Origin of the sequence: Candidatus Weimeria sp. HCP3S3_B5, assembly GCF_052064335.1 — a bacterium.
Lineage (GTDB): Bacteria > Bacillota > Clostridia > Lachnospirales > Lachnospiraceae > Weimeria.
Genome location: NZ_JBQHVU010000003.1, coordinates 1 through 57,671 on the forward strand (window position 1 = coordinate 1; position 57,671 = coordinate 57,671).

At 47.4% G+C, this 57,671-nt stretch carries 55 protein-coding genes, 2 tRNA genes, 1 pseudogene and 1 riboswitch; of the genes and pseudogenes, 50 read left to right on the forward strand and 8 right to left on the reverse strand.

Annotation, left to right across the window (positions count from 1 at the left end; all coding sequences use genetic code 11):
* Positions 1-352: 352 nt before the first annotated feature.
* Genes ACTNCK_RS02265 through fba form a run of 7 tightly spaced genes read left to right on the forward strand, consistent with a single transcriptional unit; the run spans position 353 to position 6,552 of the window.
* Entirely contained in the window at positions 353-1,750 is a 1,398-nt protein-coding gene (locus ACTNCK_RS02265) for an aminopeptidase (RefSeq protein WP_441080890.1), read from the forward strand.
* 7 nt (positions 1,751-1,757) lie between these two features.
* Entirely contained in the window at positions 1,758-2,699 is a 942-nt protein-coding gene (murB, locus tag ACTNCK_RS02270) for a UDP-N-acetylmuramate dehydrogenase (protein WP_441080736.1), read from the forward strand.
* Complete coding sequence (gene rapZ / locus ACTNCK_RS02275) at positions 2,699-3,559, forward strand: RNase adapter RapZ (RefSeq protein WP_441080737.1); 861 nt, start codon at positions 2,699-2,701, stop codon at positions 3,557-3,559. Before murB ends, rapZ begins: the two co-directional genes overlap by 1 nt.
* Before the next feature lie 30 nt (positions 3,560-3,589).
* Entirely contained in the window at positions 3,590-4,444 is an 855-nt protein-coding gene (whiA, locus tag ACTNCK_RS02280; RefSeq protein ID WP_441080738.1) for a DNA-binding protein WhiA, read from the forward strand.
* A 17-nt stretch (positions 4,445-4,461) separates the two neighbouring features.
* Positions 4,462-4,710: an HPr family phosphocarrier protein gene (locus tag ACTNCK_RS02285; RefSeq protein ID WP_441080740.1), complete on the forward strand. Its 249-nt coding sequence runs from the start codon at positions 4,462-4,464 to the stop codon at positions 4,708-4,710.
* A gap of 18 nt (positions 4,711-4,728) precedes the next feature.
* Positions 4,729-5,658, forward strand: a complete 930-nt coding sequence (locus ACTNCK_RS02290) for a diacylglycerol/lipid kinase family protein (RefSeq protein WP_441080741.1) — start codon at positions 4,729-4,731, stop codon at positions 5,656-5,658.
* 30 nt (positions 5,659-5,688) lie between these two features.
* Positions 5,689-6,552, forward strand: coding sequence for a class II fructose-1,6-bisphosphate aldolase (fba, locus tag ACTNCK_RS02295; RefSeq protein ID WP_441080742.1), 864 nt, complete (start codon positions 5,689-5,691; stop codon positions 6,550-6,552).
* 49 nt (positions 6,553-6,601) lie between these two features.
* Here the strand turns inward: fba and ACTNCK_RS02300 are convergent, their stop codons facing one another.
* Entirely contained in the window at positions 6,602-7,762 is a 1,161-nt protein-coding gene (locus tag ACTNCK_RS02300) for a GGDEF domain-containing protein (protein ID WP_441080743.1), read from the reverse strand.
* A 105-nt stretch (positions 7,763-7,867) separates the two neighbouring features.
* On the opposite strand from ACTNCK_RS02300, the gene ACTNCK_RS02305 reads away from it, so the two are divergent.
* The 7 genes from ACTNCK_RS02305 to ACTNCK_RS02335 are packed head-to-tail and all read left to right on the forward strand — an operon-like array spanning position 7,868 to position 15,205.
* Entirely contained in the window at positions 7,868-9,232 is a 1,365-nt protein-coding gene (locus ACTNCK_RS02305) for a transcription antitermination factor NusB (RefSeq protein WP_441080744.1), read from the forward strand.
* Positions 9,229-10,269 (forward strand): 23S rRNA (adenine(2503)-C(2))-methyltransferase RlmN, encoded by a 1,041-nt coding sequence (gene rlmN, locus ACTNCK_RS02310; RefSeq protein WP_441080745.1) that lies wholly within the window; start codon positions 9,229-9,231, stop codon positions 10,267-10,269. Before ACTNCK_RS02305 ends, rlmN begins: the two co-directional genes overlap by 4 nt.
* Positions 10,266-11,027, forward strand: a complete 762-nt coding sequence (locus tag ACTNCK_RS02315; RefSeq protein WP_441080746.1) for a Stp1/IreP family PP2C-type Ser/Thr phosphatase — start codon at positions 10,266-10,268, stop codon at positions 11,025-11,027. Before rlmN ends, ACTNCK_RS02315 begins: the two co-directional genes overlap by 4 nt.
* Positions 11,021-13,000, forward strand: coding sequence for a Stk1 family PASTA domain-containing Ser/Thr kinase (pknB, locus tag ACTNCK_RS02320; RefSeq protein ID WP_441080747.1), 1,980 nt, complete (start codon positions 11,021-11,023; stop codon positions 12,998-13,000). Before ACTNCK_RS02315 ends, pknB begins: the two co-directional genes overlap by 7 nt.
* A complete protein-coding gene (gene rsgA / locus ACTNCK_RS02325; RefSeq protein WP_441080748.1) occupies positions 12,997-13,887 on the forward strand; it encodes a ribosome small subunit-dependent GTPase A in 891 nt (296 codons plus the stop codon). Before pknB ends, rsgA begins: the two co-directional genes overlap by 4 nt.
* Positions 13,884-14,534 (forward strand): ribulose-phosphate 3-epimerase, encoded by a 651-nt coding sequence (rpe, locus tag ACTNCK_RS02330; RefSeq protein ID WP_441080749.1) that lies wholly within the window; start codon positions 13,884-13,886, stop codon positions 14,532-14,534. Before rsgA ends, rpe begins: the two co-directional genes overlap by 4 nt.
* On the forward strand, positions 14,534-15,205 hold the full coding sequence (locus ACTNCK_RS02335; RefSeq protein ID WP_441080751.1) for a thiamine diphosphokinase: 672 nt from the start codon (positions 14,534-14,536) through the stop codon (positions 15,203-15,205). Before rpe ends, ACTNCK_RS02335 begins: the two co-directional genes overlap by 1 nt.
* Here ACTNCK_RS02335 and ACTNCK_RS02340 read toward each other — a convergent pair.
* Entirely contained in the window at positions 15,180-15,896 is a 717-nt protein-coding gene (locus tag ACTNCK_RS02340) for an SGNH/GDSL hydrolase family protein (protein ID WP_441080752.1), read from the reverse strand. The two genes, ACTNCK_RS02335 and ACTNCK_RS02340, sit on opposite strands and share 26 nt — an antisense overlap.
* 207 nt (positions 15,897-16,103) lie before the next feature.
* On the opposite strand from ACTNCK_RS02340, the gene ACTNCK_RS02345 reads away from it, so the two are divergent.
* From ACTNCK_RS02345 to leuB, 10 genes are all read left to right on the forward strand, one after another.
* Positions 16,104-18,434, forward strand: a complete 2,331-nt coding sequence (locus tag ACTNCK_RS02345; protein WP_441080891.1) for a RelA/SpoT family protein — start codon at positions 16,104-16,106, stop codon at positions 18,432-18,434.
* 1 nt (position 18,435) lies between these two features.
* The gene (locus ACTNCK_RS02350) at positions 18,436-19,086 is read left to right on the forward strand and encodes an MBL fold metallo-hydrolase (RefSeq protein ID WP_441080753.1); all 651 of its coding nucleotides are present in this window, start codon (positions 18,436-18,438) and stop codon (positions 19,084-19,086) included.
* 16 nt (positions 19,087-19,102) lie between these two features.
* Entirely contained in the window at positions 19,103-20,614 is a 1,512-nt protein-coding gene (gene hemZ, locus ACTNCK_RS02355; protein WP_441080754.1) for a coproporphyrinogen dehydrogenase HemZ, read from the forward strand.
* Between the two features lie 47 nt (positions 20,615-20,661).
* The gene (locus ACTNCK_RS02360) at positions 20,662-21,588 is read left to right on the forward strand and encodes a hypothetical protein (protein WP_441080755.1); all 927 of its coding nucleotides are present in this window, start codon (positions 20,662-20,664) and stop codon (positions 21,586-21,588) included.
* Positions 21,589-21,640: 52 nt separating this feature from the next.
* Positions 21,641-22,300 carry a lytic transglycosylase domain-containing protein gene (locus ACTNCK_RS02365; RefSeq protein WP_441080756.1) on the forward strand — a complete coding sequence of 220 codons (660 nt, stop codon included), beginning with the start codon at positions 21,641-21,643 and terminating at the stop codon, positions 22,298-22,300.
* A gap of 109 nt (positions 22,301-22,409) precedes the next feature.
* Positions 22,410-22,482, forward strand: a tRNA-Thr gene (locus tag ACTNCK_RS02370).
* A 342-nt stretch (positions 22,483-22,824) separates the two neighbouring features.
* The gene (locus ACTNCK_RS02375) at positions 22,825-24,159 is read left to right on the forward strand and encodes a diaminopimelate decarboxylase (RefSeq protein WP_441080757.1); all 1,335 of its coding nucleotides are present in this window, start codon (positions 22,825-22,827) and stop codon (positions 24,157-24,159) included.
* Between the two features lie 95 nt (positions 24,160-24,254).
* Positions 24,255-24,337: transfer RNA gene (locus ACTNCK_RS02380), tRNA-Leu, on the forward strand.
* 70 nt (positions 24,338-24,407) lie between these two features.
* Positions 24,408-25,154: an adaptor protein MecA gene (locus ACTNCK_RS02385; protein WP_441080758.1), complete on the forward strand. Its 747-nt coding sequence runs from the start codon at positions 24,408-24,410 to the stop codon at positions 25,152-25,154.
* 103 nt (positions 25,155-25,257) lie between these two features.
* Positions 25,258-26,352 carry a 3-isopropylmalate dehydrogenase gene (gene leuB / locus ACTNCK_RS02390; RefSeq protein WP_441080759.1) on the forward strand — a complete coding sequence of 365 codons (1,095 nt, stop codon included), beginning with the start codon at positions 25,258-25,260 and terminating at the stop codon, positions 26,350-26,352.
* Here the strand turns inward: leuB and ACTNCK_RS02395 are convergent, their stop codons facing one another.
* Positions 26,353-26,958, reverse strand: coding sequence for a rhomboid family intramembrane serine protease (locus ACTNCK_RS02395; RefSeq protein WP_441080760.1), 606 nt, complete (start codon positions 26,956-26,958; stop codon positions 26,353-26,355).
* A 231-nt stretch (positions 26,959-27,189) separates the two neighbouring features.
* Here ACTNCK_RS02395 and ilvD point away from each other — a divergent pair, with 231 nt between their 5' ends.
* The 5 genes from ilvD to ACTNCK_RS02420 all read left to right on the forward strand — a co-directional run bounded on the left by ilvD (position 27,190) and on the right by ACTNCK_RS02420 (position 34,364).
* The gene (ilvD, locus tag ACTNCK_RS02400; protein ID WP_441080761.1) at positions 27,190-28,857 is read left to right on the forward strand and encodes a dihydroxy-acid dehydratase; all 1,668 of its coding nucleotides are present in this window, start codon (positions 27,190-27,192) and stop codon (positions 28,855-28,857) included.
* Positions 28,858-28,930: 73 nt separating this feature from the next.
* Entirely contained in the window at positions 28,931-30,601 is a 1,671-nt protein-coding gene (gene ilvB, locus ACTNCK_RS02405) for a biosynthetic-type acetolactate synthase large subunit (protein WP_441080763.1), read from the forward strand.
* Positions 30,602-30,693: 92 nt separating this feature from the next.
* A complete protein-coding gene (gene serC / locus ACTNCK_RS02410; RefSeq protein ID WP_441080765.1) occupies positions 30,694-31,782 on the forward strand; it encodes a 3-phosphoserine/phosphohydroxythreonine transaminase in 1,089 nt (362 codons plus the stop codon).
* A 102-nt stretch (positions 31,783-31,884) separates the two neighbouring features.
* Positions 31,885-33,048, forward strand: a complete 1,164-nt coding sequence (locus ACTNCK_RS02415; protein WP_441080767.1) for a phosphoglycerate dehydrogenase — start codon at positions 31,885-31,887, stop codon at positions 33,046-33,048.
* Positions 33,049-33,119: 71 nt separating this feature from the next.
* Positions 33,120-34,364, forward strand: a complete 1,245-nt coding sequence (locus tag ACTNCK_RS02420; RefSeq protein ID WP_441080769.1) for a DUF1015 domain-containing protein — start codon at positions 33,120-33,122, stop codon at positions 34,362-34,364.
* Here ACTNCK_RS02420 and ACTNCK_RS02425 read toward each other — a convergent pair.
* Positions 34,365-34,550, reverse strand: a pseudogene (locus ACTNCK_RS02425) (hypothetical protein); the annotation flags it as partial.
* 175 nt (positions 34,551-34,725) lie between these two features.
* A riboswitch (FMN riboswitch) is annotated at positions 34,726-34,907 on the forward strand.
* A gap of 194 nt (positions 34,908-35,101) precedes the next feature.
* Here ACTNCK_RS02425 and ACTNCK_RS02430 point away from each other — a divergent pair.
* Both ACTNCK_RS02430 and ACTNCK_RS02435 read left to right on the forward strand, forming a co-directional pair.
* A complete protein-coding gene (locus ACTNCK_RS02430) occupies positions 35,102-35,731 on the forward strand; it encodes an ECF transporter S component (RefSeq protein WP_441080771.1) in 630 nt (209 codons plus the stop codon).
* A gap of 210 nt (positions 35,732-35,941) precedes the next feature.
* Positions 35,942-37,597: an alpha-amylase family glycosyl hydrolase gene (locus ACTNCK_RS02435; RefSeq protein WP_441080774.1), complete on the forward strand. Its 1,656-nt coding sequence runs from the start codon at positions 35,942-35,944 to the stop codon at positions 37,595-37,597.
* Here ACTNCK_RS02435 and ACTNCK_RS02440 read toward each other — a convergent pair.
* Positions 37,563-37,916 carry a hypothetical protein gene (locus ACTNCK_RS02440; RefSeq protein ID WP_441080776.1) on the reverse strand — a complete coding sequence of 118 codons (354 nt, stop codon included), beginning with the start codon at positions 37,914-37,916 and terminating at the stop codon, positions 37,563-37,565. The genes ACTNCK_RS02435 and ACTNCK_RS02440 overlap by 35 nt on opposite strands.
* Positions 37,917-38,173: 257 nt before the next feature.
* Here ACTNCK_RS02440 and ACTNCK_RS02445 point away from each other — a divergent pair, with 257 nt between their 5' ends.
* Positions 38,174-38,674: a VanZ family protein gene (locus tag ACTNCK_RS02445; protein WP_441080778.1), complete on the forward strand. Its 501-nt coding sequence runs from the start codon at positions 38,174-38,176 to the stop codon at positions 38,672-38,674.
* A 25-nt stretch (positions 38,675-38,699) separates the two neighbouring features.
* On the opposite strand, the gene ACTNCK_RS02450 is transcribed toward ACTNCK_RS02445, so the two are convergent.
* Genes ACTNCK_RS02450 through ACTNCK_RS02460 form a run of 3 tightly spaced genes read right to left on the reverse strand, consistent with a single transcriptional unit; the run spans position 38,700 to position 43,526 of the window.
* Positions 38,700-40,145: a helix-turn-helix domain-containing protein gene (locus ACTNCK_RS02450; RefSeq protein ID WP_441080780.1), complete on the reverse strand. Its 1,446-nt coding sequence runs from the start codon at positions 40,143-40,145 to the stop codon at positions 38,700-38,702.
* Complete coding sequence (locus ACTNCK_RS02455; protein WP_441080781.1) at positions 40,142-41,890, reverse strand: alpha amylase N-terminal ig-like domain-containing protein; 1,749 nt, start codon at positions 41,888-41,890, stop codon at positions 40,142-40,144. Before ACTNCK_RS02455 ends, ACTNCK_RS02450 begins: the two co-directional genes overlap by 4 nt.
* 1 nt (position 41,891) lies before the next feature.
* Entirely contained in the window at positions 41,892-43,526 is a 1,635-nt protein-coding gene (locus ACTNCK_RS02460) for a tetratricopeptide repeat-containing diguanylate cyclase (RefSeq protein ID WP_441080783.1), read from the reverse strand.
* Positions 43,527-43,921: 395 nt separating this feature from the next.
* On the opposite strand from ACTNCK_RS02460, the gene ACTNCK_RS02465 reads away from it, so the two are divergent.
* The 18 genes from ACTNCK_RS02465 (at position 43,922) to ACTNCK_RS02550 (ending at position 57,669) form a co-directional block, all read left to right on the forward strand.
* A complete protein-coding gene (locus tag ACTNCK_RS02465; protein WP_441080784.1) occupies positions 43,922-47,542 on the forward strand; it encodes an alpha-amylase family glycosyl hydrolase in 3,621 nt (1,206 codons plus the stop codon).
* Between the two features lie 336 nt (positions 47,543-47,878).
* Complete coding sequence (gene thrS / locus ACTNCK_RS02470) at positions 47,879-49,660, forward strand: threonine--tRNA ligase (RefSeq protein WP_441080785.1); 1,782 nt, start codon at positions 47,879-47,881, stop codon at positions 49,658-49,660.
* A gap of 3 nt (positions 49,661-49,663) precedes the next feature.
* A complete protein-coding gene (locus tag ACTNCK_RS02475) occupies positions 49,664-50,560 on the forward strand; it encodes a class I SAM-dependent methyltransferase (protein ID WP_441080786.1) in 897 nt (298 codons plus the stop codon).
* A gap of 294 nt (positions 50,561-50,854) precedes the next feature.
* Positions 50,855-51,172, forward strand: coding sequence for a 30S ribosomal protein S10 (gene rpsJ, locus ACTNCK_RS02480; protein WP_441080787.1), 318 nt, complete (start codon positions 50,855-50,857; stop codon positions 51,170-51,172).
* A 137-nt stretch (positions 51,173-51,309) separates the two neighbouring features.
* A complete protein-coding gene (gene rplC, locus ACTNCK_RS02485) occupies positions 51,310-51,987 on the forward strand; it encodes a 50S ribosomal protein L3 (protein WP_441080788.1) in 678 nt (225 codons plus the stop codon).
* Positions 51,988-52,006: 19 nt separating this feature from the next.
* Positions 52,007-52,627 carry a 50S ribosomal protein L4 gene (gene rplD / locus ACTNCK_RS02490; RefSeq protein WP_441080789.1) on the forward strand — a complete coding sequence of 207 codons (621 nt, stop codon included), beginning with the start codon at positions 52,007-52,009 and terminating at the stop codon, positions 52,625-52,627.
* Positions 52,627-52,926 carry a 50S ribosomal protein L23 gene (gene rplW, locus ACTNCK_RS02495; protein ID WP_441080790.1) on the forward strand — a complete coding sequence of 100 codons (300 nt, stop codon included), beginning with the start codon at positions 52,627-52,629 and terminating at the stop codon, positions 52,924-52,926. The genes rplD and rplW overlap by 1 nt, the downstream gene beginning before the upstream one ends.
* Positions 52,927-53,065: 139 nt before the next feature.
* Positions 53,066-53,908 carry a 50S ribosomal protein L2 gene (gene rplB, locus ACTNCK_RS02500; RefSeq protein ID WP_441080791.1) on the forward strand — a complete coding sequence of 281 codons (843 nt, stop codon included), beginning with the start codon at positions 53,066-53,068 and terminating at the stop codon, positions 53,906-53,908.
* 10 nt (positions 53,909-53,918) lie between these two features.
* A complete protein-coding gene (gene rpsS, locus ACTNCK_RS02505) occupies positions 53,919-54,200 on the forward strand; it encodes a 30S ribosomal protein S19 (RefSeq protein WP_441080792.1) in 282 nt (93 codons plus the stop codon).
* 24 nt (positions 54,201-54,224) lie between these two features.
* On the forward strand, positions 54,225-54,611 hold the full coding sequence (gene rplV, locus ACTNCK_RS02510; RefSeq protein ID WP_441080793.1) for a 50S ribosomal protein L22: 387 nt from the start codon (positions 54,225-54,227) through the stop codon (positions 54,609-54,611).
* A gap of 11 nt (positions 54,612-54,622) precedes the next feature.
* Positions 54,623-55,288, forward strand: a complete 666-nt coding sequence (gene rpsC / locus ACTNCK_RS02515) for a 30S ribosomal protein S3 (RefSeq protein WP_441080794.1) — start codon at positions 54,623-54,625, stop codon at positions 55,286-55,288.
* A gap of 1 nt (position 55,289) precedes the next feature.
* Entirely contained in the window at positions 55,290-55,727 is a 438-nt protein-coding gene (rplP, locus tag ACTNCK_RS02520) for a 50S ribosomal protein L16 (RefSeq protein ID WP_441080795.1), read from the forward strand.
* Positions 55,717-55,920 (forward strand): 50S ribosomal protein L29, encoded by a 204-nt coding sequence (rpmC, locus tag ACTNCK_RS02525; RefSeq protein WP_441080796.1) that lies wholly within the window; start codon positions 55,717-55,719, stop codon positions 55,918-55,920. The genes rplP and rpmC overlap by 11 nt, the downstream gene beginning before the upstream one ends.
* 30 nt (positions 55,921-55,950) lie before the next feature.
* Complete coding sequence (gene rpsQ / locus ACTNCK_RS02530; RefSeq protein WP_441080797.1) at positions 55,951-56,208, forward strand: 30S ribosomal protein S17; 258 nt, start codon at positions 55,951-55,953, stop codon at positions 56,206-56,208.
* An 18-nt stretch (positions 56,209-56,226) separates the two neighbouring features.
* On the forward strand, positions 56,227-56,595 hold the full coding sequence (rplN, locus tag ACTNCK_RS02535; protein WP_441080798.1) for a 50S ribosomal protein L14: 369 nt from the start codon (positions 56,227-56,229) through the stop codon (positions 56,593-56,595).
* Positions 56,596-56,606: 11 nt separating this feature from the next.
* Entirely contained in the window at positions 56,607-56,918 is a 312-nt protein-coding gene (gene rplX, locus ACTNCK_RS02540) for a 50S ribosomal protein L24 (RefSeq protein WP_441080799.1), read from the forward strand.
* 12 nt (positions 56,919-56,930) lie between these two features.
* Positions 56,931-57,470, forward strand: coding sequence for a 50S ribosomal protein L5 (gene rplE, locus ACTNCK_RS02545; RefSeq protein WP_441080800.1), 540 nt, complete (start codon positions 56,931-56,933; stop codon positions 57,468-57,470).
* A gap of 13 nt (positions 57,471-57,483) precedes the next feature.
* Positions 57,484-57,669, forward strand: coding sequence for a type Z 30S ribosomal protein S14 (locus ACTNCK_RS02550; RefSeq protein ID WP_441080801.1), 186 nt, complete (start codon positions 57,484-57,486; stop codon positions 57,667-57,669).
* The last annotated feature ends 2 nt before the right edge of the window (positions 57,670-57,671 follow it).

A 57,671-nucleotide genomic window follows, 5' to 3' on the forward strand; every position in this document is an offset into this window, starting at 1 on the left:
CGCGGATGAGCAGGCGCGAAGCGACTGCGAATCGGCACCGCTCATTTATTGGAAGTGCGAAAGCGCGAATGCGCGGATGCAATAGCGCGAACGCGCGGATGAGCAGGCGCGGAGCGACTGCGAATCGGCACCGCTCATTTATTGGAAGTGCGAAAGCGCGAATGCGCGGATGCAATAGCGCGAACGCGCGGATGAGCAGGCGCGAAGCGACTGCGAATCGGCAGCGCTCATTTATTGGAAGTGCGAAAGCGCGAACGCGCGGATGCAATAGCGCGAATGCGCGGATGAGCAGGCGCGAAGCGACTGCGAATCGGCACCGCTCTGAGGAAACTTTTTTATGGAAAGGAATATTATGGACAAAAAGAACGCATGGCTTAAGTACAAAGAGGAGAAGGATAGAAAAAAGGTAATGGATTTCGGTGAGGACTACAGGAAATTTTTAAGCTGCAGCAAGACCGAGCGTGAGTGCACATCATTTTTTGCTAAGCAGGCAGAGAAGGATGGCTTTCGTAATCTTGATGAAATAATAGCTAAGAACGGCACCATAAAGCCGGGAGACAAGCTCTACCGTACCAACCGCGGCAAGAATATAGCTCTTTTCGTGATAGGAGAGGAGCCGGTTTCAGAGGGAATGAATATTCTTGGAGCCCATATAGATTCTCCGAGAATGGACTTAAAGCAGGTACCTCTTTATGAGGATACAGAGATGGCAATGCTTGATACGCATTATTATGGCGGAATCAAGAAGTATCAGTGGGTTACTCTTCCTCTGGCTCTTCATGGAGTCATCGCGAAAAAGGATGGGACAGTCGTTGAAGTAAATGTGGGAGAGGATCCATCTGACCCGGTATTCGGAGTATCGGATCTCCTTATCCATCTTGCAGATACCCAGATGAAGAAGACAGGCGCCAAGGTCGTTGAGGGAGAGGACCTGAATGTAATGATCGGGACCATCCCTCTTGAGAAGGCATCTGATGATAAGGAAGAAAAGGATCAGGTAAAGAAGAACATCCTTGAGATCCTTAGGGATAAATATGATATAGAGGAGGATGATTTCCTTTCTGCGGAGATAGTGGTGCTTCCGGCAGGAGAGGCCAGGGATTACGGCTTTGACAGGAGCTGCATAATGGGCTATGGCCATGATGACAAGGTATGCGCATATCCGTCCTACAGGGCAATAGCAGATACAGATGCAGGAAAGAGGACCTATGCCTGCCTGCTTGTTGATAAGGAGGAGATCGGATCGGTCGGTGCTACAGGAATGGAATCAAAGTTCTTCAGGAATACGGTCGCAGAGATCCTTCATCTGAGCGGAGATGATTCACCGATTTCAGTTATGAGAGCCATGGAACGCTCAAGAGCACTTTCCTCAGACGTATCCGCAGCCTTTGATCCTAATTATCCGGATGTATTCGAAAAGAAGAACAGCTGCTATTTCGGACATGGACTCGTGATCAATAAGTACACAGGAGCAAGAGGAAAGTCAGGAAGCAATGATGCGACAGCAGAGTATATGGCTATGATCAGAAAGACATTTGATGATGCTGATGTCAGCTTCCAGACAGCAGAGCTTGGAAAGGTAGACCAGGGAGGCGGCGGAACTATAGCCTATATTCTCGGAAACTACGATATGGACGTTATAGACAGCGGAGTAGCAGTGCTTTCGATGCATTCTCCATGGGAGATTATCTCGAAGGTGGATCTGTACGAGGCATACAGAGGCTATATAGCATTCCTCCATACATGCTGAGGTGGCCATGGGGTCAATAGAAACAGATTTAAGAGAGATAATAACTGAAAAGGATGCGCTTCATATCGACGAACCGATGAAGAGGCATACGACATTCGGAGTAGGCGGCAGGGCGGATATATTTATAGATGTATCCATAGATGAGCTTGCTTCGGTAATGGCCTGTCTCAGAAGGCATGAAATTCCGGTTACAGTGGTAGGAAACGGAAGCAATCTGCTGGTTTCAGATAGTGGGATCCGTGGAGCGGTCCTCTGTATAGGAAGAAGGATTAACCGTACAGAGGTAAAAAAGGATCAGGATAATGCCATGATAAGCTGTCAGGCAGGAGCGCTCCTGCCCAGGGTGGCAATGATGGCAGCGGATCAGGCCTTATCAGGCCTGGAATTCGCAGCTGGTATACCCGGAACTATTGGCGGAGCCGTTTATATGAATGCCGGAGCCTTCGGAGGAGATATGAGCGAGATAGTTTCCTCTGTCACGACCATAACAGAGGATGGCGAGATAAAGGATTACAGCGCTTGTCAGGTAGGCTTCGGATACAGGAAGAGCATCTTTTCAGAGAAGAATGAGATAATCACAGGAGCTGTTCTGTCGCTTCGGCCAGGAGATCCTTCCGAGATAAGGGAAAGGATTAAGTCTATTTGTGATAAAAGAAAAAAAAGCCAGCCTACAGGAGTAAGAAGCGCCGGATCGACGTTTCGGAAGGCCGGGGACGGTGATCTGATCTCGGATCTGACACCAGCCTGGAGGCTTATACAGCAGGCCGGTATGAAGGACGCAAGAGTGGGAGGTGCCCTTGTATCTCCAAAGCATTCGGGATTTGTAGTAAATGACGGGAGCGCAACAGCCGGGGATATCTACCAGCTGATCTGCGCTATAAAGGAGCGGGTAAAGGAAGAAACCGGAGTGGAACTGGAGCCGGAGGTAAAGCTTTTAGGAGAATTCTGATGGAACTTGTGATCATAACAGGAATGTCGGGAGCAGGAAAACATACAGCGTTCAAGATCCTCGAGGATATGGGCTACAACTGTGTGGACAATCTCCCTATAGCCCTGCTGAGGAGCTTTGCTGATCTGGCGGCAGGAAACCCCAACAGCGAGAAGGTTGCTGTCGGAATAGATATAAGGAGCAGGACTCCTATATCGAAGCTCGAGGGGATCCTCGATGAGCTGGACAGTGATGGCAGAAGAGTAAAGATCCTTTACCTTGAGGCCGATGATCAGGTCCTGGTAAAGAGATTCAAGGAGAACAGGAGGACACCGCCCCTGTCAGAGGGCAGAAGGACAATAGATGCGATCCATGCGGAAAGGGAAGCGATAGCCTTCCTGAAGAGGAGAGCGGACTATATAATAGATACTTCCCACCTTCTGGTCAGGGACCTAAAGACAGAGCTCACAGAGATATTTTCAGAGGGAGCGGATTACAAGAGCTTAAACATCACTATCCTCTCATTCGGATTCAAATACGGTATACCTTCTGATGCGGATCTGGTCTTTGATGTCCGCTTCCTGCCGAATCCCTATTATGATGAAAGACTGCGGCCTCTGACAGGTAATGACCGGGAGATAGTCGATTATGTCATGTCTTCGGATAAGGCCCATGAATTTGTAGAAAAGCTTGATGATCTGATAAGCTTTCTGATACCTGAGTATATAAGCGAGGGCAAGACCGAGCTCGTGATCTGCTTCGGCTGCACAGGAGGAAGACACAGGTCGGTCACTATAGCAAGACAGGTCTATAAGATGCTGCTTAAGCATGAGGGCGATTATGGCCTTAGGATTGAGCACAGGGATATAGACAAGGGATAGAGGTGGAAGCTTACGTCATTTGCATCTGATGTGAAAAAAGAGCTGCTGACCATTACCCCACAGGCAAGGCATTGCCGGATAGCTGAGATAGCTGGGATCTCGGCCTGCATAGCGAAAAGCGTCCCGGAAGGGATAATGGTCGAGACAGAGAATGCAGCTGTTTTTGAAAAATACTTTACTTTATTAGAACAAACGATTAATATAAAGGATGTTGACCCGAAAGGTCTCATAAGTGTAACTGATCAGAAGAAGCTTCTGGAGGTGCTGAAAAAGAATGATGCAGATCTCATGACAGCAGAGCCTGTGGTGATACAGCAGGACTGCTGCAGGAGGTCTTTTCTCCGTGGATTCTTTTTGTGTGCCGGTTCGGTTTCCAATCCTGAGAAGTCATATCATTTCGAGATGGTATGTAAAAGTCAGGCGCAGGCCGATCAGGTTATGTCACTTCTTCTGGGAGCAGGCACCTGTCCCAGGATGATCGTAAGAAAGGGTCATCAGGTGGTTTACCTGAAGGAGGGCGACCAGATAGAAACGATCCTTGGTATACTCGGAGCATCAAAGGCATTCATGCGCTTTGAAAATACGAGGATCCTTAAGGAAATGCGTGAGAATGTCAATCGTCAGGTGAACTGTGAGACCTCCAATATCAGGAAATCGGTCAGTGCTGCGGTAAGGCAGATAGAAGACATCAGATTCCTTCAGGAGAATGGAAGCTATTCACTTCTCAATGATAATCTGAGAGAGGCAGCTGAACTGAGACTGCAGTTTCCTGATATGCCGCTTAATGAGCTGGGGAAGAGGTGCCTTCCCCCGGTAGGGAAGTCCGGGATCAACCACAGACTGCGGAAGATAGGACAGATAGCAGATAGTATCAGAAATAAATGAATGGAGGATTATATTTCATGAAAAAGGACGTTACTATCCAGATGAAGGAGTCGCTTGAGGCTACTCCTATCGCGCACCTGGTGCAGCTTGCCAATCAGTACCAGAGCAGCATCTATCTTGAGATGGATTCCAAGAAGGTAAATGCAAAGAGCATAATGGGGATGATGAGTCTTGCTCTTACAAGAGGCTCTGTTGTTACGATCGATGCACAGGGTGAGGATGATGAGAAGGCTGTGACAGCCATCGAAGGCTTTCTCACTAAATAAAGGGACGGGATATTTTTCATGGGGAAAAAACTTCTGTTTATTTACAATCCGCATTCAGGACGCGGTATGATCAGAATGAGTCTGTCCGATATAATTGAGATCATGGTCAGAGCCGGTTACGAGGTGAGCGTCTATCCGACACAGAAGCCAAAGGATGCGATGGAGCAGACTCTATCTCACGGGGGTGAATATGACAGAATAGTCGTAAGCGGCGGGGACGGCACACTTGATGAGGTAGTCACTGGCGTGATGAAGTCGGGACTGGATGTGCCTGTGGGATATATTCCTGCCGGTAGCACAAATGATTTCGGTGCATCCCTTGGTATTCCAAAGGATATGACACAGGCTGCAAATATAGCATCCTGGGGCATTCCAAGGGCATTTGACGTGGGAAGGTTCGGAGATGATTATTTCGTTTATGTAGCGGCCTTCGGCATTTTTACCCAGACTGCCTACAGCACCAGTCAGCAGCTTAAGAATGTTCTGGGGCATTCAGCCTATATACTGTCTGCCTTCAAGCAGCTTCGGGACATTCCATCATACAGGATGCAGGTGGAGTACGACGGAAATGTGCTCTATGATGAATTCATCTTCGGTATGGTCACCAATACCCTGTCTGTAGGTGGTATCAAGGGCATTATACCGGGAGACAAGAAGCTCGATGACGGCCTTTTCGAGGTGACGCTTGTGAAGACACCGAAGAATCCCATGGAGTTAAACGAGATAGTCGGAGGACTTACAGGTGTCCTCAAGGATGCCGATACCGATATGGTAAGCTCCTTCCAGACTAGGAGCATAGTCTTCACGACGGCTGAGGAGATTCCCTGGACGCTTGACGGAGAATACGGAGGAAGCGTCAGCAAGGTCCAGATAGAAAATCTGCACCGGAAAATGAACATAGTGGTTGAATCAGATCAGAAAAAAGCTTATAATGTGAGCGATGAATGACAATCAGCATACAAAACGGAGGAAAAGTCAATGTTAGTAAATGCTGCCGATATGTTAAAGGAAGCAAGAAAGGGTCATTATGCAGTTGGCCATTTCAATATCAACAATCTTGAGTGGACCAAGTCGATCCTTCTCACAGCTGAGGAGCTTAAGAGCCCTGTTATCCTCGGAGTATCAGAGGGTGCAGGAAAGTATATGACAGGCTTCAAGACTGTTGCCGCAATGGTAAAGGCAATGGATGAGAGCTTAGGTATCACGGTTCCGGTGGCTCTTCATCTTGATCATGGTACATTCGAGGGCTGCTATAAGTGTATCGATGCAGGATTCACATCAATCATGTATGATGGATCTCATGATGATATCGAGACTAATGTCAATAATACAAAGGAGCTCGTATCAGTAGCTCATCATCTCGGAATGTCGATCGAGGCTGAGGTAGGCGGAATCGGCGGAGAAGAGGACGGAGTAGTCAGCATGGGTGAGTGCGCTGATCCAGAGGAGTGCGAGAGAGTAGCCAGCCTTGGAGTAGATATGCTCGCAGCCGGAATCGGAAATATCCATGGAGTATATCCGGAGGGATGGCCGGGACTTCGTTTTGATGTTCTTGAGAATATCAAGGCAAAGGTAGGAGAGATGCCGCTCGTTCTTCATGGTGGTACAGGAATCCCTGATGATATGGTAAAGAAGGCCATTACTCTCGGAGTATCAAAGGTAAACGTAAATACCGAGTGCCAGCTTGTATTCGCAGAGGCTACAAGACAGTACATAGAGGCAGGCAAGGATAAGGAAGGCAAGGGATTCGATCCTCGTAAGCTTCTTGCACCGGGCGCTGAGGCAATCAAGGCAAAGGTTAAGGAGAAGATGGAGCTTTTCGGTTCTGTAGGAAAGGCCTGATAAGACTTATCGGGGTGCGCATGGCGCACCCTTTATTTTTTTGCAGGGATCAGAGGCGCTGTATGTGTCGCTGCTTCTTTACCAGGTAGAGGACAGAGTCTGCTGCATTGACAAGCTCCCTTACAGTGTGGGTGGTAAGAGGATCATATCTGACACAGCCAATGCTAAGCGACAGGTTATAGATATGGTCGCCTGACTTATTTGACATAGAGATGAGACGCTGGATCCTGGCGGATATCCGGTTGTTCTCCGAGGATGATTCGGACTGAAGTATGATAGTGAATTCGTCTCCGCCGTATCTTGCGGCAAGAGCCCTCTTTCCGCATTCGGCTATACCGCTCTCAAGGATCTCTGCAACCTCCTTTAAGGCTATGTCTCCCTGAACATGGCCGAAGCTGTCGTTTATGGTCTTGAAGAAATCAACATCGATCATGAAAAGAAACAGGCCTGATTCGGATGGACTTTTCATCCAGTGCGAGATCGTATGGAAGAGGGCTCTGCGGTTTGAAAGACCGGTAAGGGAATCATACTTGACGCCGCTCTCGATAAGGTATGTATAAAGCAGAAATATGGTTATGGCAAGAGACGGAGCAAGGAGAGGCAGTCGTCTGAAATATAGCTGCAGCAGACTTGCTGCGACAGGTATCAGAGGACAGAGCGAGTTTGCGAAAAAGGTGGTCCTCTCAAAATAATTTTTCTCCCTTGATATGTTCTGCGTTGATCTGACAGCACATACTGCGAGATATACAAAAGGAAAGATATACTGAAGTATGAAGAGCCTCCCTCTGACATAGAAGAGATCTGATCCTACATGAAATAGGAAACCTGTCCATGGATTCGTGATCAGAAGGAGGGCATGGAGATAGACAATAGCTCCGGACAGGATCATGCTAAGCCTCCATGCAGAGAAGGCGGTCCGTCTGATCGCCTCGGATAAGAGCAGCCATATTAAGCCTATGAAGGTCAGGGAGAAAAAATATATGCTCTTTGTGATATAATCGAGAGTCCTGTTTCCGGGTATGCAGCCGGAATCCATAAGCTGCCAGATGGTATCACACGTGATATTTATGACCATAAGAGCAATGCCAGAGACAAAATACTGCCATTGGTTTATCAGCTCTGAGCCTATGCTCTTTATAAGTATTGTAAGAAGCATGATAACGCTGACTGCGTTTACTTCTATATATAAAGCAAGTGGGTTATATATCATAAGCCTCTCCTCTTCTCTTTTTCCCGAAACGATTATACTATTCTTATATGGAAAGGTCAAACTGGCATATTTGTCAGATAGGGAGATTTATGATATAGTAGCCCCATGGAAGATACGGTTAGGAAAGAGGCGTTTTATACCCTTCTTGAAAATGACATGAATTCCTCTGAAAGAATGGAGAGAGCCTTTAGTGATCATCCTGGCTGGGATGAAAGGGACAGGGCCTTCTATACTGCTCTTGTTGACACCACTCTTTCAAGGCTTGTAACAATAGATGCGGTAATAGGCGCTTATTCGAGGACCCGTATAGGAAAGCTGTCAGCCGTCGTCCGCACCGGGCTTGAGATAGGACTGGCCCAGATCCTTTTTATGGACAGGGTACCTGATTCTGCAGCCTGCAATGAATCGGTGAAGCTGGTAAAGATCGGCGGAGACGGCCGTTACAGCGGCTTTGTAAATGGGATCCTGAGGAATATAATAAGACATAAGGACGCTCTGCAGGCAAAGACCGTGATCGACGGGAAGCCGGTCTGGCTTACATATACTGATCAGGAAAATGGATGGAGGGCAGAGGGAAATGTGAGTGATCAGATTCTTAATGCTGCAGGTCTTTCCATAACCTACTCCTATCCGCTCTGGATAGTCAGGCATCTTATCAGATCGTATAAGAATGCCCGGCAGATCCTTGCAGGCCTTTCTATGAAAAGAAGACGCTTCGCGTTTTCGGCCATAGATACATCCGATCTGATAGAAAGGCTTGCAGGTGAGGGAGTAGGGGCAACTGCCCTTCCGGGAGAAGATGCGCCTGCAGTCTTTTTTGAGTCGGGAGGAAACCCTGCGGATACAAAGGCCTTCAGGGAAGGGCTTTTTTATATAATGGACCGGTCGTCTATGGAGCCTGTCTTAAGGGCAGAGCTCAGAGAGAAAAGCAGGATCTTAGACCTCTGTGCTTCTCCGGGAGGCAAGTCCATAGAGGCTGCCCTTATGTATAAGGCCAGCCTGCTGTCCTGTGATGTCAGTGAGAATAAGACAAAACGGATATACCAGAATATAAGCAGGATGCATGTTGAAGACAGGGTAGAGGTAAGGGTAAATGATGCAAGGGTACTCAGCAGGGATCTTTGCGGGAAATTCGACGCAGTGATAGCGGATGTGCCCTGCTCTGCTCTTGGAGTAAGCGGAAGGAAGCCGCAGATAAGACAGAGGGTTAAGGAAAGTGACTTTTCTGTACTGAGCGGGATCCAGAGAGAGATCCTTGATAATGCTGCGGAGTATCTGAAGACAGGCGGTCTGCTCATTTACTCGACCTGCACTCTCGATCCGGCAGAAAATGAGGATCAGGTCAGTGCCTTTCTTGAAAGAAGGAGGGACTTTACTCTGAAAGAGCAGAGGACCATTATACCGGATCAGTATCACGACGGATTCTTTTATGCGATAATTATAAAGAAAAGAGATTCTACAGAAGGATGAATATATCGGATCTGAATATTGATGAGCTTACTGACTATATGCTTTCTATCGGGGAAAAGAAGTTCCGCGCCAGACAGATATATAAATGGCTCCATGTCAGCCTTGTCACTGATTTTTCTGAAATGACAGACCTGTCAAAGGAATTAAGGAAAAGACTTTCGGATGAGTGCATGATCACAGTCCTAAAGCCTGTCGAGATACAGACATCAGCAGAGGATGGCACGAAAAAGTACCTGTTCGAGCTTTCGGACGGCAATCTTGTCGAATCAGTACTTATGAGATACAGGTTTGGCTGCAGCGTTTGTATCTCCTCTCAGGTGGGCTGCAGGATGGGATGCAGATTCTGTGCATCTACTATAGACGGCTGGCTCCGTAATCTGACTCCGGGCGAGATGCTGGGCCAGGTAGAGGCCATACAGCGCAACTGCAAAGAGAGAGTAAGCCATGTGGTTGTTATGGGAACAGGCGAGCCACTTGATAATTATGACAATCTTCTGGCCTTTATCAGGATGCTTACAGATCCGAACGGCCTTAATATTTCCCAGAGGGATCTGACAGTAAGCACCTGCGGTCTGGTCGATAAGATAAGGCAACTGGCGGAGGAGAAGCTTTCGATCACTCTGGCCCTGTCTCTTCATGCCTCTGATCAGGAAAAGAGAATGGAGCTGATGCCGATAGCACGCAGATTTGATATAAATGAGACAGTGGCTGCCATGAAATATTATCAGAGGACGACAGGCCGCCGGGTGACGTTTGAGTATTCTCTTATAAGCGGAGTAAACGACAGGCCAGAGGATGCCAGGAAGCTTTCTGTGCTGCTTTCCGGTATCGGGGCCCATATCAACCTGATCCCGGTAAACCCGATAAAGGAGAGGGATTTTGTGAGCCCGTCAAGGCAGGCGGCAGAGGCCTTTGCCGACCGACTTGCAAAATACGGAATAAATGTTACTATTAGAAGGGAAATGGGGAGAGACATTGATGGCGCATGCGGACAGTTACGCCGCAGACGTCTTGATGAGAAAGGTAATTTAGAATGAAGTATTACTGCCTGACAGACAAGGGCATGGTGCGTCCTGCAAATGAGGATTTTGTTTTCGCCTCAGACAGATCGGTAGGCTCTCTTGGAAACCTCTTTATAGTAGCCGACGGGATGGGCGGAGAAGCTGCAGGTGACTATGCCAGTGAGTTCACGGTTAAGAAGATAGTTGAGCTTCTGAGAAAGACAGACGGCGAATTCCTTAAGCAGGATGGGGTCGCTTCTCTTATCAGGGATGCAATATCCGAGGCTAACTGGCAGCTTTTTGAAAAGGCCAGAAGCGATGCCTCAAAGAAGGGCATGGGTACTACACTTGTGGTGGCTACCTTTCTTGACGGCCATCTCCATGTGGCAAATATTGGAGACAGCCGTCTCTATGTACAGCGCGGCAACAATATCTACCAGATTACTCTTGACCATTCATACGTACAGGAGATGGTAAGAAACGGTGAGATAAGCGAGGAAGCCGCAAAGAATCATAAGTATAAAAGCAGGATCACGAGGGCTGTCGGAGTTGAGACAATGGTTCATGCAGATTTCTTCGATGTCCCTGTAGCTGATCTGGACAGAGTATTGATGTGCACTGACGGACTTACAAATATGGTCGACGATCAGCAGATCAGCAGCCTGCTTTCAAACGGATCGGATCTGGAATCCCAGGCAAAGGCGCTTCTTGAAATGGCTCTTGCGGCAGGTGGACCGGACAATATCACTATCACATTGATTGACCCAAGGGCGGGTGAGGAGAAGAAATGCTGAGCACAGGAACAATTTTAGCAAACAGATACGAGATCCTGGAAAAGATAGGAACCGGGGGAATGAGCGATGTCTATAAGGCTCTGGATCATTCTCTTGGCAGAGAGGTAGCGATAAAGGTGATGAAGGCGGAATTCTCACAGGATTCCACCTTTGTCTCAAAGTTCAGGGCGGAGGCACAGGCTGCTGCCCTGTTAGAGCACCCAAACATTGTAAACATATACGATGTCGGAAGTGAGGACGGCCTCTACTATATAGTAATGGAGTATGTTGAGGGTATCACTCTGAAGAATTATATTTCTTCAAAGGGACGTCTCGGCTACAATGAGGCCGTATCGATCGCCATTCAGGTGGCAAAGGGGATCGAGGCCGCTCACAGCAAGGGCATAGTCCATCAGGATATCAAGCCACAGAATATCATTATTTCAAAGGACGGCAAGGTAAAGGTCACCGACTTCGGAATAGCAAGGGCTGCGACATCGAATACCATTCATGCGGATATGATGGGAAGTGTCCACTATATCTCACCTGAACAGGCAAGAAATGGATTTGTCACATATTCATCGGACATCTATTCTCTTGGTATCGTAATGTACGAGATGGTTACAGGAAGAGTGCCTTTTGACGGGGATACTACGGTTGCTGTTGCGATCCAGCATATACAGTCGCCTATCACGCCTCCGGAGAAGCTCTCACCGGATCTTCCTGTTTCAGTAAGCAGGATCATACAGAAATGTACTATGAAGAGTCCGGAGAGAAGATATGAGTCAGTGTCTGCCCTGCTTGTTGATCTGAAGAAGGCTCTTATGCATCCGGACGAGGACTTTGTCGTGATCCCTGATAATCAGCCGGATATGGAAAAGACCAGGGTCATCACAAAGGATGAGGAGGATGAGATCAGGAGACAGACCCGCCCTGTAAATAAAGACAGCGAGAAGGTCTATGAGCCTGAGGACGAGGAAGACGAGAGTGATGACGGCCCTATAAACCCTAAGATGGATAAGGCTATCACAATAATGGGAATTGCTGCTGCGGTAGTGATCGTGGCTATAATCCTCTTTATGCTAAACTCTGTATTTGACATCTTCAAGTTCGGAAAGGGCAAGAGAACATCTACCTCGACCGAGCAGACGACTACGGTTGCTGTTCCTGATCTCGAGAAGATGACATTCGAGGAGGCAAGAGCCGCTCTTACAGACAAAGGCCTCGAGATCCGCAAGGGAGAGGAGGAGGCCTCCGACAAGTTTGATAAGGGACAGATCATGGCGCAGGATCCGGCAGCAGGCGAGAAGGTATCGCCTGGTACTACGGTAGTAGTGACTATCTGCTCAGGCGAGGGTGATGTAGATATACCGCAGGTTACAGGAAAGACCGAGGCTCAGGCCGAGTCAGAGCTTGAGGCCGCTGGCTTCGAGGTAAGCGCCAAGGAGTCCTACAGCGACGACGTCGCAAAGGGATATGTAATGTCACAGACTCCGGTCGCCGGAGAAAAGGGCAAGAAGGGGGATACGGTCATCATCACTATAAGCAAGGGTGCTGAATCCTTAGAGATACCTTCTGTTATAGGAAAGAGCCAGTCGGCAGCTACTGGCACTCTGGAAAATGCAGGCTTTGCTGCGGGAGATATAAGCGAGTCTCCTTCTGACAAGTATCCCAAGGGACAGGTAATGGCACAGAGCCCTGGAGCAGGTACCAAGGCAGGAAAGGGAACTAAGGTAAGCCTTGTTATATCGACAGGTGCTGCGACCTATTCGTTCTCTGATGTGATCGAGCCTTCTGATACCGATAATTATGATTCCAACTACGTCGTTTTAAAGGACGCAAGGGGCAACGCCATTAGACACTGGACCATAAACCAGGCAACAGACGTATCTGTAAAAGGTATCACCACAAGCACAGGAACAGTCGTTGTCTATTCTGACAGCAGTATGGAGGAGCAGCTTTCGTCCTATGCTGTGACATTCAAAAGCGAATGACCGGCAGGATAGTAAAGGCTCTCTCAGGCTTCTATTATGTATATGAGGAGAAGAGCGATACAGTCTATTCATGCAGGGCCAGAGGACTTTTCAGGAAGAAGGATCTGCATCCGCTGGTTGGAGATCTTGTGACCTTCGAGATCACGCACCATAAGGATAAGGAAGGACAGATAGTCTCGGTTTTTGACAGGAAAAGCTGTCTTTCCCGTCCCCCTGTCGCGAACTGTGATATGGCTCTGCTCGTGACATCGGTCCACAGGCCTGATATCAATACGGATCTGATCGACAGATATCTCATCCTGCTTGATCATAGCGGTCTTATTCCGGTCCTTATCCTTCAGAAATCAGATCTGAACAGCACAGAGGATCAGGAAAGGATAATTGAAAACTATAAGGGCAGTGGCTACAGGATGATCTTTGTTTCTGCACTTGAGAGGAAGGGGCTTGAGGAGGTAAGAGATACGGTTCGCGGTCATATATCGACCGTTGCCGGACCATCGGGAGCCGGGAAGTCAACACTTCTTAATGCGCTTACCGGACGCGACATCTTAAAGACCAGCAGCGTTTCTGATCATACAGGGAGAGGAAAGCAGACCACAAGGCATACAGAACTTGTACATATAGATGAGGGGACCTATATCTGTGATACTCCGGGGTTTTCCTCTGTAAACCTCCCAAGGCTGAAGGAAACGGAGCTTACACAGTATTTCCCTGAGTTTGACGGATACAGCGGACAATGCAGATTCAGGGGCTGCGTCCATGTGTCTGAGCCATCATGCAGGGTCAGGGAGGCAGTAGAAAACGGAGAGATAAGCGTGGGGAGATATCAGAGCTATCTGCGTATGTATAATGAGTTAAAGGAGATCAACAAAAGGAGCTATCAATGAACTGTCTTTCACCGTCAATACTTTCGGCAGACCTGACCTGCCTGGGGGATCAGGTGCGTGCTCTTGACAGAGCAGGAGCGGATTATTTCCATATAGATATAATGGACGGAGCCTTTGTCCCGAATATCTCATTTGGTATACCTGTGATTAAGGCTGTGAGGGGACTTACCGACAAGATCTGCGATGTGCATATGATGGTAAATGAGCCGATACGCTATATAGATCAGGCTGCGGAGGCCGGGGCGGACCTTATCACAGTACATGCCGAGGCCTGCACCCACCTTGACGCTACCATACAAAGGATAAGAAGCGCCGGAGCAATGGCAGGCGTAGCCCTTAATCCGGCTACACCGGTTTCTGCTGTCAGCTGTATTCTGGGCCAGGTCGATATGGTCCTTGTGATGATGGTAAATCCAGGCTTCGGAGGACAGAAGCTTATTCCCTATACTATAGACAAGATCAGGGAGCTTAAAACCATATCCGAGGGAGGCAGGGACTCGTTTGACATAGAGGTTGACGGAGGAGTGAATTTCGATAACGCAGCCCTGCTTCTGGATGCAGGAGCGAATATTCTTGTTTCTGGAAGCTGTCTGTTTGATGGAGATATAGAGGAAAACACGACAAGGTTTAGGGAGATACTTGAATAATGCGTACAGTAATAATCGGGGGAGGCTCTCTTGATATGGATGTCGCGGAGGCTCTAATAGACGAGGATGATGACACGACTATAATAGCTGCTGACAGGGGCCTTGATTACTGTCGCCTTCTTCATATAAAGCCATTTATGGCGATAGGGGATTTTGATTCTGTTTCGAAAAGCACAAGGGATCTCCTTGATTCCTTTGAGCAGGATGAGGTAAAGGTGGTGCGTCTTAATCCGGTAAAGGATGATTCTGATCTCGAGGCTGCACTTAATTATGTGCTTTGTAATACTATCCAGGGGGATATATATCTGCTTGGCGCCACCGGCTCAAGGCTTGACCATGTGCTTGGAAACCTGAGCCTTCTTGCCCTCGCTGCCCGTCATGACAGACACTGCTATATGGTTGATAGGACAAACAGGATCAGAATGATAAGAGCCGGGGAAACCGTTCTTATAAAGAAAAACAAGCAATACGGCAAATATGTATCACTTCTCCCTGTCTTCGGGAAATGTGAGGGGGTAAGAGCTACAGGGGTATATTACCCGCTTGATAATGCTGTAATAGGCGATGGGAAATCTTATTTTACTCTTACTATAAGCAACGAGATCACATCCTCTATTGCCTCTTTTTCCGTTGCGACTGGAAGTCTTATTCTGATCGAGTCGAAGGACTGACCTTATTATTCTTCATGCCGTCTTCGATTATCGAATAGATCCTTTTGTAGACGGCGTCTGTATAGTGAAGACCGTCTGCTGTTGTAAATCCCTCCCGGCTGATCACAGTATTGTAGTCAATATAGCTGATGCTGTTCCGGTCGCAGAAGTCCTTTAGCTTATTGTTGAATTCAGTTACGTCGTCATTTGAAACCTTTGCAGACGGGCCGGTCGGCCCAACTGAGACAAGGGTCAGATCATAGTCATTCTTAAGAGACAGGTATTCATCCTTATATTTATCCAGATCCCAAAGATCGTTGACGCCCAGGCAGATCACATATTTCCATTTCGAGATCCAGGTATGGGTCTTTTTTATATCCTCTGCCTGGGAGAGAGCTGAGTTTACGAACCAGTTATAGCCCTCTCCTACCTTTGCGACGACATACTGATGATTGGTCACATTGTCAGTGATATCACAGGCTAAGTCCATACCGACGAAGCGGCTGTCACCTATCAGTATATATCCTGTAGACGGATCATCTGTGTATTCCTCGTCGAGCGCAGACGCGCTGGTGTCGGTCTTTTCCTTGTTGCGATCCAGAGCCTTTCTGCTGTCTCCCTGTCTCGGGATCTCATATGCCAGAAATCCGATGCCGCCGGCTATTATGATAGAAAACAGCACCAGAAGAATTATCTTTCCTACCTTATGCATCTATAAAAACCTCCGGATGAACCATATAATATCACAAATATGTTACAAATGCATTAAAAATATTAAGAAAAAATCAAACAAAGGAAACTTAAGACTATATTACGAGTGTTGATTTTACGGACTCAAAACTATATAATAGGAAAACAAGAATTGATCGGAAAACTATTATCAGAATACAATGATCTTTACAGGAAAGGAGTGGACCAGATGCCGGATATCTCAGATGTTACGTCAAAAGATTTCGAACAGCTTGAAGAAAAGATTTCCAAGTCCAACCGAAATGTTGTGCCCACTCATGATTTCGAGGATCCTGCCGAGCTGTATAAGGAGCTTATAGCAAAGGTCAGACGCTATCACCCGAACGGCGATATCTCTATTATAGAAAAGGCCTACAATGTCGCCCGTAAGGCTCATAAGGACCAGAAGAGGAAGTCAGGTGAGCCATACATAATCCACCCGCTCTGCGTAGCAATAATCCTTGCCGATCTCGAAATGGACAAGGAGACGATCGCGGCTGGACTTCTGCATGATGTTGTAGAGGATACGGTGATGACCAGGGAGCAGATAGCAAAGGAGTTTTCAGATGAGGTTGCGGAGCTGGTTGACGGAGTCACCAAGCTGGGTCAGGTGCCGCTGGACGCGGATAAGGTAGAGGTCCAGGCTGAGAACCTCAGGAAGATGTTCCTTGCAATGGCAAAGGACATCAGGGTCATAATAATAAAGCTGGCTGACAGGCTTCACAATATGCGTACCCTAAAGTACATGCGGCCTGAGAAGCAGAAGGAAAAGGCCAGGGAGACTATGGAGATTTATGCCCCTCTGGCCCAGAGACTTGGAATTTCAAGGATAAAGATCGAGCTTGACGACCTGGCCTTAAAGTATCTGAAGCCAGAGGCTTACTATGACCTGGTCGAGCAGATAGCCCAGAAGAAGACAGAGCGTGACGCCTATGTCCAGGGCCTTGTAAAGGAAGTAAGGAAGCATATGGAGAGTGCTGGCATACCGGCGACGGTTGAGGGCCGGGCCAAGCATTTTTTCTCCATCTACAAGAAGATGGTCAATCAGCATAAGACTCTTGACCAGATCTATGACCTGTTTGCTATCAGGATAATAGTAAACGATGTGAAGGACTGCTACGCTGCGCTTGGAGTCATTCACGAGAATTATACCCCTATTCCGGGCAGGTTCAAAGACTATATAGCCATGCCTAAGCCCAATATGTACCAGTCGCTTCATACGACTCTTATCGGACCAAGCGGTACTCCCTTCGAGATACAGATAAGGACGTACGAGATGCACCGTACCTCTGAGTACGGTATAGCAGCTCACTGGAAATATAAGGAGAGCGGAGAGGGAGCAACGATCAACAGGGAGGAGGCCAAGCTTTCCTGGCTACGGCAGATTCTTGAGTGGCAGAGGGACATGAGCGACAACAAGGAGTTTGTCTCACTGCTCAAGAACGATCTGAATCTTTTTTCAGATACTGTCTTCTGCTTTACCCCGACTGGAGATGTGAAGAATCTTCCGAGCGGATCGACCCCTATAGATTTTGCCTACAGCATCCATTCAGCAGTCGGGAACAAAATGATCGGCGCAAAGGCAAACGGCAAACTTGTGCCAATTGACTACCGGATAAAGAACGGAGACAGGGTCGAGATCATCACCTCCCAGAATTCAAAGGGACCTAGCAGGGACTGGCTTACAATAGTTGCCTCGGCTCAGGCCAAGAACAAGATCAATCAGTGGTTCCGTTCTATCACCAAGGATGAGAATATACAGAAGGGTCAGGAGCTTCTAATTGAGAATGCAAGGACCAAGGGCATAGATCTGGGGACTATCAATAAGCCTAAGTATCAGGAAAAGGTTCTTCGCAGATACGGTTTCCATGACTGGAATTCCGTTCTGGCTGCCATTGGGCAGGGAAGCCTGAAGGAAGGCGCCGTCATCAACAAGATGGAGGAGAATTACCGCAAGGACAACCCTGTGGTGCTTACCGATCAGGATGTCCTTGCTGCCAATAATCCGGATGCACCTGTAGACAAGGAGCACCCTCAGGTGGCCGCTAAGGCCAAGAAGTCGAAGAGCGGCATAATAGTGAAGGGCCTTTACGATGTGTCGGTAAGGTTTTCAAAGTGCTGCAATCCTGTGCCTGGCGATGAGATAGTGGGCTTTGTCACCAGAGGAAGAGGAGTCTCTATCCACAGGACAGACTGTGTGAATATCATAAATATGCCTGAGTCAGACAGGAGCAGGCTTATAGAGGCTGAATGGCAGCCTGAGGATCCGCATGAGAGAGAAAAGGATAATTTCCTTGCAGAGATCCATATCTATGGCCACAACCGTACAGGACTTCTGGTGGACATAAGCAGGGTATTTACAGAGGCCGAGATAGATATCCGTTCCATGCATTCGAAGACCAGCAAGCAGGGAATGGCTACTATCGATGTAAGCTTTTTTGTCCGCAACAGGGATGAGCTTTCCGACATAAGCGTAAAGATAAGGCAGATAGATTCAGTAGTAGATATAGAAAGGGCATAGTATGAGGATGCTGCATTATGTTGTCGGGCCTATAGCTACCAACTGCTATATTCCGGTTTCGGATGATGATCTGGGTATAGTGATTGACCCTGGAGATTCAGGCAGGAAGATAGGCCAGGAGCTTGTAAAGAACAATGTCAGACCACAAGCCATCCTCCTTACCCATGGACATATAGACCATGTGAGCGGGGTAGGTGATCTTAAAGACTTTTTTGCAGAAAAGGGCATCGATATTTCTGTATATATCATGGAGGATGAGCTTGAGACTCTTAGAGACCCTGAGATCAATCTTTCTGCCTATATGGGTCAGAAAAGCGAGGACTTTTCAGGCCTTGTAACAGATACACTTGAGGCAGATGAAGAAAGGACCATTGCCGGCTTTACCTTCAGAACCATACCTACTCCGGGACATACACCGGGTGGCTGCTCATATTATTTTCCTGAGCAGAAATGGCTCTTTTCAGGCGATACACTTTTCTGCGCGAGCGCAGGAAGGACTGATTTCAAGGGATCATCGACGTCTCAGCTTGTCCATTCGTTAAATGACAGGCTTTTTAAGCTGCCTGATGATGTGGTGGTATATCCGGGACATGACAGGGGGACTACGATAGGATTTGAGAAGGCAGGCAATCCCTACAGCGGAATGCTCTGACCCAGGACATACGGAATTGAGAGAGATTATAGTACTTGAAGAAAACAGAAGATTTGCTGACAGCGAGACAGGGCCTCTTTTCAGATCATTTTTCCCTAAGGCAAGGCTTCTGGTATATCTTAACGGAGAGCTCCTGGGACGTGAGAGCACAAGGGAGAAGGAGGAAAGGCTTTCTGTGAAGCCATCCGCCACCCTGCAGCTGATATTTGACGATCAGACGACAAGAGTCAGATTTCAGGGAGACGAGGCTGTATGCGAGACCGAGAAGAACGCCTTAAAGCGCACGATCTATCGTATTGTTTCTGGGAATACAAAAAGGACATTGCCCTGGGGCTCTACTACAGGCATTCGCCCTACAAAGGAAGCGCTTATGATGCTTTCTGCCGGCAGATCAGCTGATGAGATAAGAAAGCTTTACCGGGATAAATATCTTACATCCGAGGAAAAGATAGACGAAAGTATTGAGATCGCAGAAAACGAAAAAAGGATCCTAAAGGCCTTTCCGGTTACGAAAGAGATGGATCCACGCTTTTCTATGCAGACAAATGGATACTGTCTCTATATAGGTATCCTGTTCTGTCCGTCTATATGTCTCTACTGCTCATTTTCCTCCCACAGAATCGATTCATGCAGGGACATGGTAAGACCCTATATAGCTTCTCTGAAGAAGGAAATAGATTTCGTTGCAGAGCGCTTCAGAGACAGAAGACTTGACTGCATCTATTTCGGTGGAGGCACGCCGACGACCCTGAGTGCAGAGGAGCTTTCGGATATCCTTTCCTATATAGAAAAAAGAATAGATCTCTCACATCTTGCTGAAATAACAGTTGAGGCCGGGAGACCGGATTCCATTTCAGAGGACAAGCTTGCGGTTATGAGAGAGCATGGTGTGACCAGAATCTCTGTAAATCCCCAGACCATGAACGACAGAACCCTTCAGCTGATAGGAAGAAGGCACAGCGTTTCGGATACGATAAAGGCCTACCATCTTGTGAGAAAATATGGCTTTGAATCCGTGAATATGGATATCATCCTTGGCCTTCCTGGAGAAAATGCAGATGATATTTCCCATACCCTTTCTGAAATAAGGAAGCTCTCGCCTGACAATCTCACCATCCATTCCCTTGCCTTAAAGACTGCTGCAAGACTCAGGCTTGAATGGGATAAGTACGAGGAGTTTGATTTCGTCAATTCGACAGAGATTATGGATATGGCGCTTTCCGCCGGCAGGGAGCTTGGCATGAAGGCCTATTATCTCTACCGACAGAAGAATATGGCTGCAAATCTTGAAAATGTCGGTATGTCCATTCCGGGTAAGGAGGGCATATACAATGTCCTGATAATGGAGGAGCGTGAGGATATTGTGGCTATAGGTGCCGGAGCTGCATCAAAGAAGGTAAGGCCTGATGGGGAGGGCGGCTGGCAGATAAGCCGATGTGAGAATGTAAAGGATATAAGGACATATATTGACAGGATCGATCAGATGATCGAAAGAAAAGATAAGCTTTTCACGAAAAGCGAGTTGTGATAAAATAGTGAAGTAGCTGTATATTCAATATGGGGCGGAAGGGTTATATGAATGAGAAGGAAGCGATCCTTAGGGATCTCAAGGTAATAGCGATCCTTGATGAAAAGATCGATTATTCAGATAAAGATAATATAGGGGCGGTCCTGAAGCTTAATCCAAGGTCGCTGTTTGCAACAGAGTACGGCAGTCGTTATCTGCATCGTATCAGAAAGATGCATGATGACCTGCCCTATGACAGGACCTGTATTCTCTGCGGAGCTCCATTAGATGGCGACGGTCCTATATGCAGTAGCTGTTACAAGGTTATCACTATAGGCAATTCAGTCATACCTGAGAGGCCGGAGCCTGTGCATACTGATCACAGGGCTGCTGCTGATGAGGCTGCTGCAAAGACCAGCCCGGAAGGATATAAGGAGGCTGAAGCATCAGAGATACATGATCACACCGCAGATGACACGGAGGAGGCACTTTCCGGGCAGGCTGGAACAGATACTGTTTCTGGGGAGGCTGTGACATCGCCTGAGACAGATGCCCTTTCTGATGGTGCAAAGACGGCAGCCTGGAGCGGGACTGATTCACAGGAGGCAGAGGCTTTTTCCAAGACAGAAGCAGATACATCACAGGTGTCTGAATCAGAAACAGAGACATCACAGGTATCTGGATCAGAAACAGAGATTTCACCGGATGTTACGGATGAGCAGACTAAATCTGCTGAGGAAGGCTTTGCTGAGGATGCTTCTGAGGTCAGACGCACCTACGATGAGATAGAGCAGGACATGAACGATCCTAAGGTCAGGTTTATCAATGCACTTAGGGCCCTTGTGATGCTTTTTGTCGTGGTATGCTTCTCAATCGGTATTGTCTGCGGACTGGTACTTATGATCCGCCGCGCCGGAAGAGCAAGTACGGGTAGTTCTGCAATCATACAGACCTGCAACAGTACTGTCATAGAACAGACCTCCGGGGATATATAGACATAGCGGATGCAGCAATGTGGAAGGATCATTTCAGCTTATAGAGGAATAAATGATAGTCAGGATAAGTGCAGGAGATTACAGATTCATAGGAAAGATTTCACCGGAAAATGGAGCCGGATCGATATCACAGGCACTTTCTGTAAGAGACAACCGTAAGTCAGTTGCTTCCTTTCAGGATCATCTGAAGCATGAGATGGGCATGGTGTATGATAAGATATCCTCTGGCACGCTTCAGGATGACCGGCTTTCTGCTGGTCAGGCTTCGGACACAGCAGCTTCTGCTGACGATGTTTCATCAGACACTGGCTTTAATGTGCCCTCATCCCTGAAGCCGATCTTCAAGGCAGCCTCTGACAGATACTGTGTCAGCGAAAAGCTCCTTGAGGCAGTAGCCTACCATGAGTCCAGGTTTAAGACCCATGTCACATCATCAAGTGGGGCAATGGGACTTATGCAGCTTATGCCTTCGACAGCAAAGAGTCTGGGTGTGACAGACGGCTATGATCCGACGCAGAATATTATGGGTGGAGCTAAGCTTATATCAGGCCTTCTTAAGGAATTCAATGGAGATCTGGATCTGGCTATGGCAGCCTACTCCAACGGAAGCGGAGCAGTCCATAGGGCTGGCAATAAGGTTCCGGACATCAGACAGGCCAGGGAGTTTGTCAGCTATATAAAGTCTGTCATGGGGACAGATAATGGTAAGTGAATGAGCTGATGCCAGAGGACAGGATTTCTATTTTCTGTTAGAAAATGGTTGACAAGTCGTCCTTCATATAGTATATTTATCAAGTCGGCAATTTAATAGCCGCATATAAGCTGGCGTGGCACAGTAGGTAGCGCACCTCATTGGTAGTGAGGAGGTCACCGGTTCGATTCCGGTCGCTAGCTTTACGCGTATTAATTGAGCGGTGCAAATGGAAAGAGCCATCCTGGCTGCAAGCTTGCTTGCACAGCCAGTGATGGTTCTTTCCATTTATAGCGCGAAAGCGCGAATGAGCAGCCGCAGAGCGGCTGCGAATTGGCACCGCTCAATTAAGTGCAGAAGCATGCGCGAATTGCCCCACTCTCTTAATAGGCTAGAGATCGAATTGGCACCGCTCAATTAAGTGCAGAAGCACGCGCGAATTGGCACCGCTCAATTATTGGAGGAGCGGAAGCACGAATCAGCCCACTCTCTTAATATGCGGATTGGCACCAGGGAGCATGTGCAGGCAGAAAAAAGGAAAAAGAATGAAGAAGACACCATTTACAACAAAGGAAAAGCTCGAGGAAATAGCTGCAAAGTATCCTACTCCTTTTCATATCTATGATGAGGCTGGGATCAGAGAAAACGCAGCAAAGGTAAAGGCGGCTTTTGCATGGAACAAGGGCTACCGGGAGTATTTCGCAGTCAAGGCAAATCCAAATCCCTTCCTTATGGATATACTTCATGAATACGGATGTGGAGCAGACTGTTCATCGCTTACCGAGCTTATTTTGTCCGATGCGACAGGACTAAAGGGCGATGAGATAATGTTTTCATCAAATGATACGCCTGATGAAGAGTTCAAAAAGGCAGCAGAGCTCGGGGCCATAATAAATCTTGATGATATCACCCATATAGATGCCTGCCTTCGGGCACTTGGCGGAAAGCTTCCTGAGACAATGTGCTGCAGATACAATCCGGGCGGAGTCTATACACTGTCTAATGGAATAATGGATAATCCTGGCGATGCCAAGTACGGAATGACTCACGATCAGATACTTGAGGCATACAAGAGACTTGCGGATCTGGGAGTGAAGAGGTTCGGACTGCATGCATTCCTTGTAAGCAATACCGTGACAAATGACTATTATCCAGAACTGAGCAGGACTCTGTTTGAGCTCGCTGTCGAGATCAAGGAGAAGACAGGTATTTCATTAAGCTTCATAAACCTCTCAGGTGGAGTCGGCATAGCCTATAAGCCTGAGGAGACACCTAATGATATCACTGTCATAGGTGAAAAGGTCCATAGGGTATATGATGAGATCCTTGTGCCGGCAGGTCTTGGCGATGTTTCAATATATACAGAGATGGGACGCTTCATGATGGGACCTTATGGCGCTCTTGTCACAAGGGTGCTTCATGAGAAGAAGACCTATAAGGATTATATAGGAGTAGATGCCTGTGCAGCCAACCTGATGAGGCCGGCCATGTACGGGGCATATCATCACATCACGGTCATGGGCAAAGAGGATGAGCCATGTGATCATAAATATGATGTAACAGGCTCCCTATGCGAGAATAACGATAAGTTCGCAATAGACCGAATGCTTCCGGAAATAGACCGCGGAGACCTGATCTATATCCACGATACGGGAGCCCATGGCTTTTCGATGGGATATAACTACAATGGCCGTCTCTGGAGTTCAGAGATCCTGCTTCATCCGGACGGAAGCTTTGATATGATAAGACGTGCGGAGGAGCCTAGGGATTATTTCGCAACGTTTGACTGCTTCCCTATCTGGGAGAGGCTTGTAGGTGAGAGGTGCGAGGTGCGAGGGACGAGGCTTGTAGGTGAGAGGTGCGAGGGACGAGGCTTGTAGGTGCGAGGTGCGAGGTGCGAGGGGAAGGAATACTAATCAGTACCCTAACACCTCTAACCTCTGACCTCTAACCTCTAACCTCACACTTAAACTATGCAGGAGTGGCGGAATGGCAGACGCGACAGACTCAAAATCTGTTATGGGCAACCATGTGTGGGTTCGAGCCCCATCTCCTGTACTTCTTGTTGCAACGTTAAGATTGTGATATTATAAAGGTGAGAGGATAATGAAAGGAAAGGAGGACGTTCATGCTTATAAAAAAGGATGGAAAAAACAGCATTACATGTAAGATATCCAGGGAAGAACTTGAGGCAAGAGGCATATCTAATATGGAAGATCTGATCCATGATCAGGTCAGAGCCAGAAAGTTCTTGAATGAGATCCTTGTCGAAGCAGGTGAGACTGTAGACTTTAAGGCAGACAGCGGCTCTATGAGTGTGGCGCTGACAGGACTGCCAGACGGATCAGTCAGCATCACGATCAATAAGGACAAGCCTGAGAATGCGCTTGCCCAGTTGATGGCCAAGTGTAAGGACGCCCTCGGAGATGTCGATAAGGATAAGTCAGAGGATGACGAGAAGGATCCATACGATGGAGTTGTCGTGGATACTCTGGCACCAAGGTTTGACGGCCGGCAGAATATTTCCACGCTCGATCAGAAGGAGGCAACAGAGCTGCTTGAGAACCTTCCGGATGATAAGCCGGTCATGCTTCCGGTGATAGCGGTCATGGACGATCTGGAGAAGTGCATCGGACTCTGCAGGGAGCTTGCTCCCACCAATATGGATGCGCCGTCTGATCTCTATAAGTATGAGGGCAGATATTATCTGTCGATGAGGCTTACAGATACCAAGGAGACTCTTGCCAGCTCGGCGTTTTCTATAGTGGAGTTCTGTCAGGAGATAGTAAATCAGAAAAGAATGCTTTTATTCCTTTCTGAGCATGCAGAGGCAATTATAAGAGATAATGCGATACAGAAGCTGTCACAGCTATGAGATCTGATCGGATGAGACCGGGAAACCGGCCTCTTTTTTGTTGAAATTTTTTCCGGGATAAATTATAGTATTTAGAAGAAATAAAAAGAAAGAAGGTAAACTGATGAAATTCAATATCGGAGTGATCGCCGGTGATGGGATCGGACCAGAGATCACAGATGCGGCATGGACTGTTCTTGAAAGGATAGGAGAAAGATACGGACATGAATTTAACCGTACAGATATCCTGATGGGAGGCTGCTCGATCGATAAGACAGGCCAGCCGCTTACTGATGAGGCGATAGAAGCTGCAAGGGCACAGGATGCCGTGCTTATGGGAAGCATAGGAGGAAATACATCCACATCTCCATGGTATAAGCTGCCGCCAGACAAGAGACCGGAGGCAGGACTGTTAAGACTCAGGAAATCGCTCGGATTATTTGCCAACCTCCGTCCGGCATATCTCTATCCGGAGCTGAAGGAGGCCTGTCCTCTTAAGGAGGCAACGGCAGATGCAGGATTTGATATGATAATAGTAAGGGAGCTGACAGGCGGTCTGTATTTCGGAAAGAGACATACCGAGTCGCTTAATGGAGTGATCCAGGCTACTGACACCCTTACCTATAATGAGGATGAGATCAGAAGGATAGCAAAAAAGGCATTTGAGATAGCCAGAAAGAGAAGGAAAAAGGTTACCTCTGTCGACAAGGCCAATGTTCTTGATTCATCACGCCTGTGGAGAAAGGTAACCGAGGAGGTCTGGGCAGATTATCCGGATGTTGAGCTTTCTCATATGCTGGTCGATAACTGCGCAATGCAGCTTGTCAGGGATCCGGGACAGTTCGACGTGATCCTCACAGAAAATATGTTCGGAGATATCCTTTCGGATGAGGCAGCCATGATAACCGGCTCTCTCGGGATGCTCTCCTCAGCGTCACTTAACGAGACAAGGTTCGGGCTTTATGAGCCAAGCGGCGGATCAGCGCCTGATATAGCAGGAAAGGATATTGCAAATCCAATAGCCACGATCCTTTCGGCAGCAATGCTCCTCCGCTACAGCCTGGATCTCGATAAAGAAGCAGATGCTATAGAGAATGCAGTAAAGAAGGTCCTTTGTGATGGAATAAGGACCAGAGACATCCTTCCGCGCGAGGGAGAAGAAGCCGTAAAGACAGTCGGCTGCTCCCAGATGGGTGTCGAGATAGTAAAGCGGATATGATCATAAAAGCTCCATCAGGAGCACCATGACAAATCCAGTCACGAAGCCTCCGATATGAGCGCTAAGGCTTATGCCAGAGCTTATAAAGCCGGGAAGGATCGAGAAGAAAATGCCGGCCAGAACGTTTTTTAAGGGAAAGATCCTTCTGGTCTCAGGCTTTATAGCAAAGATCACGAAGGCGGCCATGATCCCGAATATTGCACCGCTTGCGCCGGCTGACAGGGCGTATTTTCCAGAGCCAAGCTCGAGGATCATCGTGAGCACATTCCCTCCAAGGCCGGAAAGCAGATATAGAATGAGGAAGCGGAGATGCCCGTAGTATTGCTCTACTATCCGGCCCAGGATGAAAAGGGATAGCATGTTGTTTGCAATATGACTGATGCCGAAATGGACAAACATGGAGGTGAAAAGCCTCCACCATTGTCCCTGCATTATCAGTGGAGTAAATGAAGCGCCGAATGTCAGCGCAATGCTGTTTACAGTGCTTCCTCCGCACATTTCCTCGGCAAGATAGATGATGATGTTTATAGTGATAAGAAGAACAGTGATAAAATATCCATGATGTATGGCCTGTCTTCTGCCTGGCCTTGTATTTGTATCTGACATTATACAAATCTCCTTTTTCTTTTAACTATATACCATTTTTACAATCAAATACACAAACAAAGAGCTCCTGATGTCGGTTTATATATAGCTGATGAAATAATTTCAGTATGGGCTTGAAATTTTTTCACAAATGCATTATAGTAGTCCCTATGCAGCATATACAGGGACTTATTTTTTGTCCCTTTTTATAATAGCAGCAGGAATTAGATTATATTTAGAAAGGAAATGCTTATGCGTAGTGACAACATGAAATGCGGTATGCAGCAGGCTCCGGCCAGGAGTCTTCTGAATGCACTTGGATTTACCAGAGAAGAGATGGAAAAGCCATTAGTCGGGATCGTAAGCTCATACAATGAGATAGTTCCTGGACATATGAACATTGACAAGATCACAGAGGCAGTGAAGATGGGAGTTGCTGAGGCAGGCGGAACACCTGTTGTTTTCCCGGCAATAGCTGTCTGCGATGGAATAGCCATGGGACATATAGGAATGAAGTATTCCCTTGTGACACGTGATCTGATAGCCGATTCTACAGAGTGTATGGCGCTTGCCCATCAGTTTGATGCACTTGTGATGATCCCGAACTGTGATAAGAATGTTCCGGGACTTCTGATGGCTGCGGCAAGGATCAATGTACCTACAGTGTTTGTTTCCGGAGGCCCTATGCTGGCCGGACATGTAAACGGCAGGAAGAGATCTCTTTCTTCCATGTTTGAGGCAGTCGGAGCCAATGCAGCAGGGAAGATGACTGAGGATGAGGTCAGGAACTATGAGGAAAATGTCTGCCCTACCTGCGGCAGCTGCTCAGGTATGTACACAGCCAATTCCATGAACTGCCTGACAGAGGCCATCGGAATGGGACTTCGTGGGAACGGCACTATACCGGCAGTCTACTCTGCAAGGCTTCGTCTGGCAAAGCAGGCCGGATATGCAGTTATGGACATGCTTGAGAAGAATATCCGTCCGCGTGATATCATGACAAAGGAGTCCATAATCAATGCCCTTACTGTAGATATGGCATTAGGATGCTCCACGAACACCATGCTCCATCTTCCGGCAATAGCCCATGAGATCGGCTTTGATTTCGATATCAGCTTTGCTAACCCTATCTCAGAGAGGACACCGAATCTCTGCCACTTAGCGCCTGCAGGTCCGACCTATATCGAGGATCTGAATGAGGCGGGAGGTGTATATGCAGTTATGAAGGAGCTCGGCGACGCAGGCCTTTTAAACCTCGACTGTATGACAGTCACAGGAAAGACTATCGGAGAAAATATAAAGAACGCAGTAAACAGGAATCCTGAAGTCATAAGACCGATCGATAATCCGTATATGAAGAATGGCGGACTTGCCGTATTAAAGGGAAATCTCGCACCGGACGGCTCTGTGGTAAAGAGATCTGCAGTAGCACCTGAGATGATGGTGCATACAGGCCCTGCGAGGGTATTTGACTGTGAGGAGGATGCTATAAGCGCTATAAAGGGCGGAAAGATAGTGGCCGGAGACGTAGTCGTGATCAGATATGAGGGACCTAAGGGCGGCCCTGGAATGAGAGAGATGCTTAATCCTACATCGGCCATTGCCGGAATGGGGCTCGGCTCATCAGTTGCACTTATTACAGACGGCCGTTTCTCAGGAGCAAGCCGCGGAGCCTCAATAGGACATGTATCACCAGAGGCGGCAGTAGGCGGGCCTATTGCGCTTGTTGAGGAAGGAGATATGATCACTATCGATATTCCTTCCATGACGATCACGCTGGAGGTAGCTGATGATGAGCTTGCCCGCCGTAAGGCAGCATGGAAGCCTCGTGAGCCAAAGGTTACAAGCGGCTATCTTCGCAGATATCAGGCACTCGTGACCTCGGGTAACCGTGGAGCCATCCTTGAGCTCCCCAGATAAAGCTACTCTTGGAAATTCATAGAGAAGAAGGCGGTAAATATAGGGATACCAGTTTTACCGGAGGAAAGGATAAATGGAACTTACAGGTGCACAGATAGTAATAGAATGTCTTGTAGAGCAGGGTGTGGATACGGTATTCGGATATCCCGGCGGAGCCATTCTGAATGTGTATGATGAATTATATAAGAATAAAGACAGGATTCGCCATATACTTACAAGCCATGAGCAGGGAGCCTCGCATGCTGCAGACGGATATGCGAGGAGTACAGGCAAGGTAGGAGTATGTATGGCTACCTCAGGGCCGGGAGCTACCAACCTTGTGACAGGTATAGCTACAGCCTATATGGATTCAGTCCCGATCGTTGCGATCACCTGTAATGTCGCAGTACCGCTTCTGGGAAAGGATTCCTTCCAGGAGGTCGATATAGCCGGGGTCACTATGCCGGTGACCAAGCATAATTTCATTGTAAAGGATGTAAGGGACCTGGCTCCTACGATAAGGAGAGCCTTCAGGATAGCAAAATCCGGAAGGCCTGGTCCGGTCCTTATAGATATTCCTAAGGATGTCACAGGAAACAGGACAGAATATGAGGCAGCAGTACCTGAGGTAATAGAGAGAAAGACGGCTGACATAAGGGAGTCGGATATAGATGAGGCTGTCTCAATGATAAAGAAAGCGACAAAGCCTTATATCTTTGTAGGTGGCGGAGCTGTTATTTCACGGGCAGCGGATGAGGTAAGGGAGTTTGCTGATCTGATAGACGCTCCTGTCTGTGACTCTCTTATGGGAAAGGGCGCCTATCCCGGAAGTGGCAGCAGATACACAGGAATGCTGGGAATGCACGGTACAAAGGCATCAAACCTGGGAGTTTCCTCCTGTGACCTCCTTATTGCCATAGGTACACGTTTCTCAGACAGGGTGCTTGGCAATCCAAAGACCTTTGCCTCGAATGCAAAGGTCCTTCAGATCGATGTGGATCCGGCTGAGATCAATAAAAATATTATTGCCGACGCCCAGATCATTGGAGATGTAAGAGAGGCCTTAAGGCAGCTGATACCTAAGCTTGACAAACAGGATCATCATCACTGGATGGACCATATGGCTGATCTATGCAGGAAGTTCCCGCTGGAGGTTCCAAAGCAGGGACTTACAGGTCCATATGCAGTAAGAAAGATCTACGAGGAAACAAAGGGCAATGCTATCATCTCGACCGAAGTCGGTCAGCATCAGATGTGGGCAGCCCAGTATTATCTTTACGACAGACCGGGACAGCTACTGACATCCGGAGGCTTAGGTACAATGGGCTACGGACTTGGCGCCTCGATCGGAGCTGCCATAGGCAATCCAGGCTGTAAGGTCATAAATATAGCCGGAGACGGATGCTTCAGAATGAATATGAATGAGATAGCCACAGCGGTAAGGAACAAGCTTCCTATCGTAGAGGTGATAATGAACAATCATGTGCTCGGCATGGTGCGTCAGTGGCAGGACCTCTTCTATGGCAAGCGTTATTCCAATACCATACTGGATGATGGAGTGGATTATGTGAAGCTTGCAGAGGCAATGGGAGCAAAGGGATTACGCGCGACAAGCCAGAAGGAATTCGATTCCGCTATAAGGACCGCAATGGATGAGGATACGCCGGTCGTCATTGATGCGATAATAGGAAGCGATGACAAGGTATGGCCTATGGTCGCACCGGGTAAGCCGATAGCCGAATGCTTTGATCAGTCTGATCTCTGAAAAAGGTATGGTATATAAGTCTTTTTCTTGATTATAGTAAGCAAAAGTGATATATTGTTTACGAATATTTATGCATACAGGAGGATTACGTAATGTCTAGAGTTTATAACTTTTCCGCTGGACCGGCAGTGCTGCCGGAGGAGGTTTTGAAGGAGGCACAGGCCGATCTGCTTGATTACAAGGGCTGCGGTATGTCAGTAATGGAGATGTCGCATCGATCCCAGATGTTTGACGACATAATCAAGTCAGCAGAAAAGGATATCAGGACATTACTTAATATCCCTGATAATTATAAGGTCCTTTTCCTTCAGGGCGGAGCATATCAGCAGTTTGCAGCCATTCCTATGAATATGATGAACAAGCATCATAAGGCTGGATATGTGCTTACAGGTCAGTGGGCTACAAAGGCCTGGAAGGAAGCGAAGATCTATGGTGATGCAGTAGCCCTTGCTTCATCAGAGGACAAGACATATTCCTATATTCCTGACTGTTCAGATCTTCCTATCACGGATGATATGGATTATGTCTATATCTGCCAGAACAACACTATTTACGGAACAGAATACTGGGAGCTTCCGAATACAAAGGGCGTAGATCTGGTCGCTGATGTTTCCAGCTGCTTCCTTTCAAAGCCAATGGATGTAAGCAAGTACGCTGTAATGTACGGCGGTGTCCAGAAGAACGTAGGACCTGCAGGTCTCGTGATCGATATCATAAGAGAAGATCTGATCACTGATGATGTTTATCCTGGCACTCCAACTATGCTCAAGTGGAAGACCCAGGCTGACAAGGATTCCCTCTTTAACACTCCTAACTGCTGGGCAATCTATATGTGCGGTCTTGTATTCAAGTGGCTCTTAAGGAACGGCGGACTTGCCGAGATGGAGAAGAGAAATGCCGAGAAGGCTGCTATCCTTTATGATTTCCTTGATCAGAGCAAGCTCTTCAAGGGAACTGTCGAGAAGAAGGACAGATCAGTCATGAATGTTCCATTTGTCACAGGGGACAAGGATCTCGATGCCAGGTTCGTAGCAGAGGCCAAGGCAGCAGGCCTTGAGAATATCAAGGGCCACCGTACAGTAGGTGGGATGAGAGCTTCGATCTATAACGCAATGCCAAAGGCAGGCGTAGAGAAACTTGTGGAGTTTATGGGAGATTTTGAGAAGAAGAATTTGAGGTGAGAGGGGAGAGGTCAGAGGTGAGAGGTCAGAGGATATGGACTTAAGATTCCACACCTCAAACCTCACACCTCACACCTACAACAGAAAGGAAACCAAAGTACTATGTTTCGCTATCACACACTTAACGCCATTTCCCCTAAGGGACTGGTGAAGTTTTCAAATAATTACGAGCAGACAGATGAGGCCGATGATGCTGACGCTTTTATAGTAAGAAGCGCCAAGCTCCACGATATGGAGTTTTCTGATAAGCTCTGCTGCATAGCAAGAGCAGGAGCAGGCGTCAATAATATCCCTCTTGATAAATGCGCAGATCAGGGTATCGTCGTTTTCAATACACCTGGAGCAAATGCAAATGCAGTCAAGGAGCTGGTATTCGCAGGAATGCTTCTTGCAAGCCGCGATATCATCGGTTCTGTAAACTGGGTTCTGGAGAATAAGGATGACCCGGACATTTCCAAGTCAATGGAAAAGGCAAAGAAGAATTTCGCAGGGAATGAGCTCGCAGGCAAGAAGCTCGGAGTAATCGGACTCGGAGCTATAGGACAGCAGGTCGCAAACGCAGCCACCCATCTGGGAATGGAGGTTTACGGCTATGATCCTTATATCTCGGTAAATGCAGCCTGGAACCTGTCCAGAAATGTCGAGCATATAGGAAATGTCGATGATATATACAAAGACTGTGATTTCATTACAGTTCATGTGCCTCTTCTTGATTCGACAAAGGGCATGATCGATGCCCAAGCAGTGGACAAGATGAAGAAGGGTGTAGTCATCCTGAACTTCGCAAGGGATCTTCTGGTTGATGAGAAGGCAGTTCTTGATGGTATCAAGACAGGTAAGATAAAGCATTATGTGACAGATTTTCCTAATCCGGTTACAGCCGGAAAGCCGGGAGTTATCGCAACCTCACACCTGGGAGCATCTACTGCAGAGGCGGAGGAAAACTGTGCTATGATGGCCGTTGATGAGATAATGGATTATCTCGAGAATGGAAACGTCACACATTCAGTCAACTTCCCTGACTGCTCTATGGGCGTCTGCCAGGCAAAGGGAAGACTTGCTATCCTTCATCACAACAAGAGCGGTCTTATAGCCAAGTATACGACAATTCTAGGCGATGCAGCGATAAATGTATCAGACATGACCAATAAGAGTCGTGGAGACTATGCATACTCACTTATAGACGTTGATTCTGAGGTTACTTCAGATGTTATTGACAAGCTCAGCTCAATACCTGATGTGATTCGTGTGAGAGTAGTTAAATAAGTTTAATTATAAAAGACTAGACGCAGACAGGCATAAGGTCTGTCTGCGTTTTTTACAGAAAGGAGTTTTTGATGGCAACAGTAAGACCTTTTGCAGCGATCCGTCCGCGTGTGGATATGGCGCAGACCATCGCGGCACTGCCATATGACGTATACGATAGATCAGAGGCTACATCCCATGTCAGGAAGTTCCCTCACTCCTTTCTCGCAATAGACAGGGCAGAGACCTCCTTTCCTACAGATGTGAGCGAGTATGACCCAAGGGTCTACAAGAAGGCTCATGACCTGCTATGGCAGTGGGTGGATGACGGCTCCTTTGTACGTGATAATGCTCCATATTATTATATCTATGAGGAAAATATGGACGGCCGCGCCCAGACAGGTATTGTTGCCTGCGCCTCGATCGATGACTATCAGAACGGAGTAATAAAGAAACATGAGAATACCCGTGCCGAGAAGGAAGAGGACAGGATAAATCATGTGGATGCCTGCAATGCCCAGACGGGACCTATCTTTCTGGCATACAGGAGAAATAATACAATAGAAGAGATCATAAGCCGTCACAAGAGCCATGAGGAGCCTGTTTATGATTTTACAACTCTTGACGGGATTTCCCACAGGGTATGGATCATAAAGGACCCTGAGGAAATAGAGACCATAAGGTCTGCCTTTGCCGGTATTGATTCGATCTACATAGCGGATGGACATCATCGTGCCGCATCTGCTGTCAAGGTAGGACTAAAAAGAAGAGCTGCCCATCCGGGATATACAGGAGACGAGGAATTCAATTATTTCCTGTCAGTACTGTTTCCGGACGAGGAGTTAAAGATCTTTGACTATAACAGGGTCCTAAAGGATCTGAACGGACATACTCCTATGGAGGTTCTTGGTGCGGTAAAGGAGGTTGCTGAGCTTAAACGACAGGGCAGGGCGCCTATAAAGCCGCAGTTCAAGGGCTCATTTTCAATGTATTTAGATGATACCTGGTATAATTTTGCCTTCAGACAGAATCTGAGAAGCACAGATCCAGTGGACGGTCTTGATGTATCACTGCTTCAGAATCTGATACTTGATCCGGTATTTGGGATCAAGGATCCGAAGACTGATTCGCGGATTGACTTCGTAGGAGGTATTAGAGGATTAAGAGAGCTGGAGCACCGCTGTGACAGGGACTGCAAGGCGGCCTTTGCCATGTACCCGACATCTATCTCTGAGCTTTTTGCAGTGGCCGACGCCGGTCGTCTGATGCCACCTAAGTCCACCTGGTTTGAACCAAAGCTTAGGAGCGGACTCTTTATTCATGAGCTGGATCATTAGTCAGGGATAAGGGGGCTGCCTATGCTCGTGGATTGAACCCACGATTTCATCAAAAGAGAGCTTGTCACCTGCCACATCAAGGGTCAGGTCGGCAAGCTCGTTTTCTTTGTGTGTTACCTCAAAATGATTTACATAAAGGAAAGTGACCATTGTTGCAGCGGCAGTACGTTTATTACCATCGAGAAAGACCTGATGTCTGGCAAAGCCTTCAAGTTACTTAGCAGCCTTATCAAATACAGGAGGAAAAAGATCAGTTACGGCGAAGGACTGATAAGGAGCGGCACACGTGTCAAAGAAAGGCCATAAAAACACTTGCATACAGAAAAGAGAAGTGATAGAATGATAGCCAAAATTAAATGAAGGAGATCTTCAGGGCGGGGTGAGATTCCCCACTGGCGGTATAGTCCGCGACCCATTGCTTTTCTTATCTGTGCAGTGGCCGAACCGGTGCGACTCCGGTACCAACAGTATCTGATATATTGACAGGTGTCTCATATGAGACCAGGTTCATTATATCACAAGTCTGGATGGAAGAAGGTCAGGTATTTTCCATACGATGACTAGAAGGCCCTGTAGAGTTACTTTTCAAGTATCTGTCTGCAGGGCTTTTTCAGGCTCGCAAGAAGGGAGACCTGCTCCTGGAGGAGCTCTCTCATCTTCTGGCAAAGAGGATCTCCGATAACCAACTGTCCCTGTAGGATGAGGCAGAGACAGCGCCATAGAAAGGAGATCAGATTATGGCAGATTTTACATTAGATCAGGAGGAGAAAAGGGGCAAGAGAAGCAGCAGAGGAAGTGTCCGCTATATAGCAGTGACAGGAGTCCTGTCAGCAAGCGCATTTATCCTTCAGCTTTTAGAGATACCGCTTCCCTTCCTTCCGTCCTTCATCAAGTTCGATTTTTCAGATCTTCCAGCACTGATCGGATCATTTGCAATGGGGCCGGTATGCGGAATACTGATAGAGCTTCTGAAGAATCTCTTCCATGCGCTTGTTTCCCAGAGCTTCGGAGTAGGCGAGATCTCGAATTTCATCCTCGGTGCTATATTTGTAGGCATATCCGGGCTTATCTATAAGGTTGACAGGACCAAGAGGGGAGCAGTGATAGCTTCAGTAGCAGGAGCTATAGCTATGGCAGCTCTAAGTTTTCCGAGCAATATCTTCTTCGTATATCCTGTCTATTACAACTTCATGCCTAAGGCAACGATCCTGGCAGCCTACCAGGCTATCATCCCTTCGATGAAGAGTGTGGAGCAGTCGATCCTCTGCTTCAATGTACCGTTCACATTTGCAAAGGGGATGATCGATGTCCTGATCACCTTCCTTATCTACAAAAGGATATCGCCGCTTCTTAAGGGCAGGCATTGATAAGCTGACCGCACCAGGTGGGTGCGGTCTTTTTTGTTCTTGACAATGGAAACGTTTTCACTTATATTTCTCTTAGTTGAAAGCTTTCCAAAACATTTGCCATCTGACGCTTTTGCCCTGCAGCTTTCGGAATGCCAGTAAGAGCTTTAGCAGAGACGGCCAGCCATGGTATTGGAAGTTTCTTAAGATCAGGATATGAAAGGGAAATATATGCAGAATTTAATGAAAAAGGCCCTTGCAGTGATGATAATAGCTGCGGCGTGTCTTCAGGTAAGCGGGACAGCTTATGGGGCAGAGCCTTCCTCTGTTACTCATTCGACAGACAAGCAGGCTCTTAAGAACGGTCTGTGTACAGACACAGCAGATGGAACTATACTCCATGCCTGGTGCTGGTCCTTTAAGACAATAAAGGAAAATATGAAGGACATAGCAGAGGCCGGCTTCTCGACGGTCCAGACATCGCCGGCTAATGCCTGCGTTGACGCTTATCCGACAAAGAAGCTTATGGGAGATGATGAAAGCGGCGGTACCGATGGCGCCTGGTGGTGGCAGTATCAGCCGACTGACTGGAAAATCGGTAACTATCAGCTGGGTACGGAAAAAGATTTCAAGGATATGTGCGCCGAGGCGGACAAGTACGGGATCAAGATAATAGTTGATGTGATACCAAACCACACGACTCCACGTCTTGGCGATGTCTCGAAGGACCTGATCAAGGCTGCAGGAGGCGGAAAGGGAGTCGATGGAGGGCTCTATCATCAGAACGGATTTAATAATATCACTCGCTGGGATGACAGATATGAGTGCACGACAGGAGAGATGGGAGGACTTCCTGATGTGAATACAGAAAATCCTGACTTTCAGGATTATTTTGTAAGCTACTTAAAGCAGCTGGTAAAGGATGGCTGCGACGGTATGCGTTACGATACAGCCAAGCATATAGGCCTTCCCTCGGATCCGCTTGATAAGTATAGCAGTGAGCATGGCTGGAAGAATAATTTCTGGCCTCTGGTGACAGGCAAAGAGGCCGATCTGAATGGCACGAGCTTTGATGCAAAAGGCCTGTTTATATATGGAGAGGTGCTTCAGGGAGCCAATGTGCCACAGGACGAGTATCAGAAATATATAGACATGACAGCCTCAGATTATGGCGCAGCACTTAGAAGTGCGCTGATGATAAGCAACTTTCAGGCGTCGAATATTTCTGATATGCAGGTAGGAAACTCAAAAAAAGCAGTTACCTGGGTTGAATCCCATGATACTTACTGTAATGATCACGAATCCGCAAAGCTTACTGACGCTCAGATAGAGCTGGGTTGGGCTATCCTTGCCTCCCAGAAGAACGGCACGCCCCTGTTTTTTTCAAGACCTGATGGATCTGACGGACCGGAAAGAAATTACTGGGGTAAGAACATTCTTGGAGCAAAGGGTAATGACGAGTTCAAGAGCACAATAGTAAAGGGAGCTAACTTTTTCCGCAATGCCATGAAGGGCCAACCACAGAAGCTTGAAAATCCTGATGATGATCTGCATCTTCTGGTGGTTTCACGAGGAAAGAAGGGAGTCGCCCTGATAAACGGAAGCGACAAGGCAGAGATAAAGATAAAGACGGAGCTTGGGAATGGCACATATACAGATACTGTAAGCCAGAGTAAATTTACTGTAAAAAATGGAGTGCTGACCGGAACGATAGGTAAGGAAACGGCAGCATTTATCTATAAAAGAGATAAGACCAGGATCCCTCTTGTACCTGTAGCAGGAGTAATCATAATTGGCGGAGCGGCTCTTCTTGTAATAGTTCTAAGAAAAAAATCTGTCATAAGCAACAAGGTCAAGGGGAAGCAGAGCAAAGAAGATAAGGGTTGAGAGAGCTACGACGGAGCAGGCAAGAGCTGGCCTCCTGTTGTATTTTTCGGCAATAACCGCCGAAAGTGAGGCCGACGGCATGCAGTAGAGAAGAAGAAGGATCCATAGAGCCGATCTGCAGGCCGACTATTATAAGTGAAAGCGGAGTCATCATTGACCCTATTGCAGAAATGCTGTCTGTAATCATTGCGGGGAAACGGAAAGGCAGGCAGTAGAGTATCATCGAGGCTGCTGAAATCATTATGATCTTATTTGTCAGGAGCTTTTGCGGGGAAAGGATCTCCCTTACGGACTTTTCACTGCCCTCTGCCTTTTCCATGCCTATAGTAAAGAAGAACAGCTGGAAAACAAAGTTGTAAAAGCCACACCTGGCAGCAGGTGTGGCTTTTTTTCACCTTTTTATTTTTACCAGTACCCCTTCCCCGAATTTTAGTTTATATAAGCTGATCGTATCAGGAATTCCCCCATTCTGCAACCGATTCCCTGTATGCGAGAGTGACATTTTTACGGCTGTGAGCTATTATAGAGCCGGTACGTACCAGAGGTAATTGAAGGTCACAGAAAATGGAGAAAAAAATGATCAAGAAGAAAGTCAGGAGAGAGATGAAACGAAAGATTTTTATAGTTGCAAACGGGATTTTATTTGCGATCTATGCAGCTGCTCTGGTCTATGTCCTGTTCTTGAATGGAAGGGGACTGGTATGGAGCGGAGTATCATTTAAGGACTACTGCAGGCGCTTTACGAATCTGATCCCATTGTGGGATATATCAGCTTATTTCGTAAAGGTCTCTTCAGGACAGCTGGCGTTTGCGATAGCACTGAGAAACATCCTGGGTAATTTCCTTATGTTCATGCCGCTCGCATACTTCGCTTATATTTTTAAAAGGCCATCGATCAGGAAATATACGATCATGCTGCTTGTGATCCTGGTGGTGATCGAGCTTCTGCAGCTGCTTCTTCGGGTTGGAAGCTGTGATATAGATGATATAATACTAGGACTATCCGGTTCTGTTCTGGTATATGCTGTCATAAGCACGACGGGCAGTGCCATATCTGAAAAAAAGAAGGCAGGCTGATCTGACAGGTGGATAAACGGGAATATCATAACCCGTTTATCCATTTTTTTAATTGAGCCTCGGACATATCAGAGCTTAAGTGATATATTACGCCCCTGTCATTAATAAAGGCATCTCTTGATCCGTCGGATTTCCCATCTGCCAGATAACATCTGTCATGATAGGAGGTGACAAAGGAAGAGACTTTAAGCTCTGCCGGATCGAAAGAATCAACCTCGTTTATCATCTGCTTAGGGGAGACGACCGCGACCGGATAGATCACATCACAGCGGATCCTGTGACCGTAGCAGGATATATCCGAAAGATATATCCTGATGCTTCTCAGCTGACCAGTTCCGCATTTGATGGCCAGATTGTCACGATCCTCAAACCCGCTTCCATCAAGCAGTCTGAGATCAGCTCCGGTGCTATTCCTGAGTGCTGAAAATGAAGTGCTTCTTTTATAGTAAGAGTAACTTAAGTCCCTGCTTATACCGTTGAAGGTCGTGTGCCCTCCCGCAGAAAAGGCAGCATCAGCATTGACCTTTATAGGAATATTCTTATAAGTCTTGAAGTAGAACATTACGGCATCATTGGCTTCACTTTTTTGGGCTGTAAAATATGCATCATCATATAATTTGCCGTCTGGGTACATCTGGATAGAGCATAGCAGAAAAAAGTATGAGATAATGGCTACAGAGAAAAGTGCAGCAAAAGAGACCTTTTTCTTGAGAAGTCCATGTGAGTGCAGGGCATTTCCACTGCCAAGGAAGTATGCCATGGCAATAAGGATCAGATCCAGAAGAACTGCTATTATTATAGGATCCAATGCCTGAGCAACATATGTCATCAGCCTGGTACTGTCATGAAAAAACCTGATGGCCTGGTCGAGGGAAATGATACTTATTATTATTCCGGCTCCAGCGTTTATTTTAACAGCGGTCTTCATGGCCCTGATTTCATCAGTGATATTACTATTATCAGATTTGTCACTAAGGAATCTCCTGATTCCGCTGAACAGATCAGGCATGCATCCACTGCATATCTGTATAAGGATACTCAGGATAAAAAATGCGGCTATATATTTTGCCTGAGACTGTAAAATGATCAGGCCGCTTTCATGCAGCAGCATTATTATGATAAGAAGAACTGATAGAAATCCTGACAGAACGATAAGAGGGCGATAAAGGTGACTCCCTCCGCCCTCGTTTTCCTGAGCCAGACTTATGATCTGCTGATCAGCTGCCTTTCTGTATTCGCTGTCAGATATTCTTCTGCCGGAAAGCAGCTCGGCAACAGATACACCGAGTGCCCGACTTAATGGCTCATACATACCGGCGTCAGGATAGCTATCTCCCTTTTCCCATCTGCTGATCGTGCTGTTGGTGACGCCCAGCCTGCTTCCAAGATCCTTCTGTGTCAGCCCCTGTTCTTTCCTTAAGCTCTGTATAAAAGCACCTATAGCGTTCTGATCCATTTGTCTTTCTGTCATAATGTACCCTTTAACAGCACGCATCCGTATTCTGGGATTGTGCCGTCAAAAGTGCCGTCAGAAAGCAGCTCCTTGTAGCCCGTGTATTCTCTGGCACTGGCCTGATCGCCTGAGGTATGGAAGATGAGGATCTCGCCGGATGTGAGATGGTATTCTAGTATGCTTCTGTCATCATCCGCGCTTACCTGACTGTAGCTTCCGCTGGTAAGAGCTGGAATAGTATGCCTGAAGTAGGTAAGACGCTGGTACCACCGGTACATATCAAGGTCCTGTCTGGACTGTTCCCAGATCATGCCCCTTCTGTTGTCGGGATCGGCTCCGCCTGTCATGGCGACTTCATCGCCATAGTAGATGAATGGAGTGCCCGGAAGCAGCATCTGAAAGGCAGCGGCAAGCGAGAGCTTCCTTTTGTCGCCGCCTGCACGGAAGAGGAAGCGGCTGGTGTCGTGGCTGTCGATCAGGTTCCATAGGACAGGAAGCACACTGCTGTGATACTGGCCGTTCAGGAAGCTCTGCTGGGAAAGAAAGCCGGATGGGGAGAGAGAGGCAGAGCAGACCATCTCGCCTATGTTTTTGAAGAAGGCATAGTTCATCACTGAGTCCCACTCATCACCCTGAAGGAAATCTGGTGAGAAATGCCATACCTCACCGACAAGAAGGGCGTCTGACTTGATGGACTTTACCGCACGGCGGAATTTTTTCCAGAAGGAGTGACCTATCTCATCTGCGACGTCAAGCCTCCAGCCGTCAATGTCGAAATCCTTGATATAATGGCAGGCTACATCGATCACATATGAGGCAGCATCGGGATTTTCAAGATTAAGCTTTGGCATGCCGCCCACATAGGCAAAGCTCTGGAAGGAAGGCTTCTCGCTGTCTGTCCCGTAGGATATATCATCGCTGTCGAGGAAGTACCAGTCATAGTATCTGGATTTCCTGCCATGCTCTCTGATGTCCTTGAAGGCGAAGAAGTCAGGAGAGGTATGGTTGAATACGCCGTCAAGCATGACCCTCATCCCGCATTCGTGAGCCTTGTCTACAAGCTGATGCAGATCGTCCTCGTCACCGAGCGAGGGGTCTACTGAATAGTAGTCGATCGTATCGTACTTATGAGATGTATTCGACCTGAAGATAGGAGTCATGTAGATCACGTCGACACCAAGCTCCTTCAGGTATGGCAGATGCTCAGTAATCCCGCGGAGGTTGCCACGAAGGTCATCCTTATAGCCTATGGGAGTTTTGTACCAGAGCTTATCGTCGACCTTTTCCGTCGTGGCAAAGCGGGTCGGAAATATCTGGTATACAACTGCGTTTCTGGCCCACTGCGGGATATGAAAGGTCTGCTCGCGGCGGGAGATAAGAGGGCAGTCATACATGGCCTCCACATCAGACGGCTCATTGGAGAAGAAGCGTGAGTCACCGTAGTAGACCCTTGCACCGGCCTCATCCACCAGCTCAAAATAGTATCTGAGGCAGAGCATATCAGGATTCTTGCGGAACTGGCCGGCCATAGCTATATCTATATCTGCAAAGAAGTAGTCGTGGCCGAAGTCGCTGGCATAGCAGGTCATTTTGTGGCAGTCTCTGGTGTCCTGCCTGCTTATATCTATATATTTGTCACGGGTATGGAGGTAGATCGCGCTCATATCACCGCGCGCAGCGGATATCCTTATGCGAAGCCTTCCGTTTTCAAGGAAAAAGGCGTCACGCTGGTCGGCATAGTGTGAGATTCCTGAATATATCATTTTACTTCCCTTTCTGGATTTCGTTTACTGGAGCGTTACAAGGGACACTGTGCAAGAGACGGATCTCTCCCTTACTGGTCTGCTTCATCTGGTAGAGAGCATAGTCAGCGCCATAGGTGAAGTCCCAGATACGGTTCCCCGGGGTCGGGACTGAGTTCATTATACCCTGAGAGACCGACAGATAGTCAGAGCCCCTGGAATGCTCGTTCCTTATCTTCATCTGTAAGATCGAATCACGTATATGTGCAGCCTTCTCCAGGATCTCCTGATCAGACATACCATAGTAGATCACCATGAATTCATCGCCGCCGTATCTGGCTGCGAAGATATGCTTTCCGGAGATACTGCTTAAGATGCCGGCAAGCAGCTGAAGACAATGATCACCCTGCTGATGACCATAGGTATCATTTAACTCCTTAAAGAAATCTATGTCAAGCATTTCCACACCAAGTGATGCTCCGTTTTTTTGGGCCTTCGCAAGAAAGTATTCGGCCTTCTGGCTCAGAAGGGCTCTGTTCGCAAGCTGTGTCAGTGGGTCTATGGAGGCCTCGTGCATAAGGATCTGGTTCTGCCTTTCCATCCTTTCCTTTTCGCGACGGAGACGGTTCATATCATTGTGAATGCTTATATTGGTACGGTAGATCTGGATATTTTCACGGTTTCTCCTGCAGCTGATTTCGAAGTAGTCAGACTCAAGCCTGTGTATCTCTGCAGGATCGTTTATCTGCCTGTGGTACCTGATGTCACGTTCAAGGAACTGCAGCTGCATGAAGGAAATGCCTGACGACATGATGGACTGCCTTGATATATCAAGAAGAGTACCTACAAGATCCGGCCGGTCAGCATTTAAGAGGGTATCTGCTATACAGCAGACATTCTCACAGAAGTCTATGTAGGAGCCGTCAAAGCGTGAAAGAGCATCTGCAAATGCAGAAAAAGCCATATCCCGCTTCTTTTCCTGGTGGGTTGAGTCATAGTAGTAGATAAGGACCTCGCTCAGATCGGTGTAGATCTCATCAGGAAATGCATCACGAAGGGAGGTTTCGAGATCAGTTAGCCTTGCCATGGCATCTCTGGCATGAGAAAACTGCTTTGACCGTATGCAGAAGGTGGCCTCCTGGGCAAGTGCTATAAGAAGCGGAAAGCGATTAGACGCTTGTAGCAGATATTTCTGTCCCCGCCTGCAGTAGTGGATAGCTTTTTTGAAGTCACCGATCTCGTAATAGATATGGCCTATATTTGCAAGAGCAGCACCGAAGGCTGAATTATCATGATCTGTAGACCTGAGGGCCTCTTCATAATATTCGAGGGAGATAGGATATTCACCACGGTTCATAGCGTCTATACCGAGCAGGTTGTAGCAGATGGAGGCAGTGGAATGGTCCTCATTCGCCTCAAGGACTCTGATGCCTGATCTCGCGTGATAGATGAAGCGTTTCAGATCACCCTTGACGTAGTACAGTCTTGCATAATAGGCATGGCAGAAACCGCATATAAGGGTATTGCCATTCCTTACTGCTATGTCCATAAGCTTTTTTAGGTTTTTTCTGGTGCCGGCTCTGTCGGAATCGTAGTTCTTTTCGATAAGCCTTACCATGTCCTGAATTTCAGGCGTCTGTAAGTCAAAATCCTTCATATAGGGCCCTCGGTTACATATTTACAACTACCTGCAAGTATAGCATAATTTTACTACTAAAAAAAGCTTCGGTTTAGTTTTGCTTTGGTAAACATTTTGTAAAGAAATATTATTTAATATTAAAATACTTTAATTGGCCGTCATCCGAAAATCATCCGGGAATTTTCGCAAAAAATAAACATGAATCTAAGAAAATTGTCATTGATTATAATGGCCTGTGCAAGTATGATTTAAGAAAGATTTAACATGGGCGTCTTTAAATCGACACAAATCATATGGAGACGTCCGGTCTGCGCTGGTACTGCAGAAGGAGGGCGTAAAAATCAGTCCTGCGGGGCTGCTGCAGCGGGGTTTTGGCTGTAGCAGAGGTATTATTTTATGAAAGGGACATATAAATGAAGAATCAGAAAAGAAGGATGCTGTCAGCCATCATAGCGGCAGCCTGTGCGTTCACGTTCGTTTCACCTCAGACCGGATTTTACGCTGTAAGGACATATGCAGCGACTCCTGCATCCAGGACACATGCTACAGATGCAGAGGCCAGGGAGAATAATCTTGCAACTAACACAGTTGATGGAACCATTCTCCATGCCTGGTGCTGGTCATTCAAGACTATAAAGGCCAACATGAAGGACATAGCAGCAGCTGGTTTCTCAACAGTACAGACCTCACCTGCCAACGCCTGTGTCAATGCTTATCCTACTATGAAGCTTATGGGTAATGACCAGACGAACGGAACGGATGGATGCTGGTGGTGGCAGTACCAGCCTACAGACTGGACTATCGGCAACTATCAGCTGGGAAGCGAGCAGGACTTCAAGGATATGTGCGCCGAGGCTGACAAGTACGGGATCAAGGTCATAGTAGATGTAATCCCTAACCACACGACACCAAGGCTTAATGATGTATCACAGAATCTGATCAATGCAGCAGGCGGTGGAAAAGGCGTAGCTGGCGGACTCTATCATAAGAACGGCTTTAATAAGATCACCCAGTGGGGCAACCGCTATGAGTGCACGACCGGAGAGATGGGCGGACTTCCTGATGTAAATACAGAGAACCCTGGCTTCCAGGATTATTTCGTGAAGTACTTAAAGGAGCTCGTTAAGGACGGCTGCGACGGAATGCGTTATGATACAGCCAAGCATATAGGTGTTCCATCCGATCCTAAGGACGAGTACACGAGCCAGAAGGGCTGGACCAATAACTTCTGGCCTCTTGTCACAGGAAAGGAAGCCAACAAGCACGGAACCAGGTTCGATGCTTCAGATCTCTTCATCTATGGAGAGGTGCTGCAGGGAGATAATGTCCCTCAGGACGAGTACCAGAAGTACCTGTCGATGACTGCCTCGAACTATGGCGGCACTATCAGAAGTGCAGTTTCAAGCAATAATTTCTCTGACTGGAACCTTAAGAACATGCAGGTAAGCGACACATCAAAGGCCGTTACCTGGGTTGAGTCTCACGATACCTACTGCAACAATCACGAGTCTGCAAGACTTACAGACAAGCAGATCGAGCTCGGCTGGGCCATCCTTGCCGCACAGAAGAACGGAACTCCTCTCTTCTTCTCAAGACCTGACGGATCCAATGGATCATCCGGCAACTACTGGGGAAATAACGTCCTTGGCGCCAAGGGAAATGATGAGTTTAAGAGCACTATAGTAAAGTGCGCGAACTTTTTCAGAAACGCAATGGTTGGTCAGGGACAGAACATTTCGAATCCTACAGGCAACAATAATCTCGTGATGATCGAGAGAGGATCAAAGGGAGTCGCTTTAGTAAACGGCGGCGGAAATACCTCTGTCGATGTTTCGACAAAGCTTTCTGACGGATCTTATATTGATACAGTAAGCAGGAATACATTTACTGTACAGAATGGGAAGCTCAAGGGATCCATAGGAGGATCGACAGCTGCATTCCTTTACAAGACAAGCAGCACAGGCGGTTCTGGAAATACAGGAGACCAAGGAAAGACTGATTCCGGAAAGACGGACAGTGGAAATACTGGCAGCCATACGACTGATACTTCCTCTGTGATCGACGGATCATACAATATCTACTTCGTAAATAACGATAACTGGTCAGGAGATATAAAGGCATATCTCTATGACAGCAACGATACGAATAATAAGAATAGCGACTGGCCTGGAGTAGCCATGACAAAGGTCGGAACGGTAAACTGCAAGGATGTATATGCAACCAATGTACCTTCAAATCTCTCCGGAAAGTCGGTAAAGGTAATTTTCACAAACGGAAGTCAGCAGTTCCCTGCCCATCAGGGAGATCGGGACGGACTTGACTACAGCAGTGGCTCATATGCACTCAGCTCAATAGATGCTTCATCATGGAAGGCTGTTGAAAAGAAGACCGAGGAAACGGGAAAGAAAGACGATAATACAGGAAAGACCGACGAAAACAGCGGTAAGACCGGAGACGATACCGATGGCGATATCTTTGATATCAACTACGAGGACATAGAGGGAGACGACTCTGATACCGCAGAAGTAGGCGATGAGCTTACGACTGAGAATGCGGTTTATACAGTAACAGCTGTAGGAGATAAGAATACAGTAGAGTATTCAGAGTGCTTCGTCGAGAATCCAAAGAAGATAGTCGTTCCTGATACAGTAACGATCGATGGAGCTAAGTATGATGTTACCTCTATCGGAAACAAGGCCTTCGCAAGACAGAAGACAATGACAGCAGTAGCTATCGGAAAGAATGTTACTTCTATAGGTAATAAGGCATTCTACGGCTGCAGCAAGCTAAAGCAGGTGGTTGTAAACTCAACAGCCCTTAAGACCGTAAAGACAAGCTCCTTCAGGAAGGTCAATAAGTCTGTGATGGTCCTCGTGCCTAAGGCAAATGCAAAGGCATACAGGAAGCTCTTCAAGAAGGCCGGCATCAAGTCAAAGAACATCAAGGCTATAAGCGCTGACCAGAAGAAGAACAATAATACATCGAAGGACACAAGCACCAGCAAGAACGATACTGTAAAGAACGATACCAGTAACAAGTCAGAAAACAATACCGGAAGCACTACAGGCAATACATCTGGCAATAACCAGACCAGTGGTCAGAAAACTGAGGCTGTAAAGACAAAGCTTTACTCCACAAACTCCAATGGCTTCGGATCAAAGAAGACTATCACAAGCCCGTCTGACTTTACAGACTCTGATATAATTGCTCAGGGAGCTGCAAATGACGATCCAAGGACCTTCAGAGGAGCTCACGAGGGACCTGTCTATGATGATTATGCTCTGTATGCGGCCTATGATGATACCAATCTCTATGTTGGATGGCAGTATGTAAATGTCGCTGACGTTTCCGCTCCTGAGCAGGGCTATCCGAACAGCGATAATGGATATCCGGATAACGGGGATCTCCCTCAGATGCTTGCCTTCTATGTGCCAGGTCAGAAGGTTTCTTCTGGAAATCTCTCCGGCAATGGCGGAAAGGTATGGGGGCTGAATGTAGACTTCACCACACCGATCACGGCACTTGCATGCTTCTCATCGAAGAATACCAACGGAACTCCGGCTCTGTTTACGACAGGAAGCGACGGCGATTTCAACTATGATGCCAACTGCGTCGGCTTCAAGAAGGCCGGGATCAGCTATAAATCATACAGAGGAGTAAGCCTTTCATCCCATATCTATGGAATCAATGGAAATGGATACACAGGCCTTACACCTGACCAGTTCCTTGACGGAACAGGAACTGTTGTTGACTTCAACAGCTTAGGCCATGACAAGTCAAAGGATACCTTCTATCTGATGACCATTCCGCTTAAGGCTCTTGGGACCTCTGCTTCACAGATCTCCTCAAAGGGACTTGGACTGATGCATATCTCTACATTCGGAGCAAGTGGTATAGGAAGCCTTCCTACCGATCCGACAATGTATGACAGTGCAACTCTTGCCTACAGCTCTGATGAATCGACCTCAGCAGAGAAGGAAGATGTGGACAATGTCACAGTTCCTCTTGCTTATGTTGGAAAAAAGGCATCATGAAAAGCCTGTGAAACTTTTATAAAAAGACTTTACAAGGTGCAAAAATTGTAATATTATATGTGGCGAATAAAGCGTTGAAGAGAAGAGTAGCAGTCAGGCTTCTTCCCAGAGAGGAATACATGTGGATGAAAGTATTCTGTTGAGGCAGTCTGTGAAGACCATCTCTGAGTGACCCTTAATCGGGTACGGTGACTCCGTTACAGTCTGATGAGTGGCTGTCTTTACCGGCAGCAAGCAGGGTGGAACCGCGTATATTTTATCGAATTTACGTCCCGTGCATTACAGTTGTTTTTGTAATGTCCGGGACTTTTTTATGTCCCGGAAAGAAAGGAACCTATGGATAAGGAAAAGTATCTGGAAGTTTATCGTCATTCTCTCGCTCACATCATGGCAAAGGCTGTTATTGAGCTTTATGGAAAGGATGTGCAGTATGCAATAGGACCTCAGATAGCAGATGGATTCTACTATGATTTCGCCCTGCCTGAGGGAGTCTCTATCCAGGAGGCTGATTTCAAGAAGATCGAGGACAAGATGAGGGAGATCATCAAGCGCCGTGAGGACTGGAGCGTAAAGGAGGTCTCAAAGCAGGAGGCCTTAGATCTCTTCAGGGACCAGAAGTATAAGACTGAGCTTATAAAGGACCTGCCTGAGGATGAAAAGATCACTGTCTACTATACGGGCGATGACTATGTGGATCTCTGCCGTGGACCTCATGTGGACAATTCACAGGAGCTTATGAGCGCTGCATTTGAGATAAGAAGTGTATCAGGCGCTTACTGGAGAGGCGATGAGCACAATGACAGCCTGACCCGTGTCTATGCCTATGCCTTCCCGGACAAGCAGCAGCTCAAGGAGCACAAGGCCTTAATCCGCGAGGCAAAGGAGAGAGATCATAAGAAGCTGGGACCTCAGCTTGACCTGTTCATGTTCGATGAGACAGCACCGGGTATGCCATACTGGCTTCCGAGAGGATGGAAGGTGTTTAACGCTCTTCTGGATTTCTGGAGAGGAATCCATGACGCTCACGGCTATCAGGAGATATCAGGACCTGTAGTATCTAAAAAGGAGCTCTGGGTTACATCAGGACACTGGGCACACTATCAGGACGGCATGTTCGTGATACCGGGAGAGGATGATAATGACACCTACGCCTTAAAGCCTATGAACTGCCCGAATGCGATCAAGGTATATATGAACAAGGCCCGTTCATACAGGGAGCTTCCTCTCCGTATCAACCAGGTCGATGTCATCCACAGAAAGGAGAAATCCGGCGAGCTGAACGGTCTCTTCCGCGTTCAGATGTTCAGACAGGATGATGCCCACACCCTCGTGACCGAGGATCAGATTGCTTCGGAGATCAAGGATATCATGGATATCGCGACAGAGATCTACGGGACCTTCGGACTTACCTACAAGGCGGAGCTTTCTACCAGACCAGATGACTATATGGGCGACATCGAGGTATGGGACAAGGCAGAGGCGGACCTCAAGGATATCCTCGAAAAGACCTACGGAGCAGGCAACTATGAGATAAACGAGGGCGATGGTGCCTTCTACGGCCCGAAGATCGACCTCAAGATGAAGGATGCTCTCGGCAGAGAGTGGCAGATGGGTACGATTCAGCTCGACTTCCAGCTCCCGCTGAACTTCGATATGAAGTATACCGCTGCAGACTCCACGATAAAGAGACCTGTCATGATCCACAGAGCCATCTTCGGTTCGATGGAGCGTTTCATCGGAATCCTGATCGAGAACTTCAAGGGAGCCTTCCCGTTCTGGCTTTCACCATATCAGGTAGGTATAGTGCCTATCCGTGAGGAGCATAATGACTATGCCAGGGAGGTCGAGTCTCTTCTTAGAAAGAACCGGATCCGCGTAGAGGCTGATTATTCTGAGGCCAACATGAAGAACAAGATCAAGAACTTCAAGAATTACAAGGATCCTTATATCCTTGTCTTAGGGGATAAGGAAAAGGAGAACCGCACGGTTTCCATAAACCTTCGCGGGAGCAACAAGCAGCTTAACGATGTGCCTCTTGATGTTTTCCTTGATATGTGCGATCAGATGGTCGAGGAGCATTCTCTTGAGCTTTTGGATCAGATACCGGATGTGGAGTAAGAGATGTATCTTGCAGACAGATGGAATGACTATCAGGTATTAGATACCTCATCAGGAGAAAAACTCGAGCGCTGGGGGAAATATATCCTCGAGCGCCCGGATCCGCAGGTCATCTGGAATACACCCAGGGGCCGCGAATGGAAAAAGGTCAATGCAATTTATCACAGGAGCAGCAAGGGCGGCGGAAGCTGGGAGTTCATTGATCTTCCAAAGGAATGGACTATCAATTATCCGCTCCCGGCCGGAAAGCTGACCTTTCATTTGAAGCCGTTTTCCTTCAAGCATACCGGACTTTTTCCGGAGCAGGCAGCCAACTGGGAATGGTTTTCTTCTATTATAAGAGAGGCAAAAAAGAAGGACCCGGGCAGACAGATAAAGGTGCTAAATCTTTTTGCATACACGGGCGGCGCTACTGTGGCTGCTGCGATGTCGGGCGCTGCAGTGACCCATGTCGATGCATCAAAGGGCATGGTGACCTGGGCACATGAGAATGCGGCCTCATCCGGACTTTCCGATGCCCCGATCAGATGGCTTGTCGACGACTGCATGAAGTTTGTCGAAAGGGAGATCCGCCGAGGCAATCATTATGATGGGATAATAATGGACCCTCCTTCATATGGACGCGGACCGAAGGGAGAGATCTGGAAGATAGAGGAAAAGATATATCCTCTGATCTGCGACTGCAGGAAGATCCTTTCAGAAGATCCGCTTTTCTTCCTTGTAAACTCCTACACGACCGGGCTTCAGCCGGCTGTGCTCCACTATATGCTTGGCAGTGCTTTAGAAAATCTCGGAGCCTGTGTGGAAGCTGACGAGGTGGGCCTCCCAGTGAAGCAGACTGGACTTGTCCTGCCGTGCGGAGCGAGCGGCAGGGTATGGTTTAGGGGAATTGTACCCTAAAAAGAACAAAAACCACCTTGCATTATCCCCGAAATCCGTGTAAAATATCAACTGCTGTGACATGATAGCTATGAAGCGTGAGGTTGCTGCCCAAGCTGACGTAAGCAGCCTATGGCAGGTTTTTCCGTGGAGCGAATGTCAAGTTAGGAAACTGGCGACAAGTCACTGTACAGTTTAACAGACCGCATATTATGCGGACGGGTAGTTCTGATAGGTAGGACACGCCCGGCAATGTGTACAGTCACCACTTGTCCGACTTTATTTGAAAGTCCGATATAGGAGGCGGCTTTTTTTATGGCAACACAGGTAATGAGAATCACCCTGAAGGCTTATGACCACGAGCTTGTGGATTCATCAGCCAAGAAGATCATTGAGACTGTAAAGAAGAGCGGAGCAGAGGTTTCCGGACCGGTACCTCTTCCGACCAAGAAGGAGGTAGTTACCATCCTTCGTGCAGTTCACAAGTATAAGGATTCCAGAGAGCAGTTCGAGCAGAGAACTCACAAGAGACTGATCGATATCCTGACACCGACACAGAAGATCGTTGATTCACTTTCACGTCTTGAGATGCCGGCAGGTGTATATATCGATATCAAGATGAAGAATAAGTAAGATCAGCCTGATTTTTCACTTGATAGCAACTATTTATCTAGTATGAGCGTGAGAAAAGAGCATAGGTCTTAGGCCTTAGGGTAAAAAGTATTCTAATCCCTGCCGCTCCACGCGCTCCGCTGTAGAAAGGATTTATTATGACAAAAGCTATTTTAGCTACGAAGATCGGAATGACACAGATCTTCGGCGAGAACGGGGATCTTATCCCGGTTACAGTATTACTCGCAGGACCTTGCAAGGTCACTCAGATCAAGACCGTTGAGAATGACGGATACGAGGCAGTGCAGGTTGCCTTCGAAGAGAAGAAGGAGAAGGTAGTCACAAAGGATGCTGCCGGCAAGAAGAGCGTTGCTCATCGTCATGGAGTGAATAAGGCCGAGAAGGGACACTTCGACAAGGCGGGCGTTGCGCCGATGCGCTATGTCAGAGAGTTCAGATTCGACAACTGTGCAGACTATCAGCTCGCACAGGAGATCAAGGCTGATATCTTTGCAGCAGGTGACAAGGTAGATGTCACTGCTACATCAAAGGGTAAAGGTTTCCAGGGTGCTGTAAAGAGATTAGGACAGCACAGAGGACCTATGGCTCATGGTTCAAAGTTCCATCGCCATCAGGGATCAAACGGTTCCTGCTCTACTCCTTCGAGAGTATTCAAGGGCAAGGGAATGCCTGGACATATGGGCGCAGTAAAGATAACAACACAGAACCTTGAGGTCGTAAAGGTTGACGCTGACCAGAACCTTATCCTTGTAAAGGGATCAGTTCCGGGACCTAAGAAGTCACTTGTTACGATCAAGGAATCAGTAAAGGCATAAGGAAAGGAGGAACTTTCACGTGGCTACAGTAACAGTTAAGAATATGGACGGCCAGGAAGTCGGAACAATAGACCTTTCAGATGCCGTATTCGGAGTAGAAGTCAATGAGCATCTGGTACATATGGCAGTTGTAAGTCAGCTTGCCAACAAGCGCCAGGGAACACAGAAGGCCAAGACCCGTTCTGAGGTTTCCGGTGGTGGAAGAAAGCCATGGAGACAGAAGGGCACAGGCCATGCCAGACAGGGATCGACAAGAGCTCCGCAGTGGACAGGCGGCGGAATGGTATTCGCACCGGTTCCTAGAGACTATTCCTTCAAGATGAACAGGAAGGAAAAGGCAGGAGCATTAAAGTCAGTCCTTACCGACAAGGTAAATGAGAACAAGCTTGTTGTTCTTGATGAGCTTAAGCTTGACGAGATCAAGACAAAGAGATTCGCAGAGATCCTTAAGAATCTCGGACTTGACGGAGCATATGTTATCCTTCCTGAGAAGGATGATGTAGTTACAGCTTCAGCTAAGAATATCCCGACAGTTAAGACTACACAGACCGGATCCATAAGCGTATATGATGCTTTAAAGTATGGAACAGTTATCCTCACAAAGGATTCGGCAAAGAAGATTGAGGAGGCTTACGCATAATGGCAACAGTTAATTATTACGATGTCATCATCAGGCCGGTAGTTACAGAGAAGTCAATGGCCGGCATGAGTGACAGGAAGTACACCTTCTTAGTTCATACAGACGCCAACAAGTTCCAGATCAAGGACGCAGTTGAGAAGATGTTCGAGGGAGCAAAGGTCGAGAGCGTTCATACGATCAACAGCAAGGGCAAGAACAAGCGCCGCGGAATGACATTTGGAAAGACCGCAGCTACAAAGAAAGCAATCGTAAAGCTCACAGAGGATTCGAAGGATATCGAGTTATTCTCGAGTCTTTAAAGGTGAGAGGTCGGAGGTGAGAGGTGAGAGGCAAGCGGATTGATCTTATCGGATCTCGCACCGGACACCTCACACCTCATACCTCACACCTGCCTATACTCAGCAAAGAGTGACAACAAAACAACCGAAAGGAGAATACATGGGCATCAAGTCATATAACCCATATACACCTTCCAGAAGAAACATGACTGGCTCTGATTTCGCAGAGATCACGAAGAAGACACCAGAGAAGTCATTACTGGATGTAAAGAAGAAGAATTCAGGCCGTAACAACCAGGGTAAGATCACAGTAAGACACCATGGCGGCGGCAATCGTCAGAAATACAGGATCATCGACTTCAAGAGAAGAAAGGATGATATCCCTGCAAAGGTAATAGGAATCGAGTACGATCCTAACCGTACAGCAAATATCGCTCTTATCTGCTATGCAGATGGAGCAAAGTCATACATCCTTGCTCCGCAGGGACTTACAGATGGAATGACAGTCATGAGCGGAGAGAACGCAGAGGTTCGCGTAGGAAACTGCCTTCCTCTTTCAAAGATCCCTATCGGTACCATGGTACACAACATTGAGCTTTATCCTGGAAAGGGCGGACAGATGGTCCGTGCAGCAGGAAATGCAGCTCAGCTGATGGCTAAGGAAGGAAAATACGCAACCCTTCGTCTTCCATCAGGAGAGATGAGACTTGTGCTTCTTGAGTGCCGCGCAACGATCGGAGTAATCGGAAACGGTGATCACTCACTGGTAAAGATCGGTAAAGCAGGTCGTAAGAGAAATATGGGAATCAGACCTACAGTTCGTGGATCTGTCATGAACCCTAACGACCATCCACACGGCGGTGGTGAAGGTAAGGCACCAGTTGGACGTCCAGGTCCTTCTACACCTTGGGGTAAGCCAGCTCTTGGTCTCAAGACCAGAAACAAGCATAAGGCTTCCAACAAGCTTATTGTAAGAAGAAGAAACGGTAAGGGATTAAAGTAAGGAGGAATTTATGGCACGTTCACTTAAAAAAGGACCATTTGCCGATGAGAGTTTATTAAAGAAGATCGATGCTATGAACGCATCCGGAGATAAGTCGGTCATAAAGACCTGGTCCCGCCGTTCCACGATCTTCCCTTCATTCGTAGGACATACGATCGCTGTCCATGATGGCAGAAAGCATGTCCCGGTATATGTTACAGAGGATATGGTAGGCCATAAGCTCGGTGAGTTCGTAGCTACCCGTACATACAGGGGCCACGGCAAGGACGAGAAAAAGACAGGCGCAAGGTAATAAGACGAAAGGAGGATTTCAATCATGGCTAAGGGACATAGAACCCAGATCAAGCGTGAGAGAAATGAACAGAAAGATACTAGGGCCACTGCTAAGCTTTCTTATGCAAGAATGTCAGTAACCAAGGCTTGCTTCGTACTTGATGCGATCCGTGGTAAGGATGTTGATACGGCTCTCGCAATTGTTATGTACAATCCAAGATATGCTTCAAGCGTTATCGAGAAGCTTCTTCGTTCAGCAATTGCAAACGCAGAGAATAATAACGGACTCAAGAAGGACGATCTCTATATAGCAGAGTGCTATGCAAACAAGGGACCTACATTAAAGAGGATCCAGCCTAGAGCTCAGGGCCGTGCATACAGGATTGAGAAAAGAATGAGCCACATCACGATCGTACTGGATGAGAAATAAGGAGGAATACAATGGGACAGAAAGTTAATCCGCATGGGTTAAGAGTCGGCGTTATCAATGACTGGGATTCCAAGTGGTATGCTGAGGGCAATGATTTCGCTGATTACCTTGTTGAGGATCACAAGATCCGTGAATTCCTCAAGAAGAAGCTCTATTCAGCAGGTGTCTCAAAGATCGATATAGAGAGAGCCAGCGACAGAGTAAAGGTCGTAGTATACACAGCAAAGCCTGGTATCGTGATCGGTAAGGGCGGAGCTGAGATCGAGGAAGTAAAGAAGCAGCTTCAGAAGCTTACAGACAAGAAGCTCGTTATAGACGTTAAGGAAGTTAAGCGTCCGGACAAGGATGCACAGCTTGTTGCTGAGAATATCGCTTCCCAGCTCGAGGGTCGTGTTGCTTTCCGTCGTGCAATGAAGAGCTGCATCACAAGGGCTATGAAGTCAGGTATCCAGGGAATCAAGACAACCTGCTCAGGACGTCTTGGTGGAGCAGATATCGCCAGGTCAGAGTCTTACAACGAAGGAACTATCCCTCTTCAGACAATGCGTGCAGATATTGATTATGGATTCGCAGAAGCAGATACAACCTACGGTAAGGTAGGAGTAAAGGTCTGGATCTACAAGGGTGAGGTTCTTCCATCAAAGAAGAAGACTGCTGAAGAAGGAGGTAGAAACTGATATGTTAATGCCGAAGAGAGTAAAGCATCGTAAGCAGTTCCGTGGAACTCTCGCAGGAAAAGCTTTACGTGGAAATAAAGTCACACAGGGTGATTACGGTCTCGTAAGTCTCGATCCTTGCTGGATAAAGAGCAATCAGCTTGAGGCTGCCCGTGTAGCTATGACAAGATATGTAAAACGTGGTGGTAAGGTATTCATCAAGGTTTTCCCTGATCATCCGGTTACAGCTAAGCCAGCTGAGACACGAATGGGTTCAGGAAAGGGCGCTCTTGATTACTGGGTAGCAGTTGTTAAGCCAGGCAGAGTCCTTTTTGAGATCACAGGAGTACCAGAGGAAGTAGCAAAAGAAGCACTGCGACTTGCCGGGCATAAGCTTCCATGCAGATGCAAGATCGTCGCACGTGAAGGTTTAGAAGGCGGTGAAGCTAATGAAAACTAAGGATTTTCTTGAAGAGTTAAAAGGGCAGTCTGCCGATGAGCTTTCAGCAAAGCTTGTAGATGCAAAGAAAGAGCTTTTCAATTTAAGATTCCAGAATGCGACTAATCAGCTTGAGAACACAAGCAGGATCAGAGAGGTGCGTCACAATATCGCCCGCATTCAGACCGTTCTGACTCAGATCAACAATCAGTGATCAGGACCTAAATTGTGAAAGGATAACCAGATGGAAGAGAGAAATCTAAGAAAGACCCGTACCGGTGTTGTGGTTTCTGATAAGATGAACAAGACGATTACGGTCGCAGTCAGAGACAATGTCAGACATCCGCTCTACGGCAAGATCGTAAAAAGAACATACAAGCTGAAGGCTCATGACGAAGAGAATGCAGCTCACGAGGGCGACACAGTTCGCGTAATGGAGACCAGACCTCTGTCAAAGGACAAGAGATGGAGACTCGTTGAGATAATTGAGCGTGCTAAGTAAAGAAAGAGAGGAATCATTATGGTACAGCAGGAGACCAGATTAAAGGTTGCTGACAATACTGGTGCCAAGGAGCTCCTCACAATCCGTGTCATGGGCGGATCAACCAGGAGATATGCCAGTATCGGAGATATAGTAGTTGCTTCTGTTAAAGATGCAACACCCGGTGGAGTTGTCAAGAAGGGTGATGTCGTAAAGGCAGTTATCGTACGTACCGTAAAGGGTGTTCATCGTAACGATGGCTCATACATCAAGTTTGACGACAACGCAGCTGTTATCATCAAGGATGACAAGACTCCGAAGGGAACCCGTATTTTTGGACCGGTAGCAAGAGAGCTTCGTGATAAGCAGTTTATGAAGATCGTTTCACTTGCTCCTGAGACGCTTTAAGGAGGAAACCGATGGCATCACTTAAGATAAGAAAGGGTGACACAGTACGTGTAATTGCCGGCGCTGACAAGGGCGCTGAGGGTAAGGTCATCGCTGTAGATCCTAAGAAACAGAGAATCACCGTTGAGGGTGTTCACATGGTAAAGAAGCATGTGAAGCCTAATATGACCAATCAGCAGGGAGGCATCGTTGAGCAGGAAGCTCCGATCGCTATCTCCAATGTTATGCTCCTCGTAAATAACAAGACTACTCGTGTAGGCTTTAGGATGGACGGAGACAAGAAGGTCCGTTTCGCAAAGGCTACCGGAGAGAATATTGACTAAGGAGGTTGAATCGTGAGCAGATTAAAAGATGAATACAAGAATACGATTGCTTCCGCAATGACAGAGAAGTTCGGCTACAAGAACCCTATGGAGGTTCCTAAGCTCGTAAAGATCGTAGTCAATATGGGTGTTGGTGAGGCAAAGGAGAACCAGAAGCTTTTAGATTCTGCTATAGCTGATATGGAAGCTATCACTGGTCAGCATGCAGTAATCACCAGAGCCAAGAACTCAGTCGCAAACTTCAAGATCCGTGAGGGAATGGGAATCGGATGCAAGACCACTCTTCGTGGCGACAAGATGTATGATTTCCTCGACAGACTTGTAAATCTTGCGCTTCCTCGTGTACGTGACTTCCGCGGTGTCAATGCCAACTCATTCGATGGAAGAGGAAACTATGCTCTCGGAATCAAGGAGCAGATCATTTTCCCTGAGATCGAATATGATAAGGTCGACAAGGTAAGAGGAATGGATATCATTTTTGTTACAACAGCTAAGACCGATGAGGAGGCAAGAGAGCTTCTTCGTCTGTTCGGAATGCCGTTCGCTAAGTAATCAGGAGGAAAACATGGCTAAGACATCAATGAAAGTAAAGCAGCAGCGTAAGCCTAAGTACTCTACAAGAGCATACACACGCTGCAGGATCTGCGGCCGTCCGCACTCTGTACTTCGTAAGTACGGCATCTGCAGAGTCTGCTTCAGAGAGCTTGCTTACAAGGGTGAGATACCTGGCGTAAGAAAAGCATCATGGTAATT

What these genes read in the sequence shown, in the direction of transcription:
- ACTNCK_RS02265 (WP_441080890.1), top strand. Translation starts at nt 353, where the DNA reads ATGGACAAAAAGAACGCATGGCTTAAGTACAAAGAGGAGAAGGATAGA.
- murB (WP_441080736.1), top strand. Translation starts at nt 1,758, where the DNA reads ATGGGGTCAATAGAAACAGATTTAAGAGAGATAATAACTGAAAAGGAT.
- rapZ (WP_441080737.1), top strand. Translation starts at nt 2,699, where the DNA reads ATGGAACTTGTGATCATAACAGGAATGTCGGGAGCAGGAAAACATACA.
- ACTNCK_RS02285 (WP_441080740.1), top strand. Translation starts at nt 4,462, where the DNA reads ATGAAAAAGGACGTTACTATCCAGATGAAGGAGTCGCTTGAGGCTACT.
- ACTNCK_RS02290 (WP_441080741.1), top strand. Translation starts at nt 4,729, where the DNA reads ATGGGGAAAAAACTTCTGTTTATTTACAATCCGCATTCAGGACGCGGT.
- fba (WP_441080742.1), top strand. Translation starts at nt 5,689, where the DNA reads ATGTTAGTAAATGCTGCCGATATGTTAAAGGAAGCAAGAAAGGGTCAT.
- ACTNCK_RS02300 (WP_441080743.1), bottom strand. Translation starts at nt 7,762, where the DNA reads ATGATATATAACCCACTTGCTTTATATATAGAAGTAAACGCAGTCAGC.
- ACTNCK_RS02305 (WP_441080744.1), top strand. Translation starts at nt 7,868, where the DNA reads ATGGAAGATACGGTTAGGAAAGAGGCGTTTTATACCCTTCTTGAAAAT.
- rlmN (WP_441080745.1), top strand. Translation starts at nt 9,229, where the DNA reads ATGAATATATCGGATCTGAATATTGATGAGCTTACTGACTATATGCTT.
- ACTNCK_RS02315 (WP_441080746.1), top strand. Translation starts at nt 10,266, where the DNA reads ATGAAGTATTACTGCCTGACAGACAAGGGCATGGTGCGTCCTGCAAAT.
- pknB (WP_441080747.1), top strand. Translation starts at nt 11,021, where the DNA reads ATGCTGAGCACAGGAACAATTTTAGCAAACAGATACGAGATCCTGGAA.
- rsgA (WP_441080748.1), top strand. Translation starts at nt 12,997, where the DNA reads ATGACCGGCAGGATAGTAAAGGCTCTCTCAGGCTTCTATTATGTATAT.
- rpe (WP_441080749.1), top strand. Translation starts at nt 13,884, where the DNA reads ATGAACTGTCTTTCACCGTCAATACTTTCGGCAGACCTGACCTGCCTG.
- ACTNCK_RS02335 (WP_441080751.1), top strand. Translation starts at nt 14,534, where the DNA reads ATGCGTACAGTAATAATCGGGGGAGGCTCTCTTGATATGGATGTCGCG.
- ACTNCK_RS02340 (WP_441080752.1), bottom strand. Translation starts at nt 15,896, where the DNA reads ATGCATAAGGTAGGAAAGATAATTCTTCTGGTGCTGTTTTCTATCATA.
- ACTNCK_RS02345 (WP_441080891.1), top strand. Translation starts at nt 16,104, where the DNA reads ATGCCGGATATCTCAGATGTTACGTCAAAAGATTTCGAACAGCTTGAA.
- ACTNCK_RS02350 (WP_441080753.1), top strand. Translation starts at nt 18,436, where the DNA reads ATGAGGATGCTGCATTATGTTGTCGGGCCTATAGCTACCAACTGCTAT.
- ACTNCK_RS02360 (WP_441080755.1), top strand. Translation starts at nt 20,662, where the DNA reads ATGAATGAGAAGGAAGCGATCCTTAGGGATCTCAAGGTAATAGCGATC.
- ACTNCK_RS02365 (WP_441080756.1), top strand. Translation starts at nt 21,641, where the DNA reads ATGATAGTCAGGATAAGTGCAGGAGATTACAGATTCATAGGAAAGATT.
- ACTNCK_RS02375 (WP_441080757.1), top strand. Translation starts at nt 22,825, where the DNA reads ATGAAGAAGACACCATTTACAACAAAGGAAAAGCTCGAGGAAATAGCT.
- ACTNCK_RS02385 (WP_441080758.1), top strand. Translation starts at nt 24,408, where the DNA reads ATGCTTATAAAAAAGGATGGAAAAAACAGCATTACATGTAAGATATCC.
- leuB (WP_441080759.1), top strand. Translation starts at nt 25,258, where the DNA reads ATGAAATTCAATATCGGAGTGATCGCCGGTGATGGGATCGGACCAGAG.
- ACTNCK_RS02395 (WP_441080760.1), bottom strand. Translation starts at nt 26,958, where the DNA reads ATGTCAGATACAAATACAAGGCCAGGCAGAAGACAGGCCATACATCAT.
- ilvD (WP_441080761.1), top strand. Translation starts at nt 27,190, where the DNA reads ATGCGTAGTGACAACATGAAATGCGGTATGCAGCAGGCTCCGGCCAGG.
- ilvB (WP_441080763.1), top strand. Translation starts at nt 28,931, where the DNA reads ATGGAACTTACAGGTGCACAGATAGTAATAGAATGTCTTGTAGAGCAG.
- serC (WP_441080765.1), top strand. Translation starts at nt 30,694, where the DNA reads ATGTCTAGAGTTTATAACTTTTCCGCTGGACCGGCAGTGCTGCCGGAG.
- ACTNCK_RS02415 (WP_441080767.1), top strand. Translation starts at nt 31,885, where the DNA reads ATGTTTCGCTATCACACACTTAACGCCATTTCCCCTAAGGGACTGGTG.
- ACTNCK_RS02420 (WP_441080769.1), top strand. Translation starts at nt 33,120, where the DNA reads ATGGCAACAGTAAGACCTTTTGCAGCGATCCGTCCGCGTGTGGATATG.
- ACTNCK_RS02430 (WP_441080771.1), top strand. Translation starts at nt 35,102, where the DNA reads ATGGCAGATTTTACATTAGATCAGGAGGAGAAAAGGGGCAAGAGAAGC.
- ACTNCK_RS02435 (WP_441080774.1), top strand. Translation starts at nt 35,942, where the DNA reads ATGCAGAATTTAATGAAAAAGGCCCTTGCAGTGATGATAATAGCTGCG.
- ACTNCK_RS02440 (WP_441080776.1), bottom strand. Translation starts at nt 37,916, where the DNA reads ATGGAAAAGGCAGAGGGCAGTGAAAAGTCCGTAAGGGAGATCCTTTCC.
- ACTNCK_RS02445 (WP_441080778.1), top strand. Translation starts at nt 38,174, where the DNA reads ATGATCAAGAAGAAAGTCAGGAGAGAGATGAAACGAAAGATTTTTATA.
- ACTNCK_RS02450 (WP_441080780.1), bottom strand. Translation starts at nt 40,145, where the DNA reads ATGACAGAAAGACAAATGGATCAGAACGCTATAGGTGCTTTTATACAG.
- ACTNCK_RS02455 (WP_441080781.1), bottom strand. Translation starts at nt 41,890, where the DNA reads ATGATATATTCAGGAATCTCACACTATGCCGACCAGCGTGACGCCTTT.
- ACTNCK_RS02460 (WP_441080783.1), bottom strand. Translation starts at nt 43,526, where the DNA reads ATGAAGGATTTTGACTTACAGACGCCTGAAATTCAGGACATGGTAAGG.
- ACTNCK_RS02465 (WP_441080784.1), top strand. Translation starts at nt 43,922, where the DNA reads ATGAAGAATCAGAAAAGAAGGATGCTGTCAGCCATCATAGCGGCAGCC.
- thrS (WP_441080785.1), top strand. Translation starts at nt 47,879, where the DNA reads ATGGATAAGGAAAAGTATCTGGAAGTTTATCGTCATTCTCTCGCTCAC.
- ACTNCK_RS02475 (WP_441080786.1), top strand. Translation starts at nt 49,664, where the DNA reads ATGTATCTTGCAGACAGATGGAATGACTATCAGGTATTAGATACCTCA.
- rpsJ (WP_441080787.1), top strand. Translation starts at nt 50,855, where the DNA reads ATGGCAACACAGGTAATGAGAATCACCCTGAAGGCTTATGACCACGAG.
- rplC (WP_441080788.1), top strand. Translation starts at nt 51,310, where the DNA reads ATGACAAAAGCTATTTTAGCTACGAAGATCGGAATGACACAGATCTTC.
- rplW (WP_441080790.1), top strand. Translation starts at nt 52,627, where the DNA reads ATGGCAACAGTTAATTATTACGATGTCATCATCAGGCCGGTAGTTACA.
- rplB (WP_441080791.1), top strand. Translation starts at nt 53,066, where the DNA reads ATGGGCATCAAGTCATATAACCCATATACACCTTCCAGAAGAAACATG.
- rpsS (WP_441080792.1), top strand. Translation starts at nt 53,919, where the DNA reads ATGGCACGTTCACTTAAAAAAGGACCATTTGCCGATGAGAGTTTATTA.
- rplV (WP_441080793.1), top strand. Translation starts at nt 54,225, where the DNA reads ATGGCTAAGGGACATAGAACCCAGATCAAGCGTGAGAGAAATGAACAG.
- rpsC (WP_441080794.1), top strand. Translation starts at nt 54,623, where the DNA reads ATGGGACAGAAAGTTAATCCGCATGGGTTAAGAGTCGGCGTTATCAAT.
- rplP (WP_441080795.1), top strand. Translation starts at nt 55,290, where the DNA reads ATGTTAATGCCGAAGAGAGTAAAGCATCGTAAGCAGTTCCGTGGAACT.
- rpmC (WP_441080796.1), top strand. Translation starts at nt 55,717, where the DNA reads ATGAAAACTAAGGATTTTCTTGAAGAGTTAAAAGGGCAGTCTGCCGAT.
- rpsQ (WP_441080797.1), top strand. Translation starts at nt 55,951, where the DNA reads ATGGAAGAGAGAAATCTAAGAAAGACCCGTACCGGTGTTGTGGTTTCT.
- rplN (WP_441080798.1), top strand. Translation starts at nt 56,227, where the DNA reads ATGGTACAGCAGGAGACCAGATTAAAGGTTGCTGACAATACTGGTGCC.
- rplX (WP_441080799.1), top strand. Translation starts at nt 56,607, where the DNA reads ATGGCATCACTTAAGATAAGAAAGGGTGACACAGTACGTGTAATTGCC.
- ACTNCK_RS02550 (WP_441080801.1), top strand. Translation starts at nt 57,484, where the DNA reads ATGGCTAAGACATCAATGAAAGTAAAGCAGCAGCGTAAGCCTAAGTAC.